The organism is Acinetobacter sp. YH1901134, from assembly GCF_013416965.1.
Classification (GTDB): domain Bacteria; phylum Pseudomonadota; class Gammaproteobacteria; order Pseudomonadales; family Moraxellaceae; genus Acinetobacter; species Acinetobacter amyesii.
The window spans coordinates 57672-115342 of record NZ_VPEW01000001.1 but is presented as its reverse complement, the minus strand read 5'-3'; the positions used below and the strand labels follow the sequence as shown (position 1 = coordinate 115342).

The following is a 57671-nucleotide window of genomic DNA, read 5'->3' as shown; positions in this document are numbered from 1 at the left end:
TTATTAACAAAGTCGATACCGGCAATTAATGCAAATAAAGCTGAAAGACCAACTGAACCTGCACCAATAATTGCAGCAACTGATTCAGGAAGGCTTTTACGACCTGCCGCCAACAGGATAAAACCAATTAGCGGGAAAAGTACTGTTAAATATAAATAACTCATCCGCGCATCTCACTAGCAGCATCCACATCCAGATGATGGAAGCGATGATAGAACTGAAGGACGATCGCAAGACCGATACAAGCCTCTGCTGCAGCAAGCGTTAAGATCAAGATAAACATCACTTGACCGTCTGGCTGTGCCCATGCGCTTCCTGCCAAAACGAACGCTAATGCAGCAGCGTTCATCATGATTTCAAGGCTCATTAAAATAAATAGTAGGTTGCGTCGAACCATCACACCGTAAAAACCCAGTGCAAAAAGAATGGTTGCAACGATCAAACCATGTTCTAAAGGGATGTTGCCCATTATTCTTTGTCCTCTTCTGCACCTGGCTCACGTTTGCCAAGATGGAATGCAGCGACAAGTGCGCCAAGCAATAACATCGCAGCAACTTCAACCAGCAATAAGTACTGAGTAAAGAGTGAAGTACCCACTTCTTTCGGACCGACAACTTGAGCACCCATGACAGTGCCAGCAGTTGTGTAGTCTGACTTCAACATCCAAACAAGGATTAGACCCATCAGGAAGCTCATCAACGCAGGATATGCCCACGCTGAAGAAGTCAGCCATTTGCTTTCTTGTTCAACTGTATTTTGACCAAGATTCAGCATCATCACGACGAATACGAATAGCACCATGATTGCGCCAGCGTAAACGATAATTTCGAGGGCACCGGCAAACGGCGCACCCACGATCATGAAGATACCTGCAACTGCAAGTAAAGAGATAATCAAGCTTAATAAAGCGTGTACTGGGTTCGTGTTAGTTACAACACGAACGGTAGAGACGATGGCCACAAGCGCCATCAAATAAAATGGCCACATCATGGTAATAGACTCCGTACATCAACTGGTGTGCTTTCGCGTTGAGCCTGACCTTTATCTTTACCGGCAACAGCCATACCTGTTACGCGGTAGAAGTTATAGTCTGGGTATTTACCAGGACCTGAGATAAGAAGGTTTTCTTTCTCATATACTAAGTCCTGACGAACATACTCACCTAACTCAAAGTCAGGTGTCATTTGAATCGCAGTCGTAGGACATGCTTCTTCACACATACCGCAGAAAATACAACGTGAGAAGTTGATACGGAAAAATTCCGGATACCAACGACCATCTTCTTTTTCAGCTTTTTGTAGTGAAATACAACCGACTGGACATGCAACCGCACAAAGGTTACATGCAACGCAGCGCTCTTCACCATCAGGGTCACGCGTTAACACGATACGACCACGGAAACGTGGTGGTACGATGTCTTCCGCTTTAACCTCTGGATATAAAATGGTGTCACGTTTACGTGTCGCGTGTGAGAATACCATCCACAACGAACGTACAATTGACCCAAATCCAGCTAGAAATTTAAACATTTTATTCTCCCTGCTGTCTTAGGCCTGATTCATCAGAATCACAGCACCAGTTACCAGAAGGTTAACCAACGCCAATGGCAAGCAAATTTTCCAACCAAAGTTCATGACTTGGTCATAACGTGGACGCATTAAAGAACCACGAGCCAAGACAAACATCATGACAAAGAATGCTGTTTTAATAATGAACCAGAACGCAGCTGGAATGAATGGAATATCTAGGTTGAAAGGCGCTAACCAACCACCGAAGAATAAAGTCACGATTAATGCAGAGATCAGTACGACGTTGACGTATTCCGCAACGAAGAACATACCCCATTTCATACCGCCGTATTCGACATGGTAACCTTCCGCCAATTCTTGTTCTGCTTCTGGTTGGTCAAATGGATGACGGTGAGTTACCGCAACACCCGCAACCACGAAGATCAAGAAGCCTAAGAACTGAGGAATAACAAACCAAACATCACGTTGAGCTTCAACAATTTCACGCATATTGAATGAGCCTGCAATCGCAACCACACCCATCAGTGAAATACCCAAGAACACTTCATAAGAAATGGTTTGAGCAGCAGAACGTAAACCACCAAGTAATGCGTATTTGTTATTTGATGACCAACCACCGAACAATACTGCGTATACCGCAATACCAGCCATTGCCATAAAGAACAATAGACCGATGCTCATGTCTGAAACACCTAGATAAGGTGAAACAGGAATAACCATGAACGATAGCACCGCAGTTGCCATCGCAACTGCTGGAGCCATACGGAAAGTCAATTTGTCAGCAAATTTTGGTGTCCAGTCTTCTTTGAACATGATTTTCAGCATGTCGGCAACAATCTGGAACATACCGCCCGGACCTACACGGTTCGGACCGTAACGGTCTTGCCACAAGCCGAGTAAACGACGTTCAATAAAAGACATCAACGCAGCGATCAATACCACAACCAGTAAGATCACAATCGCTTGAAGAACTGAATAGGCGATTGGCCAGTTTTCAGCCCACAGCGGCGTTTGACGGATTAATTCTTGTTCCATGAATTACACTCCTACCGCGACTGAAACAGGTTCTGCAAGCGATACTGTAGGTGCTAGACCCACTGGGTAACCGATATAACCTGTCGGTAAATATTCAATTACTTGAACTGGAAGGACGATTTCAGCATCCCCTGCTTTCACAGCGATACGTTGACCATCTTGAACATTTAAGCGTGCTGCATCTTGCTCACCCACAGCAAACATTGCTTCAGGAATACGCGACTCCATCGCAGGTGTTTTCACTGTAAATTCACCAGAAGCGAAGATGTGATGCATCGGTACAAGACGGAAGCTTTCACCATTAACCGCAACTGGTGCAGGTGCAACGAATGTACGTGCTGGACGTTTCGCTAAACGATCGAATAAACGAACGCCTGCATCACCACCTTTTAAGTGACCACCCACGTTGTCTTGGAATTTGTTCCAAGCTTGTGGAGAGTTCCAACCTGCAGACCAAGCAAATGGTACAAGTGAAGCTGGAGTTTGGTTACCTACATAACCTTCCATAGAGAACGTCAACGCAGAGTCTTTATCGACTGGTTGTTTTGGTTCATGAATAGAAAGTGGTGCGCGCATCGCAGTACGACCTGAGTAACGACGTGGTTCACGTGCCACTTTCAGACCATGTACACGGAAGCCAGCATCTGGTGCTACGTCTTGAATTGCTTCAAGTGCAGGAACGTTTTTCGCTACTGACTCGATAACATCATCAAGAACTGTCCAAGAAATCGCTTTGCCTTTCACGCCAGTTTCAATGGCATGTAACCAGCGCCAAGATTCTTTGATCGCAAGTTCTGGTTTGTAGTAGCTTGGGTCATACACTTGGTAGAAACGTTGTGCACGGCCTTCCTGAGAGACAACAGTACCATCACCTTCAGCAAATGAAGCAGCAGAAAGTACGATGTTGGCTTTTTTCACAGTTTCAGTTTCAGAATGATCAAGTACGATCACTTCTTTACCAGAAAGTGCAGCATTCACCTGCGCGGCTGGTAAGCGACGATAAAGGTCATTTTCCACCACGATCACGGTATCGTAATCTTGTGCAAATGCTTGTTCTAGGCTTTGACCACCAAAGATCGCTAAGCCCATTGAGTTCACTTCAGGAACAGTCAATGTTAAGCCCGCATTACCAAGGTTCTGTGCAACTTGTGCAGCAGCCTCCATGATTGATGCGTCTTGTAAGCTTGTACCAGAGATGATTAATGGTTTTTTCGCAGCTTTTAAAGTGTCAGCAATCGTTTGTGCAAATGCTTTTGCATCGTCATCCAAACCTAAGATCACTTCACCTTTGACAGCAGCAGCGACCGCAAAACCTAAACGTGCAATGTCGTTAGGTGATGCAACAACTTCACCTGTTGCAACATCAGCTAAACGTGTTTGTGTTGCCGCTAAGATGTAAATCGGAGATTTCGCATCTTGAGCAATACGTTGTACAGGTTCAGCCAACCACTCTTGCGTACGGCGCTCTGCAGCCATTTCTTTCGCTTTATTTTTCGCAGCTTGGCGAACAGATAGAGCCATACGTGGTGCAGTTTGAGTTAAGTCTTCACCCAAAATCAACACAGCATCGTAGCTTTCGATTTCACGCATACCAGGGTTATAAACACCTTCGGTTTGCATAATAGAAGCTACAAGTTCAACAAGTTTTTGCTCTTTTTGAGCCATACCGGTTGAGAAGTTGTCTTGACCTACAAGTTCGCGAAGCGCGAAGTTAGATTCAAGTGACGCACGTGGTGAACCGATACCCAATACTTTTTTGCCTTGGATATTTTCAATTACGGTATCCAATGCTTGGTCTACAGAAACTGTAGTCACATTTGCACCAGAGCGGAATTGTGGTTGACGTGGACGATCTTCACGGTTCACATAACCTGTACCGAAACGACCTTTATCGCAAAGGAAGTATTGGTTCACGTCACCGTTAAAGCGGTTTTCTACACGACGTAGTTCGCCATAACGTTCACCCGGAGAGATGTTACAACCTGAAGAACAGCCTTGACATACGCTTGGCGCATACTGCATGTCCCATTTACGGTTATAACGTTCAGAGTGAGTTTTATCTGTGAATACACCTGTTGGGCAAACTTCAGTCAAGTTACCAGAGAATTCAGATTCTAAAGCACCTGATTCTGGACGACCAAAGTAAACACGCGAAGCGTTTGCATACACACCAAAGTCCGTACCACCTGCATAATCTTTGTAGTAACGCACACAACGGTAGCACGCGATACAACGGTTCATTTCATGAGAAATGAAAGAGCCTAGCTCTTGGTTGTAATGCGTACGTTTTGTGAAGCGGTAACGACGACGATCATGCTGAGTCATTACAGTCATATCTTGTAAATGACAGTGACCACCCTCTTCACAGACTGGACAGTCGTGTGGGTGGTTGGTCATCAAGAATTCAACAACAGAAGCACGGAAATTTTTTGCTTCGTCATCTTCAATCGAGATGTAGGTATTGTCAGATGCAGGCGTCATACATGACATAACTAAACGACCGCGAGTATCTTCAGGATTCGCGTATTGAGTCACAGCACATTGACGGCAAGAACCGACAGAACCTAAGGATGGATGCCAACAAAAGTATGGGATGTCGATGCCAAGGCTAAGACATGCTTGTAGCAAGTTCTCTGAGCCGTTGACTTCATACGATTTTCCATCGACATGAATTGTAGCCATAGTCGAATTCCTTAAGCTTGTTCTACGTTGCTAGTTTGAGCTGCCGCATTTACGACTTTAGCTTCAAACTCGCCACGGAAATGTTTGAGTGCGCCCATTAACGGTTCCATCGCACCTGGAGCATGCGCACAGAAAGTTTTACCAATCCAAAGCTTACGAGTCAGTTCTTGTAAGTGATCGATATCTTCTTTCTTACCTGTGCCATCTTCCAAGGCTTTAAGCGCTTTAACCGCCCAAGGTAAGCCATCACGGCATGGTGTACACCAACCGCAAGATTCACGCGCAAAGAATTCTTCTAAGTTACGGGTTGCTGAAACCATACACTGAGTTTCATCGACTACCATGAGCAAACACGTACCTAAACGTGAACCTGCTTTCATGATGCTTTCAGCATCCATAGGAAGGTCAATATGTTCAGCAGCAAGGAAGTCTGTAGAAGCACCACCCGGTAACCATGCTTTGAGTTTTAAACCATCACGCATACCACCAGCATGATCTTCAATCACTTCACGCGCAGTTGTACCAAATGGAAGCTCCCAAAGACCTGGGAATTTTACTTTGCCTGAAGCGCCATAAATTTTAGTACCTGGATCTTTCGACTTACCTTCAGATAAACCGATATACCATTCAGGACCACGAAGCATAATTGCGGGTAAGTTGTTGTAAGTCTCTACGTTGTTAACAATCGTAGGACGACCCCAAGCACCTGCAACTTGTGGGAATGGCGGTTTAGTACGAGGGTTCGCACGGCGACCTTCAAGCGAGTTAATCAATGCAGTTTCTTCACCACAGATATAACGACCCGCACCGGTATGCACGTGTAACTCGAAGTTCCAACCTGTACCTAAGATGTTTTCACCCAAGTAACCTTTGGCACGAATTTGGTCCAATGCTTCATTTAAGTATTGAGCCGCTTCGACGTATTCACCACGGATGAAGATATAACCCTGTGTTGCTTCTAATGTATAAGCAGCAATCAACATACCTTCGATCAACTGATGAGGAAGTTTTTCCATCAACAGACGGTCTTTGAAGGTACCAGGTTCCATTTCATCGGCATTACAGATGAGGTAACGAGGGCCTGAGTTATCATTTGGCGCCATAAGCGACCATTTGATCCCTGCAGGGAAGCCCGCACCACCACGACCTTTTACAGTCGCAGCTTTGATCACTTCAAGCACTTCTTTCGGTTGCATGCCAACAGCTTTCTTAAAGCCTGCATAACCTTCAAGTGCTTCGTAATCATCTGCACTGCGAACGTGTTCCTGTTTACTCAAACGCCAAGTTAATGGGTGAGTTTCTGGGTTACCGTCGCCATAAATTGGTTTTGGTTCAGTATTCATACATACTTCTCCAATAACTGTTTAATTGAAGTCACTTCAACTAGACCGTGAGTGTCTTCGTCAATCATTAACGTCGGACCTTTGTCACAGTTACCTAGGCAGCAAATTGGCAATAAAGTAAAGCGACCATCTGCAGTCGTTTGACCAAATGAAATGCCTAATTCACGCTGGAATGCTTCAGCAAGTGTTTCCGCACCCATCAAGAAACAAGCAATCGAGTCACATAATAAAATTACGTGGCGACCAACTGGTTGACGGTAAATACGGTTATAGAAAGTTGCAACACCTTCTAGGTCTGCAAGGCTCATGCTAAGCAATTGCGCAATAGCATTCATCTGTGCATCATCTACCCAGCCATTACGGCGTTGTACACACTTCAAAGCATCAAGACATGCTGCGCGTGGGTACGGATAGTGACCAATGTGATGTTCGATATCGTGGATTTCTTCCGCAGTTAAAATCCCTTCAACATTCACACGTGGTTTTTTGTCAGTCAAAATCATCATAATGCGATTACCCCTTAGCGATCCACGTCAGCCATTACGACGTCAATTGTCGCTAAATAAATGATTAAGTCAGACATTAAGCTGCCGTTAATCACAGAAGGCATTTGCTGTAAGTGCGTGAAGGTTGGTGTACGGATACGTGTACGGTAACTCATCGTTGACTTGTCTGAAGTCAAGTAGTAGTTCGACGCACCTTTTACCACTTCCGCCATTACAGAGCTTTCGCCTGCTGGCATTACAGGACCCCATGACACGCTCAAGAAGTGCGTAATCAATGTTTCGATGTCTTGTAAAGTTTTATCTTTTGGTGGTGGAACAGCCAGTGGATGGTCTGCTTTGTATGCACCAGAAGGCATGTTGTCTAAACATTGCTTGATGATTTTCAGCGATTCTTCAATTTCACGGAAGTGAACAAGAACACGTGCATAAGCATCGCCTTCGTACTCTAAAGGCACATCAAAGTCGTAGTTTTCGTAGCCGCTATAAGGACGGTATTTACGAACGTCGAAATCAATACCTGTAGCACGTAGACCAGTACCCGTTACACCCCAAGCCAATGCAGATTTAGCATCATACTGAGCAACATTACGGGTACGACCGATAAACACTGAGTTTTTCAGTGCTGCAGTGTAGTACTCGTTCATACGCTTCGGCATCCAATCTAGGATTTCGCGAATGAGGTGCTGCCAGTTGTTTGGCAAGTCATGCGCTGTACCACCGATACGGAACCATGCTGGGTGCATACGGTAACCCGTGATCGCTTCGATCGCGTCATAGATTTTTTGACGGTCAGCGAACATATAGAATACTGGGGTCATACCGCCGGCATCCTGAATCGCAGTACCAATGAACAATAAGTGGTTATTGATACGGAACAATTCAGACATCATGACACGGATACATTGTGCACGATCAGGAACGGTAATCCCTGCCATTTGCTCTACGCCAAGAACGTAAGGCATGTTTTGCGCACAACCACCTAAGTAGTCAACACGGTCTGTATACGGGATGAATGAGTGCCATGTTTGACGCTCAGCCATTTTTTCCACGCCACGGTGGTGATAGCCGATGTCAGGAACACAGTCTTTCACTTCTTCGCCGTCCAACTGCAAGATCACACGGAAGGCACCGTGCGCAGATGGATGGTTAGGACCCAAGTTTAGGAACATGAAGTCTTCATCATCGTTCCCACGCTTCATACCCCAATCTTCAGGTACGAAACGAAGATGTTCTTGTTCGTAATCCTGTTTCGCTTGGTTTTGGCGATAAGGCGTGTATTCGGTCGCACGTGCAGAATATTCTTTACGTAACGGGTGACCTTCCCAATATGTTGGCAACAAGATACGACGGAGCATTGGATGCCCTTCGAAGTTGATACCAAACATGTCGTAAGCTTCACGTTCGTACCAGTTGGCATTTGGCCAAATGTTGGTTGCCGTTGGAATGTTCAAATCTGACTCATTCAATGCAACTTTAATACGAATATCACTGTTACGCTCAAGCGATAACAGATGATAGAACACAGTGAAGTCAGATGCAGGCAGACCATCGCGGTGTGTACGTAAACGCTCATCAACCGCAGACAAGTCAAACAGCATCACGTATGGACGTGACACCGTACGCAAGAACATTAAAACGTCTTGTACACGTGCGCGCTCAACCCAGACTGTTGGAAAGTCTTCAAAAGTCGTTTGCACGTAGAAGTTCTCACCAAATTTGGTTTTGAGCTCTTCTACAATTGCAAATGCAGGGCGGGAATCAACTGGAGTTGATTCTGGCATAGCAATGTCAGTTTCAGCCATTGGCTTGGCTTCCTATTTAATACAAATTCAGTCAATCAAAACGACAATTACACCCAGTCCGGGTGTATCAATATTTCGTCGCAGTGATTATTTAATTTCATCCATTGAGCGTAAGTTTTTCACTGCAATACGCTGTGCGTTCTTACGGTCACGTTCTGGCATCATCTTTGGCTTATACACTGGCTTAAGATCATCACCAATCACGGCCGATAAAGGACGGCGCTCAAGTTGAATCTGGTCTTGCAATAACATCAATGCCTGAATTAAAGCTTCAGGACGTGGTGGGCAACCCGGGATATACACATCGACAGGGATGATTTTATCCACACCTTGTACAACTGAATAAATGTCGTACATACCACCAGAGTTTGCACATGCGCCCATTGAGATTACCCATTTAGGCTCAAGCATTTGCTCGTACAAACGTTGAATTACAGGCGCCATTTTCATGAAGCATGTACCTGCAACAATCATCAAGTCAGCCTGACGTGGTGAAGCACGAATAACCTCGGCACCGAAACGTGACAAGTCATGCACGCCTGTTAAAGTCGTTGCATACTCTACGTAGCAGCAAGATGTACCAAAGTTGAACGGCCAAACTGAGTTTTTACGACCCCAGTTTACTGCTGTATGTGCAACATCCTCTAAACGAGTCATGAACACATTTTTATTCACTTCTTCTTCAAGCGGATCGGTAACGATTTGACGCTCTTGAAGTGGATATTGATCAGCATCCGGATTCGCACGGGTTAATGTATATTTCATCCCGTCTTACTCCTTGTCAGATGATGCAGTCGGTGACTTAGATTTCACACGACCAGATGATTGCGCTGGAATTTGACCTGTAGGGTCCATAACCAACTCTTCAATAGAGTTAAAGCGTGTGATTTCTGCGATATCCATATTTGGCGAACCAATTTTAGGTTTAATTCCCGCCGCTTTACGCTTGTCAGAAGGTGACCAATTCAAACCACCAGAAGACAATTCATAAACCAAACCAGCAAGTAAAACTAAAATAAAGACTGCTGCAGCTGCAAAACCAACCCACCCAGTTTCACGAACAGAAGATGCCCATGCATAAAGGTAAAGTGCTTCGATATCGAACACCACGAAGAAGATCGCAACTAAATAGAATTTCGCAGACAAGCGAATACGTGCACCACCAGCACCTACTACACCTGACTCAAACTGCTCTTGCTTAGCACGACCCCATGATTTACCCCCAAGGAGTAAAGGGACGGTCAGCATAAAGACGCAAAGGAATGTAACGCCGATCACGAAGGCAATAATTGCCCAATCGTATGGAGTAATGGCACTCATGCGGGGATAACTCCTGGCAGGCCTATTTATTAACAAAGAATGTATGTATTGGCCTTCAAATACACCAAACACAAAATTAATCCCGCCAATTGTACCTGATTGAGGAGGCTTCTTGCTAGCTTATCGATATTCGTCTTTAGGATGATTTTTTAATCATTTCAGCATTTAAATTGGGTTTACTCCCTTAAATTTAGGATTAATCGTTTAATTAGATTAGATCTTATTTTTTTATTAATTATTACATTTATGCGATTTTAACAGAAAACTATGACTGTTCAGTTTCATGAACAAATCCTTCAACTTTTAGCTCATGTATTAAATTTTCATGGCCGTATCATTTATTAAATAAATTCCATCTTGTTTCAAATTGGTTGCCTGTTTGATTCCATCTATTAGCTTTGATCTTACCCCTAAAATGAAAAACAAGTTGAATTAGCACAAAGAAAAAAGGCTTTTTTTAGCTTCTTGTGACTTTTTTGCAATTCTTTGACACGACCCACAAAGAGTGTGATATTTGTAGTTAAAACACAAAAAGCAATCACAACGGAGAGACAATAATGACTTTAGAATTTACGCATAAACCCGATTATTTTCTATCTGCACAATTGGTGATTCACCATATTAAAAGCTACTTAGATAAGCATCCTGATGCTCAAAATGCCATTTTTGATTTACGTGATATTTATGAGTTGTTACGACAAGATTTAGCTTCTGCAACAACCAACCTTAACGGGATTATGAATATTGCAGATGAATATAAACTTGAGACTTTAAACGGTGATCAAAAACTCATTAGCAATTATTCTATCGATGCTAAAAACAACTCCTTACTCATCGATTTTAATGCAGATGCTCTTGCCGCATTAAAAAATGGCAAACCTATTATTGAACCCGATGCAACAATTACGGAATAAGTAGAAAACTGATATCAAAAAGCCATTCAAATTAAATGGCTTTTTATACTTATCATTCACTAAAATCAGCTTAGCTACATATCTAAGCTTACTTAATTTTCATTGGTACTCGGCTCTTTAATATCTAACTTCGGTTTATTTTTCTTAAAACGAGTTGCAGGCCATGTCATGGTGAAACGCGCTCCACCTAATATTGGACTTTCATCAATATCAATAGTCCCGCCAAACCAATATGCAATACGACTAACAATCGATAAGCCTAAACCATAGCCCCCTGAAGCACGGGTACGACTATCATCTAAACGCGCAAAGGCATCAAAAATACGCTTACGATCTTCTTCTGGAATACCGGGGCCATCATCTTCAACACAGATATAAGCCATACCTTCATCATTCACACCACCACTAATCAGCACTTTATCATCACAATATCGCACTGCATTCCCCACCAAGTTTTGTACAACACGGTGTAAATAGCGACGCTCGGTTTCCACAACTACTCCAATTGGTGGTGCTTGCAATTCCAAGGTTTTCCCAGTCTTTAAGGCTTCAGTTTCAATCAGGACCTGATCTAAAACTTCAAACAAGCTAACATCTTCAAACTCCAAAGATGGCATGCCCTGCTCAAGTTTGGCATAAGTCATGATTTCATCAATTAAAGTATTTAGAGCCTCAATATCTTTATCAATCTGTTCGACTTGCTGCTGACGGTAGTCATAATCATCTTCATCCGCCATCATTTCTACACCAAAGCGAATACGTGCCACGGGTGTCCGCAGTTCATGCGATACCGCGCGCATTAACTCACGCTGAGCTTCAATTAAACGCTCAATATGATCTGACATGGAGTTATAGCTCGATGCTAAAGTACCAAACTCATCCGTGCTTTCGACAGGCAGACGTACAGATAAGTCCCCGCCCTTCATTTTATTTAACGCATAATTTACAGCACGCAGCTTACGTTGCATCGGCACCAATAGACCATAAACACCCAAGCTCAAGACAAACAAGCTCAGTAGCGTAATACCCGCTGCCAACTGGAAAGGCATCCAATTAAATAATGGTACCGGCCCCATGACCAAGACTTCTGAAGTTGAACTTGGAATTGGCGATACAATCGAAATGGTCGTGCCGCGCTCCGTCGCACTGTCACGATACAAAATAATGCTGTGATCTAAGCGTAATCGGCCGATTTGCTCAGAATCTAAAGGTAAACTCTGAACATTTTGAATTGAAATTGGATATGAAAAATGATGCTGAATTTTTTCAAGATATTGTTTTTCTTGACCTGGGTAATAAACCAAATAATCCAGTATAAAGACAGGCAACGCCTTCATTTGGCGTTCTGAAATATTATCGGCTTTGATATACAGTAGATGTGCAGGGTCATCTTTTAAGCCAATAATAATATAAGCTGCTGTGGTTTGTGCGTCCCAACGCACTACAGCTTTACGCTCTTCTATACGTTTTGTTTCCGCTCGGGTTAAATCAACCTGATTAGCTTTTACATAATAAATAGGCAACTCAAGTAGATCGGATGCATCTGACACCCAATCTGACTTTTGTTGTTCATTTGGCTGACGTGCAATACCTTCACTTATAATGAAAGCCAAACCGTCAGTAAGCGATTCACGATATTCTTGCGCACGCTGGTAGTTAATGATTTGCACCAGCAAATAGCCAAATGTAGCGACTAAAAAGACTAAAATCAGTAGTCCCGCATAAACGCGCAAAAATATACTGTGTTTAAACACGTAAAAGTGTCCTACTTTGCCAAACTAAGGGACGGTATTTTACATTAAATGCCGTTGGTTTCTTTTACGAATAAATAACCTTTACTACGTACGGTCTTAATACGTTTCGGGTTTTCTGGATCATCACCAATTTTTGGACGAATACGTGAAATACGCACGTCGATTGAACGGTCTTGACCATCGTATTCAATACCACGAAGACGCTCAAAGATATCTTCACGAGAAAGAATGCGACCCGCATTAGATGCCAATAACCATAAAAGGTCATATTCCGCACTGGTAAAGTCAACCAACTCATTATTGAGCGTGACAGAACGACCACCGTTATCAATCACAAGGTCATCAAATTCGATGCGCTGTGCAACTTCATCTTCTGGTGCTTTGTCTGTACGACGTAATAATGCACGAATACGCGCAAGTAGAACGCGAGGTTGAACAGGTTTTGCAACGTAGTCATCTGCACCCATCTCTAGACCCAAAACTTGGTCCATGTCTTCGGTACGTGCAGTCAACATTAAAATTGGTTGATGGTAGTGTGGACGAACTTCACGACAAATGGTTAAACCATCGGCACCCGGAAGCATCACGTCGAGTAATACCATATCTGGTTGTTCAGCGATAATACGGCGAATCGCACGATTACCGTCTGGTTCTACCCCAACTTCAAGTCCGTTACGGATTAAGTATTCTTGAGTTAAACGAGCAAGACGCTCATCGTCTTCAACAATTAAAATTTTAGGTAACTTTTCTTCTTGGCTCATTGATTGCCCCTTATTTGATTGGGCGTATCCTATTTGAAATCCGATAGATACGCTTAAACATAGTTTGCAATATACACACGTTTACATTGTAAACAAGATGGCATTCACCAAACTGATACATCAATATCGTATTTTGTAATAAATTTTAACCTGCTACATTTTTGCAGCCGTATTTACCAATCATTTCCATGCCCTATTGCTCACAATACCAACAATTATAAATTTGGATACATTTTCATCGAATAAAAACTGACTGATTAATTCACAACTTTTTAGGCTTTCTGAAGTTATCCACAATGTTATCTATAAGCACTCTTTTTCGACTTTGCTATGCTATGCCCTTGTCGGATAAGGCATATATAACAAAGATAAAAAATAGGGATTTTTACGCAATGGAAGGCAGTTCGGACTGACCGAAATTTTTAAATAAATGTCAATATTGATATACCCTGAATTTTCCCGTATCTTGTGTTCAATAAATTTTTAAACCACTAGGTCTTGTGTTTAAACCTCAAACACTGTGGCATAAAAATTGCCCAGTTCAAACGGTCCTAACATAAAAATAGATGACAAATGGAGCTATGCTAGCATGAGCGTAACGAATTCAACCCCTGGTCAAATTCAGGTGATTAAACGCACCGGTGACGTTGCACCTTTTGATGCAGAAAAAATCTCTGTGGCGATTGGTAAAGCGTTCTTGGCCGTTGAAGGCCAGCAAAGCGCTGACTCCAGCCGTATTCATGACCGTATCTCTCAATTAACTGAGATGGTATTGAATACCTTTAACCGTCGTTTACCTTCTGGCGGTACCATTCATATTGAAGAAATTCAGGATCAGGTTGAACTTGCGCTTATGCGTACAGGTGAGCAAAAAGTTGCTCGCTCTTACGTGATTTACCGCGAACAACGTGCCGAAGCTCGTAAACAAACTGGTGCTCACCACCACCCTACTTTACAAGTGACAGGTTCAAACGGTCAGCTTAAACCGCTTGATCTTGGCGCACTTGAGGCAAATATTGTTAAAGCAGCTGAAGGTTTAGAAGGCATCGATGTTCGAGCGATTATCGATGAGACTGTAAAAAACCTTTATAACGGCGTAAAAGAGTCAGACATATCAACGACCATGATGATGGCTACTCGTACACGTATCGAACAAGAACCAAACTATACATATGTGACTGCGCGTTTATTGCGTAACGACCTTGTTGCTACAGGGTTAGAGTTCTTAGGTTTAGATAGTGACACGAATGAAGGCGACGCTTTAGAAACTTTCTTGAAGAAAGGTATCGAGCTTGATCTTCTTTCTCCAGAACTACTTAACTTTGACCTTGCAAAATTGGCTGCTGCGATTCAACCAGAACGCTCAAACCAATTTACTTATTTAGGTCTACAAACTTTATTTGACCGTTACTTCATCCACTCAGATGGCGTACGTTTCGAATTACCACAATTATTCTTCATGCGTGTTTCAATGGGTCTTTCATTGAACGAAGAAAACCGTGAAGAACGTGCAATCGAATTCTATAATTTATTGTCTAGCTTCGATTACATGGCATCTACGCCTACTCTATTTAACTCTGGTACTTTACGTCCACAGTTATCTAGCTGTTACTTAACAACGATTTCAGATGACCTTTACAACATTTATGGCGCAATGCGTGATAACGCAATGTTGTCTAAATGGGCTGGCGGTTTAGGTAATGACTGGACTCCAGTTCGTGCGCTTAACTCGTACATCAAAGGTACGAATGGTAAGTCACAAGGTGTTGTACCGTTCCTTAAAGTTGCCAACGATACTGCTGTTGCAGTCAACCAAGGTGGTAAACGTAAAGGTGCAGTATGTGCATATCTTGAAACTTGGCACTTGGACATCGAAGAATTCCTAGAACTTCGTAAGAACACAGGTGATGACCGTCGTCGTACACACGACATGAACACAGCGAACTGGGTTCCTGACTTGTTTATGCAACGTGTATTCGAAGATGCTGAATGGACTCTGTTCACACCATCTGAAACACCTGATTTGCATGACCTAACAGGTGCAGAATTTGCTGAACGCTATGCTTACTACGAAGGCATTGCGAAAGAAACCAACATGCTACATAAAAAAGTCCGTGCGAAAGACTTATGGCGCAAAATGTTGTCTATGTTGTTTGAAACTGGTCACCCTTGGATCACATTCAAAGACGTATGTAACTTACGTTCACCACAACAACACGTTGGTGTAGTTCACTCTTCTAACTTGTGTACAGAAATTACGCTGAACACTAACGAAGATGAAATCGCAGTATGTAACTTAGGTTCAATCAACCTTGTACAACACGTTCAAGGTGGTGTGTTAGATCGTGAAAAGCTTGCTCGTACAGTTAAAACTGCTGTTCGAATGCTCGACAACGTAATTGACATCAACTACTACGCTGTTCCACAAGCTCGTAACTCGAACTTGAAACACCGTCCAGTGGGTATGGGTATCATGGGCTTCCAAGATGCTTTATACGAAATGAAATTGGCTTATGGTTCTGATGCTGCGGTTGAGTTCGCTGACGAATCTATGGAAGTGATTTCTTACTACGCAATTCAAACATCTAGCGACTTGGCACTTGAACGTGGTACTTACGAGACATTTAAAGGTTCACTTTGGGATCAAGGTATCTTGCCAATTGACTCTTTAGATATCGTACAAAAAGCACGTCCTGACCGTATGTTCGAAGTTGACCGTACAACACGTTTGGACTGGGATGCTTTACGCACTAAAGTTCAAAAAGACGGTATGCGTAACTCAAACGTGATGGCGATTGCACCGACTGCAACAATTTCGAACATTTGTGGCGTGTCTCAATCAATCGAACCAACTTTCCAAAACTTGTATGTGAAATCTAACCTTTCTGGTGAATTCACTGTGATCAACCCGTACCTAGTACGTGCGTTAAAAGATCGCGGTCTTTGGGATTCTGTAATGGTCAACGACCTGAAACACTTCGAAGGTTCGGTTCAAAAAATTGCACGTATTCCTGAAGAGCTTAAAGCAATCTTCGCGACTGCGTTCGAAGTTGAGCCACGTTGGATTGTGGATGCTGCATCACGTCGTCAAAAATGGATCGACCAAGCTCAGTCTCTTAACCTTTACATCTCTGGTGCAAATGGTAAGAAACTCGACATGACCTACAAAATGGCATGGTTACGTGGTCTAAAAACGACTTACTACCTACGTGCATTAGGTGCGACTTCTGCTGAGAAATCAACCATTAACACTGGCGCATTGAACGCAGTTAAGCCTGCTACTGTTGCAGCACCTGTAACTGCTGTTGCGAAAGAAGAACCTAAAGCTGAAGTTGCTGCTGAAGAAGAAGGTTTTGGTCAAGCAGCTCCAGTGCCTATGGCATGTTCAATTGACAACCCTGATTGTGAAGCTTGTCAGTAATTAACTAAAGGTATCGAAATCAGAAATTAGGCTACTCACGTGGCCTCTCTGAAAATCTCTATAACGTTGGCCGCGTATAGCGTAATTATTCTGAAAGGAACGATTATGAAAAAAAGAAAAGATATCTTTGGAAGAAAAATTGATTTAACCACTGAAGAACGTAAGTCTCTTCAAGCGGTTGTAAGTTTTACAATAACAATACTGTGGGCATTGAGATTCAGAGAGTCTTATGTAGCACATGTTTTGTTGAAGTGTATTAGTTTAATTTGCTCTAAAATATTCAAATTAATCAAAACACTATGGGATATATGTATTTTGACAGCTATACCATACTTGGTATTTAAGCTATCAATTTACTTACAAAATATAGCTAATCCGTTCATTTGAATGGATTAGCAATAATTAGGAAATCACCATGCCACATATGACGCATAACTATCAGTTAGGGCTTATCGCCTTGGTGGTTTCCTTTATTTTGACTTTTTATGTCCCGATCGCCTATTTCTGGTTCAAGGCATATAAATCGCGTAATCAAAATAAGTAGTGGGGATATTTGCTCTACCGAACACTTTTAGAGCAGTGATCGACAAAACTTAATTTTGCTTACACAAATTGAGCGTATAGTAGGACATCTCAGCGACGCTGGATGTCTATAAAAGATATAAAGCAACGAAGAGAGAACTGTTATGTCTATCCTAAGTTGGGACGATTTCGAAGATGATGAACCGAAACAAGCTGCACAAGCTCACCAGCCTGCGCCCGTCGAACCGCAAAAAACGACTGATTCGCAAGTGGTATCTAATGCACAGCACTCATCGCCGAATTTGGCAGCTGCACAACCCGCTCGAACCAGTACAAATCGACCAACAGATCCAACCGATCCGTTGGCAAGAGCATCTAACGCTCTAGAAAATCTAGACGTTGCACCTGGCTTAGAAGAGCTAGAAATGGGTGCTCAGCGTGTTCAAGTTGACGATAAAGCGATGATCAACTGCCGCGCTGACTTAAACCAACTTGTACCGTTCAAATACGAATGGGCTTGGCAAAAATATCTAGACGGTTGTGCAAACCACTGGATGCCGCAAGAAGTGAACATGAACCATGACATCGCACTTTGGAAGTCTGAAAATGGCTTAACCGAAGATGAGCGTACCATTGTTATGCGTTCTTTAGGTTTCTTCTCGACTGCGGATTCATTGGTTGCAAACAATTTGGTTCTTGCAATCTACCGTCACATTACCAACCCTGAATGCCGTCAGTACATCTTACGTCAATCATTTGAAGAAGCGATTCACACGCACGCTTACCAATACTGTATCGAATCTTTAGGCATGGACGAAGGCGAAGTCTTCAATATGTACCGTGAAATTCCTTCAGTGGCTCGTAAAGCAGCTTGGGGTCTAAAATATACACAATCTTTAAGTGATCCTACGTTCAAAACAGGTACACCTGAAAACGACCAAATCTTGCTTCGCAACTTGATCGCGTTCTACTGCGTACTTGAAGGTATCTTCTTCTACTGTGGTTTCAGCCAAATCTTGTCTATGGGTCGTCGTAACAAGATGAATGGTGTTGCTGAGCAATTCCAATACATCTTACGTGATGAATCTATGCACTTGAACTTTGGTATCGACATGATCAACCAAATCAAGATCGAGAACCCTCACCTATGGACTGCTGAGTTCCAAGAAGAAATCATTCAAATGATTCTTGAAGGTACAATGCTTGAAATCGAATATGCACGTGACACTATGCCACGCGGTGTATTGGGTATGAATGCAGGCATGATGGAAGAATACTTGAAGTTCATCTGTAACCGTCGTTTGAGCCAATTAGGTTTACCGGAACAATTTGCTGGTGTGAATAACCCATTCCAGTGGATGTCAGAAATGATGGACTTACGTAAAGAGAAGAACTTCTTTGAAACTCGCGTAACGGATTACCAAACTGGTGGTGCGTTAAGCTGGTAAGATAATATTGTTGTTCACCTTTTTCTAAAGGGAGGGATCATTCCCTCCTTTTTTTTTACTTTATAAAAATATTAATATAGAGGTAACAATGAATACATCCGTAGATATTGAAGAACTAAATAATCAAGCTAATGAACTAAATACCAAAGAAATTAGTGATGAACTATTTATACAGATTTACACAGCAAAAGATCTCGCTTGCACTGAAACAGCAAGCAATAATCAATTAGTTAAATTATTAAAAAATCAGGTCGATGAATACAAACTATCTAATCAAACAGGTAAAATAATTTTTGATGAATTTATATTTATTAATACAATAGGCTTCAAACCTGCGCATGAAGGTAAATTTGAACTTAGCTATACAAATCTAGCCAACAACTCTGTAAAAACAATTAAATCTCAAATCAATGATAAAGGACGAATAGTTTTTATTATTAAAGATACTGTTTCAAGTATTAGTATAAAATATGACCGAGATAATTTATTTTCTTCCAAAAGTGTAAAAATTACAGATTTTTGGATATTTGGTTTAAATCTTGAAGCATTTAATCAAGAGGTTAGCTATCTAAAAAAACTATTTGATGATAGAGCCGAATTCACAAAAGAATTTGAATATATCAAAGCACAAATTCAAAAAGGTAAAAATGAAATCAATCAGAAGAAAGAGGAGATTGATCAATATATAATAGAAAAAGAATCATTAATTGCGGAGCTAAACAAAAAAACTGAAGAGTTGGAATCAACTAAGGATGATATCAAATCAGTAATACAAAATTTAGATACAAAAAAGGAGACTTTAGAATCACAAATTTCAGCTAAAAATACAGAGTTAGACAGATTAAAAACAAATAATGAAGACTTGAAAAAAACAAATATTAAAATTGAAGCCAATATTACAGAGTTAGAATTCAAAAAAGATAACTTAGCAAAAGAAGTCAATTTAGTCCCTGATAATTTAATTGGGTTTAATAAAAGGACAAATGACTCCAAACACACTTATTATTGGTTAAGTGTAATTCCATTATTAATTTTAAGTATTCTCTTTTTTTGCGCGTGGTCAAATATTACATCACTAGCAAATTCAGATACAGTCGACACACTAGAACAAGCTTATATTTTACTTATTAAGCGCCTACCATTAACCTTTTTAATATTAACCCTTGTATCTATTCTGATCGCCCTACTTTATAAAATGCTTAGGCATCTAATGGAAATTCAGCAACAAGAATTGAGCCTTTCTAAAATTAGTGTTCTAGCGCGTGATATTGCAGATAGCGAATATCTACATCTATCAGAAGACGAAAAACAAGAGTATCGCATACAATACAAAATGCAATTAATTAGAGAATTCTTCAATTCTGAATTTAAAAGATATCAAGAATTTATAAAAGTTGAAAAAACTGATGAAGATGAGAGCAGTAAAAACTTCTCAACTACTACACACCAACTTAAAAAACTGATTCAAGATAGAAAAAAGTGACTTTATATAGAAAACCGCCATAAATGGCGGTTTTTTCTTGCTGGAGAATCAGCCCTTCAAATAACACGTCGATAGAATCAGCCTTAGTGCATATACCACTGCCATCGCAAATATTGCATAACCTGCGGGTGTGATAAACAACGGAATACACAAAACAATCACTACGGTTAAAGGATATAAAAGTTTTCTAAAACCACTTTGATGATGCAATTCATGGAGTAAATATAAACTTGTCGTATAAATCACAAGGCTGATCGCCACAAAGTAGCTTTCTTTTTCAGAACTAATCAGTGCCTCATGCGAAACTACATCAACTGCGGCAGCTAAACCTGCACCAATCGCCGCGATACTAATAAAGACAAAGAAATGTCCATACCCCCAAGTAAATGCCATTTTTCGGCTATTTAAACGCTCTGCAATACTGGTATCAAAATAAGACCACCACATGGTGAACATCATCATCAGGCCGCCTACCATCAAAAAGATCAGTTCAGTACTAAAACGCTGATTCGTTAAAGCATCGGTTATGGCAATCGAGCATCCAACAATAGATTCGCCTAAAACGATAATGGTGAGCAGTGAATATCGCTCTGCAATATGATGCGCATGCCAAGGTGTACGGCTTGCAGCCTCTGCAAAAACTGGCACAGACAGTTCAGCAATTGCGAGCAAAATGAAAAGATAAACGGTGAAATGCAGCGGCGAAAAATGAAAGAACAGCCACCCCACTTGTACCAGTATGATTCCAAACGCATAGCGTAATGCAGTGTTCCGACGGGACAGATCATGCTTAGCAACGCGAAACCACTGCGTAACTAAGCCGAGACGCATAATGGCATAGCCAATCACAATTACGTCAAAATCCTGCTTTTGAAAAGCGCTTGGAATACCAGCAGCAATGACCAAAGAGCCAATGATCTGTACGAAAGTTAAGATTCGATAGAGCGCATCATCATTATCATATGCCGAGGCAAACCAACTAAAGTTCATCCACGCCCACCACAAAGCAAAAAACACCATGCCATACAGCGTTAAACCCTGAGCCAAATGATTTTCAACAATGGCATGATGCAGTTGCTGCCCTGCTGTTGCGATCGCGACCACAAAGATCAAGTCAAAAAGCAATTCTAAAGAGGTCGCGACACGATGATGCTCATGTGGATCACGTGGGTGCAAAGGTTTGAGCCACTGAGTAGGGAATAAAAATGATTTGGACATAGCATTCAGCTTTATTGTTTTCTGTCTGAATTTTTTCAAAAGCCTGAAATAGTTACAAGGTCGATTACATAAATCAGATGAGAAACAGTTTTCTAGAAAAAGGATAATGGTTTTAAAAACCTACTTAAGCGTTAGATATTTCAATCGTGGAAGTTAAAAATTCAAAGTGACAAAACTGCGAAAGACATTTTAAAACAAAAACTCGATAGATCGATGTGTTTTTTTATATCTCAGCTATATTTTTCTCTAAATTTTAATGACATACTGCTAGTAATTAAAAAAATAATGAAATCTAAAAGTGATGTTAAAAGAAAAATTAGCGTCTTTTCCTGACGCAGTTTGGGTACAGATCCATAATGATCAAATGCAAGTTTTAACGCGTGATCATCAAATGGTAGCCGAACAAAACTGCCCTCTGGCGTTTATAGAACGCGGAAGTTTTGTCCGAAACTATCATGTTGCAGAACAGTGCTTCAACCAACTCATACAACAGATCCACTTCAAGTGGTATGAGTTTGGACAACCGGTTATTTTTATTCAGTTAAAAGAACGCTTATGTGAAGAAGTCAGCGCGCTCGAGCTACGAGCCATTCAAGAAATGGCACTAAGCGCAAATGCACATTTTGTATTTGTTTACGACAAACATGGTATCGCACTCGAAGCAGAAACCATCAAAAATGATGAGTCACCTTTGCTCAAATGGTTTTTCTGTGGGCTGATTTTTCTGATTTTGCTGATTATCTTTAAATAATCAGCATCATTCATTAGGTTCGGTGCAACTACGACACTTTCTGCTGCTGCAATTGCTCAATACTCGAAATCAAATCGCTAAAACGATCAATCACCAAAGCCGGTGCAGCCGTTTGAATTTCTTCTGCACTACCATAACCATAGTTCACAGCAATACTCGGCACTGCATTACGGCGTGCGCCTAAAATATCGTACTCACGGTCTCCCACCATCACACATTCCTTCGCATCCAACTGTTCTTGCTGCAAAATGTATTCAATTAAATCTCCTTTGTTGGTGCGCTCACCGTTCAGTTCACTGCCATAGATCACAGTAAAATATTGTGCCAAATCAAAATGTTCTAAAATTTGGCGAGCATAGACCGTCGGCTTTGCTGTAGCAACATACAAGCGAAAACCTTGCTGTTGTAAAGTTGCTAAAGTTTCGGCAACGGCAGGATAGACTTTATTTTCAAATAAACCGGTAACGCCAAAGCGCTCGCGATAACCTAGTAAAGCCTGATCTGCAAGTACATTATGTACATCGACATTGAGGATTTTTGCCAAAGAGGCTTTTAAAGGCGGCCCAATGATCCAATCGATATTGGTCTCATCCGAAATGGGATGTCCAATTTTCGCCAGTCCATAGCGTGCTGAAGTGGTAATGCCTACTTTTGGATCTGTTAATGTTCCATCGAGATCGATCAATATATTCTTAATCACAGCTTTTACCTTATCCATTCACTTCTGCAAAAATACTATCGAGTGTTCGCTCAAAGTTGCCTATACTATCGTAAATTTTGTGTAATAAGGACATCATTGTGCGCCCTACTGTACTGTGCTTTTCAGGTCTTGACCCTTCAGGTGGTGCAGGACTGCAAGCGGACATTGAAGCCATTGGTCAAAGTGGTGCACATGCTGCCATTGCGTGTACAGCATTAACCGTTCAAAACTCACAACAAGTGTATTCGTTTGAAGCAACCTCTCGCGAGTTATTGTTGGCTCAAGCACATGCTGTCGTCGGCGACCTCCCTATTCGCTGTGTAAAATCAGGAATGTTAGGAACGACTGAAAATATCGCGGCTCTCGCTGAGTTTTTACGTGAACATCCCGAATATCATTATGTTCTCGACCCCGTTTTAGTTGCCAATAGTGGTGGTTCTTTGGGCGATCAAGCAACGTTGGTCAAAGCCTTTGCGGAATTGACTCCGCTTGCCACTGTGCTTACACCTAATACCGTAGAATTACGCGCACTCACAGGTGAAGACGACATATCTAAAGCTACAGCAAAACTTTTTGCGATGGGCGCTCAAGCGGTATTAGTAAAAGGTGGCCATGAAAATACGCCAGACTATATCCAAAACTCGTTGTACATTCAGGGTGAATTAGTTTCTGAAACCCGTTGTCCACGACTAGATGGGGAATATCACGGCTCAGGCTGCTCATTGGCGAGTTTTATAGCTGGGCGATTAGCCTTAGGTGATGAGCTCAAAGCAGCTGTTCATCATGCCGAAACATGGCTATTTGGTGTGTTGAAAAGCGCTGAATCACCTGTTGTGGGCGGACAAAAAATTCCAAAACGTTTTTAGTATTGTTGGTTATTCATGTTAAGCCGATAAAAACTACTTTATATGATTTAAAAGCCCTGTATATCAGGGCTTTTTGTAATTAAGAGTCGAGTTGAACGCGATAGACCAAGGTTGGAATTTCCCATGCACCGCCAGCAAATCCTTTGCACTGTGTGGTTTTTGCCATATAAGTTTGGATAAAGCGCTGACCGTTCCACGACCATTCCCCTTTACTTTGACAATCGCCAATGCCTCGTCCACGTTGGTTGGAGAAAATTTGTCCTTCACTAAACCCACTTCCAGAAAAGGTCACGGATTGTTTGATTTGCTTTAAGTTACGATCCATCAGCCAATAGCCATTACCACTGTTATATGCCCCACGCCAACATGGCACTTCGACCAAGGCATTTTTTCCATTGATTGGAAACACCACGACTCGATCATCCTCTAAGAAATTTGCATCAAAGAGTTGAGGACAATCTTCCACTATGGTTTTTTTCTTAATCAAGCCAAATAATTGTTTGGCTGTGGGCGCATTGACGGCATACCGTGTTTGTAAGCCCTTACTATAATTTTGAATATACACTTTCGGAATACTTTTCGGTTTGAGTACATTGGCCGAACTGCTATTGGCTTTACGCAATAATGCCGAATTTGTCCCTATGCGCTTTTGAAAATCATCCATACGGAGCAAAACCGCACTAGCGCCCTGCACAGACAATAACCATGTTTTGTTGTTGCCTTTCCACACAATCGGTTGATTGGCTTGTAAGGCTTGAATCAGTTTTTGAGTTTGAGCTGCACTTAACTGACCTTCCGCAGTTTTGGCATCAAGCTGCACAGTTCCCTGATTTTTACCTAAAGTGTAAAGTTGAAGCGGTTTATTTGCCGCACTTAACGTTTCAGGATCGAGTTTCACTCGTGCGCTGACTTGCGCTTGAGCGCCCGCAGCACGTTGTAATAATACAGAAATAGCGGGCTGATTACCCTCCGCTTGATAACCTGCAACGCGACAAGTCCCCGTATTATCACAAGCGATTTCCCAATCCTTATGTGAAAAATAATTTCCTTGAATTTGAGCAAAACTCACACTACAACCCAATGCAGCAACGTAGCCCAATAAAAGTTGCCAGATGACATTATTTTTGTTCATGTCTTTGGCTCGAATAATTATATTAGAGCCATCTTAGAATGCTTTTCACTGAAACTCCAGTTTAAATGGATCTGCTACATGATTTAAATTTATAGAGATGAATCATTCAGTTGCTGTATCTCTTCACATTTTTTTCGTTTCGCATTTTCATCACTGAGCGTATTCATCAAATCTGCCGCTAGGTCTTTTAAAAGACTCATATCATCATCGGTCATTTGATTCGGCTGCCGATCTAAAACACAGAAACTTCCCAATGCCACCCCATTACGGTCTCTAAGTGCAACGCCTGCATAAAAGCGAATGCGGTTATGCATCAATTCAGGTAAATGCGCAAAGCGTGGGTCACGTTGTAAGTCTTCAATAATCAAGCGTTCATTTTGATACACCAAATGGCTGCAGATTGAGTCTTGTTTCGACTGGCGCACCTGCATCGGTTGCTCGGTAGCCTGAGCCAAAGGGCTACCTGGAGTATAGACCCAGTCTTGCTTGACCCAAGAAATTTGTGCATATTTCACATCGAAGGCTTGTCGAGCTTCTTCAATATATTGTTCAAAGATCGGTAAATTCCGCTCATCCAAAACATTCAGTTCTTCTAATGCTTTTAAGCGCTGCGCTTCAACACTAGGATCAGGCTCATCCAACCAAGATTCACCCTGCTTCAATTGAAAAGCTTCAATGGTTAATAACAAGTCATTCATATTATTGACCACTGCATCGACGGTGAAATTTTCTTTGATCGCATCTAATTGGGATATCTCATCACAGCTCCACAGTGCAAAAATCAGTTTTTTATCTGGAAACTGTGCCTTAAAAACATGGCTTAAAAGGCGAATTTGAGTTTCTGGTGCTGTATGGAAAATCGAAATACATACGATCTGAATATCCTCTTGGATATCATCTATACTTTGATGCTGATTTTGTATCAATACGTCGCTAAAAGCCTGAGCCGGAATACCGCTTAAGCTTAGGCTATGCGCCAACATAGCCGATACTTGAACATCAATTTCCCAACGTGCCCCGATACATAACACCGCTGCTTTCTGATCCTGCTGTGCCACTGGATATGCCCGTTGAAAACTATGATTAAACAGTTTTAATCCCTGATGTAAACGTAGTCGATGTTCAGCACTGGCCTCGGTGTTGTGGCCTCTCGAAAAAATCCGTATGGCTGGAATCGCGACTTTGGCATAAAACGCATTAACCCGACGTGCCTTGATTTCATCCGTCGCATCCTTCGGTAACTTTTCAGCAATAAAAGTCTGTGCAACATCCATGGCATCTTGCACATCATCAGCGACTAATCTTTGATAGAAGCGCTCATGCGGTGCCAATGCAGGTGTACTACCGATCAGGGTTTTAATAAAACCTAAGGATGGTACATAGCTCGAAAGCACCAATAAACATGCGGTTAAAGGCGTCGATAAAATTAAACCAATCGGCCCCCACACAGCCGTCCAAAACATGGCGGCAATAATAATGGCTAAGGTTGAAAGTCCGGTACTTTCCCCATATAACCAAGGCTCAATAATATTATTACTGACCAATTCCAAGAGCAAAATTAAACCCACTGTCCATAGCACCATATTCCATGTGGGATCTACCGCAAAAGCCAATGCAATGGGGAAAATCGCAGAAATCATTGGGCCGACATAGGGAACAAAGCGCATCACAATCGCCACCATTCCCCACATAATTGCTGCCGGCACCCCAATAAACCAAAGTCCCAAGGCCATCGGAATACCGTAGGTCACATTGACCATCAGCTGCATACGTAAATATTTACCGATACGATTGGCGGCTTCATCTAGTGCGTCTGTTCCGATATTTAAATTGCCGCCCAGCAGCTTAAGGAAACGGTCATGCAAATCTTTCCGATTGACCAAAATCAGAATCACAAATAAAAATACAATACCTGCGGTTGCCAAGGGATTGAGCACCCGCTCACTCCAAGCCATGACCGCTTCAGCCGTGGTTTGTTGTTGTCCAACCACTTCCACTTGCTGCACTTTAGGATTTTTCTCTTCAGGCACCACATCATCTATCGAGTTTTCAACAGTATCTATGGTGGTTTTTGCGCCATCCCAAACACTCGGGCCGCGTGCAAATTGACGAATAGAATCCATTTTCTTTTGAATCGTACCGTGATATTGCGGTAACTCTTGGCTTAATTGCCCCAGTTGATAACCCAAATAAGAGGCCGCGCCGGACAAAATCGCCAAAGCCAAACCGACCACAATAAATATCGATGGCATCTGTGGTAGTCCCCAACCTCGGAGTTTCATCACCAAAGGGTCAACTAAAAAAGCCAATAAGATTGCGAGTGCCAATGGAATAAAAATATCTTTACCAAGATATAAGGCCGCAATCAGCAAACTGCCGATGATGAATCCTGCCGTGATTCGAATCACTTTATGTAAATCTGCAGGGGGCATTTGCTTCGAGGCGTTCAGGTCTTGCAAGCCTTGCTTTTGACCTGATGGTGATGATTCAAAATCTTGCGCTAATTTATTATTTTTATGATCCATTTTCTTATCCTGAACGATGGTCATTATTTTTTAATTTAGGCTGAAGTTTTAGAACTGCATACGCATTTCATGTAATGATTTGCAAAGAAAAAAAATAGAGCGACATGGCTCTGTTTTCATACTGTGTTTTGAGATGAATTAAAAGATAATTACTTTACTTTGATGAGTCACAATATCCACTGGAACAGAAATATGTTGATGAACGATCTTCCATAGAGACTGCGTTTTTTTCATCCCAATGGTGTTACGACACCACGAGATCCCTGGCGTTGGTATCCCACTCTTATCATCAATTTTGGAATAACAGTGCAGAAAGGCAATATCAGGTTCTGCATGGATGACCAGTTCCCGCCTAAACACCTTTAAACCTTCACGAAAATACTCCCGATAAAATTCCCACATTTTTTGATATGCCATTAAGCCGCGCATTTCACAACTGGCATCAAAAAAGTTCACATCTGCTGCGCAGGATTCAGCAATATTCTCAATTTTCAATTGGCAGATAACCTCATCCCAATTGGCTAAAAATTGCAGAATTTCGTCAGCGGCCTGTTGGTCACCGACTATTTTGATTTTATCTTGCATCTCTGGCACCTATTTCTTTTATTTTTTATGAAGCATTATTCTGTGAGGCGTTTGGAAGTTGAATTTCAACGATCTTCCAGCTCCAACCTCGGCGTTGCATACTAAATACGGTATATGTTGCTTCGCTAAGGCCTTGGAGCGGCACATACAGATCAAATCGATTCCAAGCACTATAGCTTGCTTTGGGTTCAAGGGACTGGCTTTGTTTTAAAGCGACAGTAGTTGGAGTTGCATCCTTTTTGGATGATGTTGATGTATGAGGTTGTTCTGCGACCTTATTTTCAGCATGAGTGAATAGTTCAATCCCTGAGCTAATCATGCTCGGATTGGTTAGTTGGGTTATTTCTGGTAATTGGATCGACTCTTTTAATGCTTTGCCTTGTAAAAGCAGCATGATACTGTTTGGATTGACCAGACTGTCGACCAGCGTTGCACTGAGGACTGTGCTGAGCTGCCCACCCCACGACTGAGCGAATTCGGGTAAATGCTGTAGCCCAGTTTTCTGTTGAATGAGGTCTTTAACTTGTGGTTTTAGACTCGATTTGACTACGGCAAAATCGATATATTGAGCAATTTTTTCAGGTTGATTGTGCTCATAGGCTTGACGTATTTGGTACAGCACCCAATACGGAGACGCAATCATCCAACCCAAGACGATGATCAAGATCGCAATGAGCCCAGAATACAAAATATGATTCTGCTTATTCATCGTTCACCACTCTAGCCAGTGAAGTTGTGGTACTTCCTTGTACCGTCAAATAAGCCTGATCTAGATTGAATAGCATCCAACCTAACAGCGCTTATCTGAGAACCATATAGCTTTTGATCTTGTGATTTTGACGAGCCTTCAGGTTTGTTCATCTCGCTTTGGCTGTCTTAATCAGGTTGTTTCAAATTTAAGCTGTTAATTCTCTAATTTGGGTATTCGCACCATGGGTTTTAACTGACTAAATGCCTTTATCGCGCGATTGCTCACTGGCATAAAATTGGCTGATCCCAATAATATGATGGTTTGCCGCTTTCAGATTGAAATATGGTTTACCATTATTAACATTCAGTCGTTCAAAGCGACTATCATCTGCGCTGTTGTTTTGTACAGACTCAATCCCGTTTTGTGATGATGCTTACACTTTATATAATTCACTCGTTAAAATGATTTCACCGTTCCATGCTTTTGATACAAAACGAAACTGCTGATCATTAGAATGACTGATCTCGTACCATCCCGACATATGTTACCCCTTCATTTTCATTGTTTTATCTATTATTCGATCAGGATTTGTTGTTGGAAATTCAACCTGATCTACAGAATATAAATGAACTCGGTCACATTTTTCAATGTCTTTTTTGATCAGTGTCAAGGCTTAAAATTTAATCACTAAGAAAATGATTTTCAATAAATAATTCCAATAAAAAATAATCCGACCGAAGTCGGATTTCATCATTCTTTCATCATGATGTATTTGTGAATAGAGGCGCATTACTCAACGCATTGAATAAAGGCCTTAAGGACTGACGATCTGCTTTGAATATGTTGCTTTATTCATTTCTAATATTTCCACACAAAGTTGCACTTCTACTGCTGAAGCTGTGACATGTTGTTTCAACACGTCCAATAACAACAATGAAATTTGCTTTTGAACTTCAACCGTTCTACCCGTCAATAATGAAACTTTGGCATGCATATACGCATGTTGAGCGTGTTCATCCAAACCCACAACAAAATCTTCCTGAGCGACAGCTCGGCTCTTAATATCATTAATGGCACTGACATGACCCGATTCAAATAAGGCAGCGTTCAGCGCTTTAAGTAAAGGACGAGGCTCCAGCTCAAGGTTATTGGAATATTCCAAATGAATATGCGGCATAGTAAAGACATTTCAAACCCGTAATGCGTCTATTATGCAGGCTGAAAAATAAAATCTATAGCGGATTAGTTATCTATTTCATCTTTAAGTAGACATCCCAAGCCAAGTGTGGCCTTCGCTTAGGATGATTGAAGATTGCTTTAAAGCGAACAATAACGAAACTTAAACTTTTTTCACGTATTCAGATTTGAGTTTCATAGCCCCAATACCATCAATTTTACAATCAATGTCATGACCATCTGTTGCATCGGCTAAAAGACGGATATTTTTAACTTTGGTGCCAACTTTCACCACTGAGGATGAGCCTTTAATTTTAAGGTCTTTCACCACAGTAACCGTGTCACCATCGGTCAATACATTGCCATTGGCGTCTTTAATCACTAACTGTTCATCTGCAGCGCTTTCGCCTTCACGCCATTCATGTGAACATTCGGGACAAATCAGTAAATCACCATCATTATAGGTATATTCAGAATTACATTGGGGACAATTGGGTAAAGACATAAAAGACCTCAAAAAAAGATGGACGCAAAAATCCATAAAAACTTAATATAACATTTTTATGTATTTCATAAACTTAAAAACCATAAATTTCGTATGGTTTAATCACCTTGTGAAGGTCGTAAATTTCACAACGCTACAGCACTTGAAGGTTTAAATTTTAGATCTCTAATGAGGTATTTAATATTAACGCTTTTAAGATATGCGCATGATTTTTATCCGTATGTTTAGCCGCTGTGAGTAAGGTTATTGGCTCCTCTTTTTCCCATGCCCGCAGTTGTTCCAACTCGGCTTGATGTGGCTGTATTTCTTGTAAATAGCGCTGCTTAAACTCGACCCAACGAGAAGCCATTGCCTCATCTTGATGATACCAACGACGTAAATCTGTAGATGGCGTCAATGCCTTCGGCCACAAATCTAGCTCTGCGCTCACTTTACTGATACCACGCGGCCACAAGCGATCGACCAATATGCGTTTACCGTCATCTGGGCTTATCTCATCATAAATACGTTTAATGTGTACAGTCATTAAGCCCTCCTTCGCCTATTTGCAGTTTTTCAATCATTCGTCAGATTATTCATCGGGGATCGCTGGATTCACTAAAAAAGCCAGCAACTGTAAAGACTCCTGCCAACCCAAATAACAGGCATCAGGTGGAATAACGCTCGGCAACCCTGCCTGTACAATCGTCACTTCGGTTCCTACTGATACCGCTTTAAACTCAACAGTGACCTCGATTTCACCGGCCAACTCTGGCATATCAAATTGGTCTGTATAGCGCAGTAAATGATTCGGCACGACTTCATGATAATCACCATGGAAAGCGTGTGTGGTTCCCGTTGAAAAATTTTGAAACGACATGCGGTACGAGCCACCTACACGCACATCAGAATGTTCCACATGGGCAGTAAATCCATGCGGTGCCATCCATTTAACTAAAGCATCTGGCTCCACAAAGGCACGATAAACGCGCTCTACAGGCGCACTAAAAACACGATGTAATCGAACAGTATTGCTCATGATGATGTCCTTTTGTCATTGTTTTCACTGAATCATCCACATGCATTCACCCTCGCTTTATCGTCAATTTTTATCATACTGAAACGTTCTAAATGAAACAGCTTTGAGACGTGCGAGAAAGGTCATTGCTGTTCAATACTATAGCGAATCCTACAGATTGATCCCATCACTTTAACGCAATGCCGTGTTATGTTTTGTGAGCTGCATTCATATTAACTTAAATTTAAACTGTTTAAAAATAAATACTTAACCCAACATCCCTACAATTTAAAAAATAAAAACCCAGTTGAATCACTGGGTTCTTGTTGCTAAAGATGCAATAGTGAGACTTAGCTCAATTGTGCTTCATCTTCATCCAGATCATCATCTTCATAGATATAAGCCATACAACCCCAGCCGTCATATTCGCCCGAATGTTGTTCCGCAATTTTAATAAACCATTGCTCTAAATCAACGATATCTTCATAATCAGGTTCCATATAAACATAGACCGTGATAATCCATTCCACGCGATCTGATTCTTCATCTTGGAACAATGAAATTTTTTGCTCTTCTTTCAATAAGTACAATGCACACTGTTCAGCCTGCTCTTGAGTCGAAAAGGCAATTGAATATTCGATTTCGTGCGGCACAGATAGATCGTCACCATCTTGCTGCATCTGCCACAGCACATTGCCATTATCATCATCTGGAAATTGTTTAAAATCACGAGTCATTGTACTTTCCCTTATCGTTTATGAATTTTATTCTGTTGACTTAGATTAACGGATAATTGTTGCAATTTGCATTAGCGAAATCTCTTTCATCATAAAAAAAGACCGCCGAAGCGATCTTTCTTATAACAATTCAAATTAAACCACAACGTCCATATTGGCCTGAGTTTCTTTGAAATGTAAAACCAAAGCTGCCATTTTCAATTCTTCTAAGCGTAATTGTAGATAACTGTCGAGTACCCGTGCCTGACTAAAATGTACACCATGCGCATTGAGCAAGGTGAAATCATCCGCCAAAGCCTGCAATAACTCACCTAAGTTTTTGGTATTTAATTGGGCTAAATACAAATCAGCACGACTATTAAACACCAATGTAAATAATTGCATCGCAGCCAAACGACGTTCTTCATCAACATAATTACATTTTGCAGTCGATTGCTGCTCCATTGCATCAATCATTTTGCAACGTACCGCAGTCAAATTTTGCTTTGCCGCAGATTCATTCATGCCATCCATCAGCTGATCTAAAATACTCTGTAAAGGTAAAAAGAATGCTGACTGATAGCCCCGTATTTTGTTGTCCAAAGCACGGTTAATGTTTTCCAAATGCTGCTGATCCAGCGCTTGGCTATACAAACCCTTTAACTCGGCACGGGCTTGTTCCTGTATTTGTGATTTAGCTTTTTCTTGATATTTGCTCAAATACTGACGCACTTGTTCGATCTGTGCGCGAATATCATTCAACATGATATCGGCATTGGCTTTGGTGACTTCCACCAAACCATCAGCCTGTAAAGTTCGATACTCAACATATTGTTCAATATCCACAATATGTTGATATTTCGCTACTTTATCGACTTGGATTTTTAAGCCACTGTTTTGAATGCGTAATTGACTGATTTCATAATTCAGTTCATCTTGCTGAGACTCAGTTTCAGCCAGTTTTAACCGCGCACGATCGAAGTTTTCCTGCAGTGAACGTAGGGTTTTATCATTTTTCAATTTGCGGTTATATACAAAAAGGAGAGCCACAATTAATAGGATGATAAGGACGATTAAAGCAATATTGATCATTTACCAATCCTCAAAATAAGCTTCAATAATTTAAGTTTATTCCCCCCAGAAAAAACCTAAGTTACAAAAGTTAAAATCTATAATTCATTTCATATTAGCAGAACAAATGCAAAAAACCGTATTTATCTGACCAAATACACACTTGCACACAATTCAACTAAAATACTGTTTTAAATCAATTTAATAAAAAATTTTCATATTAAAAAACAATCAATCAATATTCTTTAGAAAATATAATAAAACTTTAGAAATGTTATTTATTTACTAAAAGATACAAAGAAACTTAATATTAATCTTTGTAAATATTTCACACACTTTATAGAGATATTTAAATCATTTATATATCCCCAGAATTGGGGATACAGTGTATATCATGATTTATTTTTAAGCAGAAAAACCTATTTAAAGCTGTAATTTTTCTTAGCTTGCTAAGCTGCATAAAATTTTCAATGCAACACAGCAGATTTTATGAACAGTGAGCATTCACATGAATATGCTTTAAAATTCTGCCGCGCAATGAATATGAACAGCTTGTTGGGTTAATGGCTGGGTAAATGCCAGATCGCAAGCATGTAACGCCATCCGTCCGAGTGAGCTCTGTTTGGCATTCGGGTGATACAGTTGATCCCCTGTAATTGGGTGCCCAATATGCATCATGTGTACACGTAGCTGATGAGAACGCCCTGTCACTGGTGTTAATAATACTCGGCTAATATCCTTGCTTGCGTCATAGCTAATGGCTTGATACAAGGTTTTTGAAGGTTTGCCTAATTCAAAATGCACCATCTGACGTGGGCGATTTTCCCAGTCCGTAATGAGGGGCACTTCAACACTGCCCTCACCTTCTAGCTTGCCCTGAACCAAAGCTACATATTGCTTTTGAACCGTTCGCGCTTGGAACATTTTACTCACCGCCACTTCTGCATCGCGGTGTTTCGCAAACATCAAAATGCCTGATGTTGCCATGTCTAAACGATGGGTAATTTTTGCAGCAGGATACTGCTCCAAAACACGAAGATAGGCACTGTCATGATGCTCAGGCAAACGTCCCGGAACCGACAGCAATTCCGCCGGTTTTTCGATGACAACCAAGTCTGCATCTTCATACAAAATACGTAGAGGACCTTGAGGCGGCGCATAGACAAAGTTGGGATCTAAAGGCATGGATAGACTGTGTACTGAGAGAATGTCGGCAAAATAACAACTGACTAATTCGCTGTCAATCGACTTTAACCGATCAGATCTAACCCTAACGATTATTGCTCCCCAATTTACCAAAGGCTGGTGCTAATGAATGAGACAAATCATCCTCCAGTAACTGTAAGATGCTTGCACTTGTGGTTAAAGGATACTGATGTAGTGTGATGCGATATTTGCCCTGAAACCACTGTGACAAATGCAAGGCATAAGTTTGTTTAGGCCCAAGACCTAGATGTTGTTTTAAACGGTTCTTTATACCTGTCCGTGATGATCCGACATACAGAATGTGATTGGGTTGATTTAACTTGGCGCAAGCATGGGTTTTCAATGCCTTAAATGCGGCATAATCCTGATATGTCTGCTGTATATCGCCACCAACCTGCTGTATCACATAAATATAATGTGCGTGTTGAGTAAGATCATCAAAACTTGAAAACTCAAATATACGCTCAGCTTTAGTCTGCTGTGCCTGCAGACAATCCTGTATCAATTGATCAAGATAACCCATAATAAAATTATTTAAAATTTAGATAGTTAAGCATAACAACTTTGTGAAAAAGGACAATCCGAAGCTTAGATTAAGTTTGAGTTGTTCTGCGTGATATTTATTACATCAGCAGTGATCAAAGTTTGTCTGGAATGAATGCGAAGTTTGGAATTTTGAAAAAGATGGAAGGATTTATTATTGATTGAATTCTTAAAAATTTTTTAGGGTGTAAGAGAAAACAGTGTTGTTTACTTCAACTATCATCACTTTGTAAGTCATGATCTTATAGCCTATAAACTTCTGGTTTATAGCGTCCTAAGCTGAATCGAGACCTTTTGGGTGAGTACTGTACTCGTGTTTTGCACCACTGACAGCATGCTACTCTTTTCAATCTCTATCACACCCTTGAGATATATAGTAGTGGTATCGATGAGGGATTGTTTCCCTGAAAATTACTGTTTTTGACTTATTTTAAAAATATTTTTCACATTTAAAGATATATTGAAAATATTTTCTTCTTGTATCATGTTTTAGCATTTTTTCCATCTGATAAATGACTTTTCCCGAGAATTTTCGCCATAGTTTATCACTCAAACCATCGGGATCATTTGAATTCTAGACAGGACTTTTAACCAATGAGAACTTGTATTGAAATGAGTTCTCCAACTGGATTAAGAGTCAATAATGCATACCACAGCGAGATTTGAAAATTGAGGTGTGCTTGAAAAAAGTAGCAAAAAGCACAGAAGCTATTCAATGCGATGAAAATGAAATTCGTTCAGATTTAACACTTGGCTTAGGACTATTTTTACGGGAGATGCCTGATGATCTTTAAGCTTATGGTGATTAAACGGGTGTGGTTTGTTTTATGCGGATTAAAGGAGTAATGATTCATTATTCTTTTTTATTTTGGCTTAAATTTTTGGGGTGGTATAAGAGAAAACAATATTGTTTACTTCAACTATCATCACTTTGTAAGTCATGATCTTATAGCCTATAAACTTCTGGTTTATAGCGTCCTAAGCTGAATCGAGACCTTTTGGGTGAGTACTGTACACGTGTTTTGCACCACTGACAGCATGCTACTCTTTTCAATCTCTATCACACCCTTGAGATATACTTTAACCAAAGAGGATCGGGATTAATTTCCTAAGTTTTTCTAATTTTCTACAAATTCAGCAAATTTTTTCAGCCATTTTAGGTTTAGCAGGATATTTTATCTTTTCAGCTCATTTCAGCGTTTTTTATCTGCAGATTTACCCAATTATAAGAAAATTTTCTTTTACAACAGACAAAACGTCCAAGCACAGCGTCAAATTTAAAAATATATCGCCGCTGAACATTCATCCCTTAACTTCATACAAAACTCCGCCCTTTGAGTAGAGCTCTAAGCCTATCCATGTTCTGCAGATATTAGGGTTGATCTTTTCAACGCATGATTGGTCATTGAGCTAAATAGCTTTGTACCCACTGTGCGCTAAACCACCAACCACTATATGCCGCCATACCACAAAGTAAATTGGCCAAAATTTTATTCATTCGACTGAGGTCTGATGCATATATTTTGAGATTGATCAAATAAGCAATCACAGCATATACCAGTCCAATCGCACCACCAATGATGATCAGGATCAAAGGCCATGCTGCATAGGCATGTGCCTGTGCTGGATATTTTGTAGAACGGATGGTTTCTGTGGTCATGCTGCATATCCTATTCATAACGCGATTACCTGCTTTAGTGAGCAATTTCTGCGCCATTTTTCTTGGATATACAGCGTTATTTCAAGGTTAATGCATGTTGAATTTCTAGCTTTGACTACAGCATTTATCGCAACCAACAACTTTTTCTGTTGGCCAGCTCATTCGTGCACGCTTATAAGCGAGTTCGAAATTGGCAAAATAACCAATCAATATTTGCTGGTCAAATTGCGGCATGTCTATGCACCCCTGCGTACCATTGTGAATTAAATGCGAGCCATTCGTTAAGGCATTTTCATCCACTATAAATTTAATCATCTACCATTCCCCTCATTATTTTTTATAAAATTCAAAAGATTAATAAATCCATATAAAAATTATGTGATTTATAATCACATAATAAAATTATGCCTTTATTGTTCAAAAATCAATCGGTATTTAAAGATTTTTTTAGCCGTCTCTTGGATGACTTAAACGCATAATGATGTGCTCTTTTAGGACGGATAGGTGCGATTGCTCGATAGTATTTTTTTCGCTTAAGCCGAGTGCTTTGAATGTTGAGTAAAGGTATTTTTCACTCGAACTGACATCAACAAATACGGCGTCCAAATCAGACAACCCATAGTACTCGTCGCTAACTGCATGATGGTCTCTGTATCAAATGCATTTTTATCAGTGAATAGCACACTCAAAATGGCACTATCACATAACTGTACCAATAAAAAACTTGCCATAAACGCAATATAGAATGTTGGAAAGTAAAGATGCTTACTAAAAAATAAGTAGACAGCACAAACTGAAAGTAAGAAAAATACAATATTTAAGATGCTTTCTATATAGAGTAAATACATCAGAGTTGGATAATAAAGTTCCGATTTTTGATCACTTATTTGACTTAACGCCTCATTTTGAAAAAGTTGATATAGGCTATAAATATTAAATGAAAGCAATAGTACTGATAGGAAAATTTTTATCCCCAACACAATAAGCCACCCGCCCAAACCTTTTAAATTCCTCTGATTGTTCATTTTTTTGTATCACTTCTTATAATTTTAATAATCTTTATCAAACGCTGAAAAACTCGGTTTCGGATTTTTATTTTTATATTTATTAAACAAAATGCAGATCATTCACTCTAAAAGATGGATTCATTTTAGAGTGAAATGTTGATTGGTTTATAAAGGGGTATCGACCTGTACAGTTCGTTTTTGGCGAATGCGGCGAACCAACCAGATCACGATTGCAATCACTAAGATCACCACGAAAAATGGGACTAAAAAGGCCAATACTGACAAGACTGCAGCGCCAATCCATTCCCCTGTAGATAAGATCGGATTTGCAACGCCACCTGTGGTTGCGGTAGATACGCCACGCGCAGCGACGGTACTCATTTGCACTGCTGTTGCTGTACCACCACCGACAATAATTGCTGCCGCCCAACTGGCAAACTGTGACATTTCACCTGAGCTTACTGCCATTGTGGCGATGGTCCCTGCAATCATGGCTGCAGGTGTTGAAATGGTGTCGAGGGCATTATCTACCCAAGGAATATAGTATGCGGCGATTTCACAAACCGTCGCAATTGCTAAGCCGATACATACTGCAGGCATAGACAACCATTCGAATCCTTTCATCGGTTCGAATAGTCCTAAAATTGAAGCAACACTCATCACTAATAAAGGTACAAAGACACGGAAGCCACAGGCAGCACTTAAGCCAATACCAATACACAGTCCTAATATTGTTTCCATGGGCTTCTCCGAATGGTCAAACGTACAATTTGTTTTTATGTATGCTGTGTTATACGTTAGCAAAAAGCCCTATCGAGTGATAGGGCTTTTCTTTCTAAACAGCGGATAACTGTTAGTGTTTTGCAGCTTAGGCATTCTTATTGTTAAATTGATTGCCTTGGCATTTGGTACACGGTGGTAAACGATCAGTACCAATTTCTAAGTAGACGCGGTGTCCGCATTGAACACAAAAATAGAAGCCTGTTCCGGGTTTTTGACCAGCAGTAACCATTTTTGTTCTCCATGTGTTTTTAGAAATGGTAGATTCAGTATAACTCTCTTGTGATGAATGTCTATTGGTCATTTCGACAATTGATAATGGCATTTAGGCAAAGCATAATTTCGATTGGAAATTTTGGCTGTATCTTAATTTCAAACACTCCTTATATTAAATTAGAATGAAAATATTAATCTATATGAAATTCTTAATTATTTTTGGATACACCAACTTGTAAATTCATTAATGTGAGTTGGATCTAGTACGACTTCTTCTAGGCTTTTCTCATCCAAATCCTGTTTAAACTTATACCATTCATTAGTTTTTTTTGTTTCAAGACAAAGATGCGGTTCTATTGCACCCGACCTCCACAACCAAATCGAATGTGTTATGAAATGCTTTCTTAACTTCTCAATCGGTTCATGTGCATTTGGTTGTTGGGCTAAAAGCTCATAAATTTCAGCCGCTTTAAATCCATCACCTCCTGATGGATAACGACCATTCAATTTAAAACCATGAATTGGCTGTATTTCACTAACAATATCAAGGCATTTACTTATATTGTGATTATCTTTATCAATTAGATGAAACTTTTGAGCTGAAAAAGCAAAATCCAAATCAGCTAATGCTTTCACTGGAATATTCATTTCTTTTAAAATATTAATCATACCTGAAATACTTTGTGAACCATTTGCTATAACTAAAGCTAGTTTCAGCTCACCCAAAGACTTACCTGTAACTTTTTTTATTAATGCTGGAAGAACTTGTTTTTCGGTCTCTCCTTCTGCGATTAGCACAGTGTCAGAAAATAAAATTTGACCTAAATTATAAGTTTCAAATAATAATCTTGCTTGTGCATCATGAGTATTTAAAACCTTAGTTATAGCCTCTTTTAACCGAACTTCAACTCTAGTTCCATTTGCATCTTTTCTTACAATATTTGTATAAGGAATATCATCATGTTCAATCATAAATGGCGAATGAGTTGTAAATACCACTTGATAGCCTTTTTTTGAAAGACTTTTCAAAGATGCTCTTAATAATTCAATTGCTTGAGGGTGTAAAAATAATTCAGGTTCATCAATCAGTAATAGATTTGTTTTTCCCTCTTTAGAAACATCTTTTGTGATTTCAGCTAAATGCCTAATTAATGTCATTTGGATAGCTCTTTGAGCTCCATGCCCCATATCACTAAAATCAGTTTTCCTATGATTTCCTTCTTCAGTTACTTTTATCTTTCCTTGTTTAAATAAATCATTAACATCAGGCGTTGGAATATCTATATTCAATTTTAACCCCGGGAAAAAATCTTCTATTTTATTGTTTATAGAATTATCAAACTCCTCAAAGTCTTTTAATCTTTCCTCACCATCAACATTAAGTTTTGAACCAATTACCTTTAATGCATCATTAATTACATCTACTTTTGTTGCTATAATTTCTTTTTGTAAAATGGCTATTAATTTTCCAATTGTATTACCTGCTTTAAATTTTGAAACATCTTCAGCTGAATCTTCCATAGAATTTATAAAAGTTGGCTCAGGGAATAAAGTTGTTATTGCTTGCGGTAATCCATTCGGATTGTTCCACTCATCATCATTTTGATTCGGAAGTTGTACCCCCATTACTACTGCATTTTTACCTGCACCAGGTCTTTCTTGTAAAAATCTAATTCTTATTTTTTCATCGTCTAAATATGGTTCTAAGCTTTTAAATTGTGTTTCAGATAAATGAGCCAAACTTTGCTCATTCAATCCATCTAATAAAGCAATTATTTGTATAGGTTTACTGCAATCATAAAAGCTACTCTCATCTTGCGCTTTCCCTCTCACAAGAATATCTATGCATTTTAATAAATTGGACTTACCAGCATTGTTATATCCTACTAATGCTGTAAACGATTCTAATTTTAAAATAGTCTCTTTACATGATCTAAAATTATTAATTTTAATTTCTGTAATACGATGCATTAAAATCCCCCGAAATTAAGCAAGAAAAACCCCACATAAATGTAGGGTCTTTTTTAAACAATATCAATAACTTTAATCTCCCCTAACCCCTCTTTATAAAAGAGGGGCTGGGGTGGATTTAAAGAATTACATTAAGCCACATTCCCTTCCAAAAAGTCCTGTGCAAAGCGCTGCAACACACCACCCGCTTCATACACATGAACTTCTTCTTCAGTATCCAAACGGCAAGTCACAGGCACTTTAATGATTTCATTTTTGCCATCAGTCGTAGAACGTTCAATCACTAAAGTTAAATCAGAACGCGGTGCAATATTACCAATCACGCTATAAAGCTCAGTACCATCCAGCTTCAAAGTTTTACGGTCAGTCCCTGCTTTAAACTCAAGCGGTAACACGCCCATACCGACCAAGTTAGTACGGTGAATACGCTCAAAACCTTCTGCCACAATTACTTCTACACCCGCAAGGCGCACACCTTTGGCAGCCCAGTCACGGCTCGAACCTTGACCGTAGTCCTTACCTGCAATGATGATCAGCGGCTGCTTACGGTTCATATAAGTTTCAATCGCTTCCCACATACGCATCACTTCGCCTTCAGGCTCTACACGCGCTTTTGAACCTTGCTTGATCGTACCGTCAGAGCGAACCACCATTTCATTGAACAATTTCGGGTTGGCAAATGTTGCACGCTGTGCCGTCAAATGGTCACCACGGTGGGTTGCGTATGAGTTAAAGTCTTCTTCTGGCACGCCCATTTTATGCAGGTACTCACCCGCAGCCGAATCCATCATGATCGCATTCGATGGCGATAAATGGTCTGTGGTGATGTTGTCAGGCAGAATCGCAAGCGGACGCATATTCGCAAGTGTACGCGGTGCAGCCAAAGCCCCTTCCCAATACGGCGGACGGCGGATATAAGTACTTTGCGGACGCCAGTCGTATAGTGGGCTTGCCGCTTTTTCACGCTCACCCAGGTCAAACATTGGGATATACACTTTCTTAAACTGTTCAGGCTTCACCGCTTCTTTTACCAACGCATCAATTTCAGCATCAGACGGCCAAATGTCTTTTAAGTAAATTGGATTACCGTCTTTGTCATTGCCGAGTGAATCAGTTTCGATATCAAAACGAATCGTCCCTGCAATGGCATACGCCACAACGAGTGGAGGCGAAGCCAAGAACGCTTGTTTTGCATAAGGATGGATACGGCCGTCAAAGTTACGGTTACCTGAAAGTACCGCAGTTGCGTACAAATCACGATCAATAATTTCTTGTTGAATTTTTGGATCTAAAGCACCTGACATACCATTACACGTGGTACATGCATATGCCACGATACCAAAACCCAGCTTTTCTAAATCACCGAGTACACCTGCTTCTTCTAGGTATAAAGCTGCTGCTTTAGAACCTGGTGCAAATGATGATTTCACCCAAGGTTTACGCACAAGTCCTAACTCATTAGCTTTACGTGCAAGTAAGCCTGCTGCCACGGTATTACGTGGGTTAGAAGTGTTTGTACATGAGGTGATTGCTGCAATGATGATTGCGCCATCAGGCATTAAACCTTCAGCTTCCTGAGCTTTAGCCGCTTCTAAGTTACCTGCAATGCCTTTCGCTTTTAAGTCAGCCGTTGATACACGTGCATGTGGATTCGATGGACCTGCAATATTACGAGTGACTTGTGATAAATCAAAACGTAGTACACGCGGGTATTCTGCCGCTGTCATATCCGACGCCCAAAGACCAATTTCTTTGGCATAGGTTTCAACCAATTTCACTTGATCCGCTTCACGGCCTGTCAATGTCAGGTAATCAATGGTGTTTTGGTCAATGTAGAACATCGCAGCCGTTGCACCATATTCAGGGGTCATATTCGAGATCGTTGCACGGTCACCTACAGACATGCTGTCTGCACCTTCACCGAAGAACTCTAAATAAGCACCAACCACACGTTCTTTACGCAAGAATTCAGTTAAAGCCAATACGATGTCAGTTGCGGTGATGCCTGCTTTACGCTGACCGACAAGCTCTACACCAATGATGTCTGGCAGACGCATCCAAGATGCTCGGCCAAGCATCACATTTTCAGCTTCGAGTCCTCCGACACCAACAGAAATTACACCCAATGCATCAGTATGCGGCGTATGTGAGTCTGTACCCACGCAGGTATCAGGAAATGCCAGACCATCACGGTTTTGAATCACTGGAGACATTTTCTCCAAGTTGATTTGATGCATGATACCGTTACCCGCAGGGATCACATCGACATTTTCAAATGCTGTTTTGGTCCATTCAATGAAATGGAAACGGTCTTCGTTACGACGGTCTTCAATCGCGCGGTTTTTCTCAAATGCATCAGGATCAAAACCGCCAAACTCTACAGCTAGAGAATGGTCAACAATCAGCTGCGTTGGAACAACAGGATTGACTTTTGACGGGTCGCCACCTTGGTCAGCAATCGCATCACGCAAGCCTGCAAGGTCAACCAATGCGGTTTGGCCGAGGATGTCATGGCACACCACACGTGCAGGGTACCAAGGGAAATCGTGGTCTTGTTTGCGGTTAATCAGTTCTTTTAAAGACTGTTCTAAGATTGCAGGGTCGCATTTACGAACCAACTGCTCTGCAAGGACTTTAGATGTATATGGGAGTTTTGCGTATGCGCCTGGCTGAATATCTTCTACGGCTTGGCGTACATCGAAGTATTCTAGCTGGGTGCCTTGCAGCGGTTTACGGTAGTTGTTGTTCATAGCGTTCCTGCCCTCGGTCTTTCATTTTTTTGCGTTGTCTTTTTCATAGACAATTCATCTTTGTTCGATAGGCATACTACACTGCCGAAAACCCATTTCCCAAATCTCATATATTTCATAGAGTTAAATATAAAAACAGGGGTTTTTGAAATATTTAGTTACACTAACTTTGGAATATTCGCTCTAAATGTGAATTTTTTTGAAAAATAGCTGCAAATCTGCCTCATTCTTTAGTCTAAGGAAAATTGCACTGCATAATATTTAATCTAAATATCAACCAAATTGATTAAAAATCAGTCTTATCAATTTTAGTATTTAATAATCAAGGCATTAAATTATTTTATTAGCTCATTGTGCCTCAAAGTCATAATGTGAATCAAAACACGGTTTTATTATTTATTTTATCTTAATTCTCAATTTATCCCTATTTGCAGGGATAGCGTCGAATCACCCCTCTCTCAGATAATAAAAGCACGACATACAAGCACAGTAATTCACTGTATTCGCCAAAATAATCACAATATTTACAAAACCTTAGCTAAATAAATCTGCGATTACTGTTCTACCGTCATTATGCTTTGGGGAAAGATCATGACAAAATTTAAAACCATCATTGGGGCTGGCTGCCTCTTAAGCTGTCTCAGCTTCATTGCCTGTGGCGACAACGACCAATCGACAACAGATTCGACGATTCAAGAAGAGGAAGTAGACTCACCGACTGTCGTCTCGAATCCACCACGTTTGAAAGCCAATGCACAAGGTGAACATGAACTGCTGATAGCGTATAAACGCCAAGCCTTATACGACCCTGAAACCGGTGAAAATGACCTATTACAGGTCAGAGGCTATCTGACTAAACCTGAACTATGGAACTCGAAAAATAGCGATGGCAGTGTCTCTGATGTACTGGTCGGCCCACAAATTCGTGCGAAACAAGGTGACAATTTAAAAATTCATCTGGTCAATCACCTCCCTGTTGAATCGACGGAGACCTGTCCAAGTCCAGTGACCAATATTAACCAAGGGAACTGTTTTAACACCACAAATTTACATACACATGGTCTTTGGGTTAGCCCGCAAGGAAATAGTGACAACGTATTTTTGAGCTTAAAACCTCAGCAAGATTTTCATTACGAATTTAAGATCGAACCGAATCATCCTGCGGGAACATTTTGGTATCACTCGCATGTGCATGGTTCAACCGCGATTCAGGTCTCAAGTGGCATGGCTGGCCCTTTGATTATTGAGGGAGAGCGGAAACCTGTCATTCGTCAGGGGCAAATTCAGCAGACTGGAGATTTGGACATCTTATGGAAAAATCAAAAAACCCAGCAGTATGACCATGAAAAAATCATGCTGTTCCAGCAGATTCAATACAATGAAGATTGCGACAGCAATTTAAGCCAAGTGAATGGTACACCCTGCATCTATAGCTTAGAAGATTATTCAAAACTCGATATACCAACCTCATGGGCGGATGAAAATCGTTTTACCAGTATCAATGGCAAAATGTTTGGTGAAATTAAGGTGGATCAGAACCAATACCACCGCTGGCGCATGATTCACGGCGGTATCCGTGACACCATTGCTTTGACCATCAAAGAACTACCTGATTCTGCGCTCTTTACCGCAGAGCAAACCCTGAGCGAATGTCAAAAGTATCAAAGCAAGTCGATGTCTTCACAGTTTAAAACGCTGAAAACATTACCGTTGTATACCCATGCACAAGACGGCTTGACCATGGGAAAAATCCAAAAGCAAGGGGTTGAAATTTTTCAACCGGGTTATCGCTTTGATGCCATGCTCTCCTTCCCGACCACCAATAAATACTGTGTATACGATGCCAAGCTGAATCTGGAAGATGAAATTAATGCGCCTGAATCAAGTCCATTACTTCGTCGCGCACCAGAAGAAAAACTCAATACACAGCTCCTCGGTTGGGTCAATGTGCAAGCAACTCAACTACCGCAGCAAACGCCGTTTAACTTCTTAAAAAGTCAGGCCACCCAACTAAAACTGGCACCAGAAGTGATTGCACAGCTCGAACAGGGTGATTTATCAGCCTTTATCTCGCATGCGAGTTTAATGACTGCTGAAGTCGATGAAATGCTCAAAACGATGGCGAAGCAAATCACCAACTTTGACATTCTGTTCAATACAGATGGCAGCTTTAAATTTGGTATTCGTCATGCCGAAGAAGGTACCTTGATCAGCTTTGGCGATGCCTACCATGATGAAGACCATACCCACCATAGCTATGTCCGCAAGCTTCCAATCGGGCAAACTCAAGAGTGGGAGTTAAGCAGTAATGTTGCCAGTCATCCCTTCCATATTCATGTCAATCCATTCCAAGTCGTGAAAATATTGAATGAAAATGGTGTCGATGTCAGTGCGATCGGCAGCTCAGATAAAGATGGTGCAGGAAATATTGACTCGCAATATCATGGAATGAAAGGCGTTTGGAAAGATACGCTCTTCGTCAAACAGGGCTATAAAATCTTTGTACGCAGTAAATACGAAAAATTTGAAGGCGACTTTGTGCTGCACTGCCATATTTTAGACCATGAAGATCAAGGCATGATGGAAACCGTGCGTATTTGTGGCGATCAATATGATTGTAATAGTGAACCGCCTTCACATCATTCCACTATGGATATGACTGCAAGCGATATGCCGACACACAATCACTAAGACAGATCTCTGCTGTACAAAAGCCCATATCAATATGGGCTTTTTGTTTGCCTAACACTGCGGCTTGCTGCAAAATAACATGATTAATGATATCTAAAATTTATACTGAGGCTGGTCATGACAACGTCTATGGCATTCACATCTTTTTCTCTCAACGGTGTCGATGCACAAAAATTTTTACAAGGGCAAGTGACTTTGCATGTTGAACGCCTTGAAGAAAATGCAACACGTTATACCGCAATCTGCGACCTCAAAGGCCGTATTCATTTTGGTTTATGGCTCACCAAACACAGTGCTGAAAGTTTTTCTATTGTCACTACAGCAGATCAAGCCGAAGAATTTGCCAAACATATTAAAAAATATGGTGCATTTTCTAAGATGAAACTTGAAGAAACTGGTACAGTTTTTCCAAGTTTAGTCGGTGATGACACGACTTTTGCTTCAGCGCCGACGGATATTGCAGCATGGGAAGTTCAAGCCATTCAAGCGGGTCAGGCCTATATTGACCAAGCGATTGAACATGTGTTCCAACCGCAAGAGTTACGTCTACATCAGCGTGAAGGCGTCCACTATGACAAAGGCTGTTATTTGGGTCAGGAAGTGATTGCACGTTTATGGTTTAAAGCCAAACCGAAAGCTTGGTTGCATGCGATTTCAGGTACAGGCGCTGCTCCTGCACAAGGCGAACAGCTGAATAAAGGCGTACAAGTCGTCAATAGCGCGGCTGTAGATAATGGTTATGTAGCATTGGTTGTTGCTCGTCCAGAAGCTTTAGAAGAGTTAGATGTAACTGTTTTAGCCTTGCCTGAAGCTTTGAATGGTGATGTGGCACGTCCGCAGTCAGCTTAAATAAATTCAGAAGATAGCTACATTTAGCTATCTTCTTTTATAATAAATCTAAGTTTTAAATTTTAAAATTCATCATGTTAATTTGACTATTTTTAAACTAAAATGCACTCCGAATTTTAACAATAAACTATATAACGATGCATCAGACACAATTTCAAGACCCAAAGCACAAGATCATTGCCCTTTATTACGGAATTTTTGCCCTTCTAGGCATGGTCATACTCGGCAATCAATTGCTTTCAATTCAGCTATCTCTACTTGTTTTGATTATTATTCTTGTACTGTATGCCCAACTCTTTTTCATGCTAATGGGCGCTATCAAATATTGGAAAAGAGATGTTCTAGGCTTGAAAATACTGTTTTGGATCAGCTTAAGCCTTGTCCCGATTATTATCACACCCTTAGTCATTTACTATCCAAAAGTAACAACTGGCTTTTTTCTCTTTATGCAAAGCTCTTTTGGCTTCAGTAGCACAGGCTTCGAGTTTCATGTTGCCTACGACACCCAACTCACCCTCTTAAATACATCTTTTTGGGGAATTGGAATCAATCTTATTGAATTTTTTCTATGGTTACGCTTTAAGAATATTGCAGCAAATAATCATATTTCGATTGCCCATTTCAAGAATGAAGACTTAGAACTGAAACGCTATGATTAGCCATTTTTGACCGTATATAAACTAGAATTCGGACATCAGGTCTGACCATCTAAATCTTCTGACCATCCCTAAGCACTCAAAGCCAAAGCCTAAAAACTTTGGCTTTTTATCACTCATTTTTTCCCTCACATAATAAATCACCCCTGCCCGATCATCCGAAAAATAAAAAGATTTTTTATCGATCTTATAAATATCTGCAGGCCGCCCAATTACCGTTTTACCGAATAAAAAACCATCCATAAAGGTTTCAAGTTTTTGTCCTTTACGCATCATTGCAATTTGATAGCCATGACCAATCGCCTCATCGGTAGAGCCATGCAAGGCTACTAAAAATGCATTTTTAATGGCGGTATCAGTATGGGGGTCATCAAAATAATCAAAACCCAATGCAGATGAATGCGAAGGGAAATAAGTATAGGGCGATGGAACATTTTTACAGCCAGATGCACGTTTAAATTTAGGATCCGCTAATACTTTGCCCTGCCATGAATAACATGCGGGCCAGCCATAATCGGCATCCCGCTTTAACGCATAAAAAGTTTCATCAGGCTTTTTACTTCCCAAATGATCAGAACCTTGATTGGTCGCAAATAGAAATCTACCGATCCATTTTAATCCAACTGCATTACGCAAACCTGTCGCATAAATCCGTTGCTCTGAACCATCAGGATTCATCTCGATGACGGATGCTCGCACTTTTTCTTTTTCTACACAGGCGTTACAACTCGAGCCAACCGACACATAGATTTTTCCATTTCCACCGATAGCAATCGTCCGCGTCAGATGCCAACCACCGTATTTATAACTCAAACCATAATCTGGAAATGTCGCTAAAACTTCAGCCTTACTCGAAGGCTGAGTTTCTCCTCTACTAAATTTTTGCCGTGTCAGTTGGTCCGTTTCCGCCAAATAGAGCCAATCCTGTCCTTGAGCATCGGGATAAAACTGAACTGAATTTGGATTTCTCAAACCGGTCAGATAAGGAATGATTTTGCCAAATTTACCGGTGTCAGCATTCCAATCATCCAATATATATACAGTACCTTTTTTATTATCTGTTAGGTCATACATATCCGTGACAAGCATTCTGCGATCAGGCGCTTGCGAAAAAAAGCGTACCCGTTTGAGACCTTCAGCAGCAGGAATGATCTCGAAATTTGCAGGCAAATTTAATGAAAACTGCTTGCCATTTTTTAAATGGATTGGATGAGGTACAAGCTTGGGTTGTTGAGCCCAACTGGTCATTGAACAAACGAAACTAAGGATCAAGATGGCATTTATTTTTATCATATTTAAATACATCTCAATGAATCATGTATATCTGTATTCATCATAGATGTCTTGTATCTATTTTATTCAATTTATATTTTTAGAAAATATTATACTTTTGAAAATAAAGGATTTTTAAATCACATACGCTGTTACAGTACACAACAAACAAAAATAAGGAGGAAATTTATTCCCCCTCACTTCTTCGTTTTTAAATCATGATTTTAATCAAAATCCATGAAACAACTTATTCATGTCTTTGCATACATATTCTTTAAAATGATAGGCGCGCGCATGTTTGGCATCAAATTTAGCTTCTAAATCGCCTTTTTTGAAAATATAAACACGATCCTCTTTACTAACTAAAAACTCTGCGCCCAGTTTCATCAAAAGCGCATCGATTTTATCTTCATCTGCAATCGATTCATCTGCATTAATTTTATCGTAATTGCGTTTAATGCCTTTAATAAACATCGCGCTGCCTCTGAGAAAATAACAATGCGCGATTAAATCAGAGTCCTGCTTTTTTGCAAAGGCTTTTGATGCAATAAAGTCATGGCATTTAAAGCGCTAAGGGCAATCAACATTATTTTATAAAAACGCTTTAAATCACAATTCCTCACTTTACATTTACGTAAATCTACCTATGATGTAAAAACCGACAAAAATAACCACCAAAACACATAAACGGAATTATGTGTATGATTTACAAAAGGTTTTAAGATGAAAAAAATCCTACTCGCAAGCATTTTGGCAATGAGCGCTCAATTCGCTTTTGCTGAAACCAAAACAGATGCCGTCGATCCTGAATTTGCTAAAGTGGAAGCTATGGTCAAGGCCAAAGATATGAATGGCGCCTACCAAACACTGAGCAAGCTTGCAGCAAAAGGTAATGCTCAGGCTATTTATAATTTGGGCTATCTTACTCAAACAGGTCAAGGCGTAGCGAAGGATGAGAAAAAAGCCATCCAACTCTATGAACAGGCTGCAGCCAAAGGGTACCCAGTTGCAAACTATGTTTTAGGTAAAAATTATGCAACGGGCACACTGGGCTTAAAACAAGATACCAACAAGGCCAAACAATATTTAGAACGCGCATCTTCGGCAGGGTTTGACGATGCCTCCATCGACTATGCCATTTTACTTTTTGCAGAAAATAAACCTGAGTCAGATAAATTGGCACTCAGCAAACTTGATCCGCTGATTAAAAAAGGCAATTACCCTGCGATTCATGCCAAAGCGCTTTATGACATCAGTGCTGGCTTTAAAGCTAAAAATGAAAAGCCTATTCAGCAAGGTCTGAATAGCATTCAAGAATTAGCAAAAAAAGGCTATGTCCCTGCATTGATGGCGGTGGGCAATATGTTTGTAAATGGCAATATCATCCCGCAAAATTTGCCTGAAGCTAAAAAAATATTTAGCGCTTTAGCCAAAGAAAATATTCCACAAGCCAAAGAATCTTTAGCAACCGTGGATAAAATGATTGCTGAACAAGCCAAAGCGCCAAAAGCCAATGCGAAAAAGAGTTAATTGAGCATTAAAAAAAGCCCTGCACATGCAGGGCTTTTTTCATGGGTTTAAGCAAATCTTGAGCTGATCAAAATCACGCCCACCACAAACTGATTAATACACCTGTTACGACAAAGCCCAAGATGGTACTCATCAATAAAGGCGTTAAGGTCTTTTCATTTAAGTCATAAACTTGTCCTAGCATGGCAAAAATCGTCGGCATCGGTAATGCGGCAATAATCGTCCCTGCATATAACATCTCTTGGCTGACATCGGTCAAATAGCGTAAGCCTAAATAAGTCAGTAAAGGCATCACCAAGTTGCTTGAAATCACCAAATAGAAGCTCTGAGCATTCATATACTTTAAGCTCATACCGACAATCCCACCACCAATTGCAAACAGCGCCAGTGGTGAAGCCGTTTGACCTAACATCGCCAGTACATCATTGATTTGATGAGGCAAACGGATTTGGAAAATTGCAAACCCAATCCCTAGCATTACCCCTGCAAAGAGTGGATTTTTTAACAGGGTCATTAAGGTATTTTTGATGATGTCGCCAATATTGGCTTTTTGCTGTGAACTTCCTAAATGTGCAAGGACCAGCACCGTTGGAATCAGTAGCATACTTTCAATAATGACGATCAGTGAGGTATAGGTCATCGCATTTTGACCGACCAACAAGCTTAGGACTGCTGTACCAATTAAACCTGTATTTGACATGCCAGCGCCTAGTGACAGTACCGCTGTTTGCGACATTTTATTTTTAAAATGTGTCGACAATAACCAATAGGCCATGCCATACAACAAAAATGTGACTCCGGTATAAACAAAGAAATAGCCGGGATACCAAATTTGATGCAAATCTTTAGAAGCTAATGACTGAAAAAACAAAGCCGGCAGTGCAATTTTAATCACAAATGCACCAATGGTTCCAACTTGTTCTTTGCTCAATAAACTGCATTTTACCGACAGATATCCCAAGGCCAAAAGAAAAAAGATTGGACCAATCACCTCAAAGACCATACGAAATATCCTGTGTAATAGACTCTTCTATCCACACCCTCAACCTGAGAGTGTAGATCGGACCGCTATAAATTTTGATAATTAGAAAGCCGTAAATTGACTTCTTTGTGCATGCGGCTGACAGCGTAAGTACTGCGGAGAAATTTTTAGATTTTCACCGAGTTCAGCAGCAGCATGCCATGGCCAACGCGGGTCATATTGAATTGCACGAGCAAGACCAATCGCATCTGCCATGCCATATTGTAAGATGCCTTCGGCTTGCATTGCTTCGGTAATTAAACCCACAGCAATTACGGGAACCTGAACGGCTTGCTTAATGGCTTCAGCAAAAGGCACTTGATAACTGGCTTGTAATTGAATTTTTTGCGCAACATCTAAGCCGCCACTAGAAACATGAATATAGGCTGTTCCTAGTTGTGCAAGCGCTTTTGACAAGCCAACAGCCGAGTCTAGATCCCAACTCGGTGCTTCAGTATATTCCATCCAGTCGGTTGCGGAAATACGTATCCCAATTGGATAATCTTCAGGAACGGCATTTTTCATGGCTTGGAACACTTCAAGCGTCAACCGAATGCGATTTTCCAGACTGCCACCATATTCATCGCTACGATGATTCGACAATGGTGACATAAATTGATGCAGCAAATAACCATGTGCAGCATGTAGCTCAATTAAGTCAAAGCCTGCATCTACCGCGCGTTTTGCTGAATCGGCAAAGTCTTGAATGATCTGCTGGATTTCATCTCGGCTTAAAGCATGGGGGGCATGATCTGTGGCATTAAAGGGCAAATCACTTGCTGAAACAGTTTGCCATCCTTGAGGGTGATTTGGAGGTAATTGTCCACGTCCTGCCCACGGTTTATCTGTCGATGCCTTACGACCCGCATGTGCCAGCTGTATTGCAAAAGGCATAGGTGAAAGTGATTTCACCTTGGCCAATAGTGCCTTCATCTGTGCGCGTTGCATATCATTCCAAAGGCCGAGGTCTGCATAGCTAATGCGCCCCTCTGCCTGTACAGCTGTTGCCTCGACGATACAAAGTCCGGCACCTGACAAGGCATAATTCGCCCATTGTTGCTCATGCCAATAGCTTAACTCCCCTTGCTCATTGGCTGAATATTGACACATGGGTGCAATCACGATTCGATTACTCAGCCCCAATGTTCCAAACTGAATTGGTTGAAATAACAACGCCACATCACTCTCCTTTTAGAAGGCTTTGGTCACACTTAATCCTGCACTCCAATTCACCCCATCCGCGGGTTCAAAGAAGCGTCCGTTTCCATCATTGACGATCACTGAACCGACATAGTTTTCATCAAACAAATTATCTGCACGTACATAGGTTTTAACTTTCCAATCTGCTTGTTTCCATACATAACCTGCGTTGGCAGAAACCACGGTATAGCTCGACGCAGCATCACTGTTGGCATCATCGACATAGACTTTATCCATATAGCGCACATCTAGGCCGGCATTAAAGCCAATATCTGGCTGCCAATTCAGTGCGGCAAACGCTTGGTTTTTGGCAATACCCGGAATTTTCGCACCCGATCTAATAGATGACGCTTTAGGTTTCGCTGGATCTGTAGGATTCGGTATTTCTGGAACAAAAGCATCAAATGTGGCATCGATATAACTGTAACTTGCTTGCGCACTTAAATCTCGCCATAGCTGTTTATTCCACGAAAGCTCAACACCTTCACGTAAGGTTTTATCGGCATTTCTATAGGTTGCACGCCCTTCCTCTGTCCCAGCAGAAACGATGTCATCTTGAGTTTTGCTTTGGAACACCGCTGCCGTGAAATTACCCCATGCATTTTGTGATTTAAGCCCAAGCTCGTAGTTATCGCTACTGGCCGGTTTTAAATCAAAATTCATGCCGTCATCTTTAGAATAGGCCATTTCTGTAAAGGTGGGTGTTTCAAAACCCTTGGCATAACTGACATAGGCATTCAGTTGAGGCGCAATATTCCAAGTTAATGCTGCTGAAGGTAAAACTTTGTCATAGTCAGTTTTACCGCTGTCATCCTTATTTAAACCCACGACATATTTATCGTCAGATTCATAATGAACATTGCTATATCGTAGCCCTGTATCTAAAGTCCAATTGGGTAAAAAATTCCACGAAGCTTGGACATAGGGGTCTAAATTCCACAAGGTGTTATTTTCATTTCGACGAATATTGCCTTTCTTGCCAAAATTTCCATTGGCATCAAAATTTTCATAGCCCTTACGGTCTTCATCCATATAATCAAAGGCAAGGCCTGCAGTAAAACGCGTATTCTGCAAGAGGTCTTTGCCTGTCCAGCGAATATCTGTTCCATAATAATCACGGCTAAAATCAATCACACCACCTGCATGGCGCGCATTATTTTGTGGATTTTTGGGGATGGACTGATACTGCACCACATCACGTTGCCCCATATATACCATTGCATTAAGTTCATGCTGATCATTCAATGGTTTTTTCCACGTCAACCCAGTTTGAGTTTGGCTAATTTCCTTACGTACATCATAAGTATTATTGGCATCATTAACTTGTTTCGGATTTTGACGCAATTGCTCCCGATTCAGACCTTGTGGATCATCGGCATTGATATCCACATGATTCACAATCCAATTGACCTTGGAACCATCATCCAGATCCCAAGTCAGTTTTGCATTGCTGAGTACCTTATTTGCAGCACTATGATCACGGTAACCATCAGTTTCAAAATAAGAAGAACTGACAACATAGCTAGGCTCATTGGCCCGTTCTGAGCCACCTTGCAGCACAATATCAGCACGACTTTTATGATGACTGCCGCCCGAATAGCCGAGTTCGATAGAGTCTTTTCCAGTACCTTGCTTGGTTGTTGTTAAGATTGCCCCACCCGAAGAATTACCGTATAAAGAGGAAAATGGCCCACCCAATACCTCGATATGATTTAAGCTACTCATATCGATATTTGATGTCTGTCCCTGACCATCCGGCATGGTCGCAGGGATTCCATCAACATATAAACGGATACCACGCACACCAAATGTTGAACGTGCGCCAAAGCCTCGCATAGACAGTTGCAAGTCTTGTGCATAGTTTTCACGGTTATTCAGTTGTAGTCCGGGCACACCTTTTAAGGTTTCAGACAGATTCACACCCGTATTGTTATTATTTTCAGCCTGCTGTACCCGGTATACCGATGCCGGTGTTTTTAACCATGTGGTATTGGTTCGTGGTGCTTCAATGGTAATCTCAGGAAGTAAAACAGGTTCCGTAGAACCTGTTTCTGCATACAACTGTTGGCTAATACATGCCGTCAGGCAAAGTAAATGTGTCTTAAATGATGTGACGTTAAATTTACTTTGCATAGAGCACCTATTTTGACATTAGAATATTACCTTAGAGCTTAAACCAATTAGGAAAGCATCATCAACCCGATTTGTTGAGCCTGGGTTAATCACATATTGTAAACTTGGGCGAATCATCAACCATTTCGTAGGGTTATGGCTATAGTTCAACTCGACATTATATTCTGCGCTTGCATCAAATTTTTCAGCAGAAAGTCGATCATTGACATGCACACGGTTCACGCCCAAGCCAACCATATCGTTAGGCAAACGATCGGCCAATCCAATGTATTTCAAACCTAGCTGCTGTGAGTTATCAACTTTTGTGGTGACACGATCATGCCAAGTAAAATTGGCAAAGCTATGCAAACCACGTTTGCCTTCACCTGTAGACGTTAACTGTTGCTCAATCGCGACCCAACCACCAAAGGTACGATCTTCTGCTTCGCCCGAAATAATGTCTTTTTGATTTTTGACATTATCTGCGGTGTTGTACATCGCACCAAAGCGGTAGCTCCCCGGTAAGCCATTGACCAATGATTTTGGTGTCCAAACCAATTCTACGGGAATAGTTACGCCATCAGCATGATCTGTATCTAGACTCCAACCTTGACCTTCTGCTTTGGCATTACCATTGTCAGGGTTAAATTCGTAAACACCGACTTGTGCCGCAAGTTCTGGCGTTGCTTGGTATTTCACACGTCCACCCCATTGTGAAACTGGAGTATTCATCCACATAGAACCTTGCCATTTACCCATTTGCGCTGCACAAAATGCGGTGCTGGCAAAGTCACATGCCATCACGTTAAAGTCCATACCTAGACCTAAACGACCTGCTTTTACACTAATGCCTTGTTCTTTGAAATTCTTTTCAATCGAAAGCTCGGTTAAGCGGCTGTCTTGGTTACCACGGCCAAAATTGGCTTGTGCATTTGCCAATTGAGGAACATCCCCTTGCAAATCACGAACTGAGGTACTTTGACCTTGACGAGCAGTCATTACAGCACGCACAGTCACGCCATCCCAACCTGCGAGTTTTTCCATATCAAGCTGTGTACCTAACCACAATTGGCTGGCTACCGTTGCTGAATGTCCCGGATTACGACCGCCATCGGCAAGATAGGCAGCATCAGCAGCAATATTGGCCTCAAACTTCACACCTTGTTGTGCAAGTTCGGTACGTTTACCATCCCAATCCCCGAGCATGTACTGACCTTTAGTGTCGAATGCTTCTGCGGCGTGAACATGTGTCATGGCTGCTGCAATAAACGCAGGTAGAAGAGCTAGACTGTATTTTTTCATGGTAAAACCTAAATCTGGAGAGAGTCTCTAGACAAGCCACAAGGCTTGAAATCTAATGTCACAAAAATTACATAATTTTTCACGTTCTATCTCAGCATTATTTTTATCATTCACAAAACTTTAATTTATCAATAAGTGACTTTAAATAAATCTATTGTTATGCAATATTTTTAGTGATTATTTTTCAATATCTTATATATCTATTAATTTAATTGTTTAACTTCTGATCGCTTATTCAGACTCATTATTGTGACTTGTTGGTTTATTATTCTCACAATTAATAATCAATAACCTATTCATGCACTCCCTTAGGCCGCGATGAAACTTGCATTCTGTAGGGCTAGGCCCAATAGTATGCATAACTTGAATGATCCATTGCTTCGACCTTTATGCCTGAATTACCAGAAGTAGAAACCACTAAAACCAGTTTATTGCCATTATTGAATGAAAAGGTTCTCAAAGTTGAGGTTTTTCAGTCGAGCCTGCGTTGGCCTATTCCTGACGACATTCAAAAACTCGTCGGTCAAAAGCTGCTTCAGCTCAGCCGTCGATCAAAATATATTTTGGCTGAATTTGAACATGACTGCATGCTGTGGCATTTGGGCATGTCTGGCAGTTTTCGGATTTGTGAAGGTGATGAAGCATTGCGAAAGCATGATCATCTGGTGATTCATTTTGAAGATATGCAATTACGCTATCACGATCCACGACGTTTTGGCTGTATTTTATGGTTAGATGCATCGTCTCAAAGCAAACTGATTGACACGCTTGGCCCTGAACCGCTGAGTGATGACTTTAATGCTGAATACTTATTCCAAAAATTTAAAAATAAGCAGACCAGTATCAAAGTATCGATCATGGACAATCATATTGTGGTTGGTGTCGGCAATATCTATGCAACGGAAAGCTTATTTAACTTAGGCATACACCCTGCGCAGCCTGCATCAAGTTTGAGTTTTGAACAAGTTGAAAAAATGGTCATCGAAATCAAACGTATTTTAAAACAGGCAATTGATTTAGGCGGTTCGACGTTACGTGATTACACCAATGCGATGGGCGAAAATGGTTATTTCCAACAAACTCTGCTCGCCTACGGACGTGCCGGTGAAATGTGCATCAACTGTGAAACCATCTTGCACAATATCAAACTAGGGCAACGTGCATCGGTGTTTTGCCCAGAGTGTCAGCCTTTAAAAAAGGTTAAAATGCTGACTAAGAAAACCGTGAAAGGAAATAAAGCATGAAGTCTGCGATTGTTCGCCACATATTAGTCAAAGATAAAGAACTATGTGAGCAACTGAAAAAGAAAATCAAAGGCGGTGCGGACTTTGCCAAAATTGCAAAGCAGCATTCGACATGCCCTTCGGGTAAAAAAGGCGGTGAGCTTGGCGACATTAAAAAAGGCCAACTGGTTGGTCCAATTGATAAGGCGGTATTTACCCTACCCGAACG

Annotated in this window: 52 protein-coding genes and 1 pseudogene (2 of these 53 cut by a window edge); 12 read left to right on the top strand and 41 right to left on the bottom strand. The window is 40.8% G+C overall.

What is annotated here, in order from left to right; genetic code table 11:
• From nuoL to ndhC, 11 genes are all read right to left on the bottom strand, one after another.
• Window positions 1–164, bottom strand: the beginning of a protein-coding gene (gene nuoL / locus FTV50_RS00530; protein WP_180023142.1) for an NADH-quinone oxidoreductase subunit L. The gene continues 1726 nt to the left of window position 1, outside the view; 164 of the gene's 1890 nt are visible here — the first part of the coding sequence; the start codon lies at window positions 162–164; its stop codon lies off the left edge, out of view.
• A complete protein-coding gene (nuoK, locus tag FTV50_RS00525) occupies window positions 161–469 on the bottom strand; it encodes an NADH-quinone oxidoreductase subunit NuoK (protein ID WP_067665227.1) in 309 nt (102 codons plus the stop codon). Before nuoK ends, nuoL begins: the two co-directional genes overlap by 4 nt.
• Window positions 469–987: an NADH-quinone oxidoreductase subunit J gene (gene nuoJ, locus FTV50_RS00520; protein ID WP_171262661.1), complete on the bottom strand. Its 519-nt coding sequence runs from the start codon at window positions 985–987 to the stop codon at window positions 469–471. Before nuoJ ends, nuoK begins: the two co-directional genes overlap by 1 nt.
• Complete coding sequence (gene nuoI, locus FTV50_RS00515; RefSeq protein ID WP_078191099.1) at window positions 987–1529, bottom strand: NADH-quinone oxidoreductase subunit NuoI; 543 nt, start codon at window positions 1527–1529, stop codon at window positions 987–989. Before nuoI ends, nuoJ begins: the two co-directional genes overlap by 1 nt.
• Before the next feature lie 18 nt (window positions 1530–1547).
• The gene (nuoH, locus tag FTV50_RS00510; RefSeq protein ID WP_078191100.1) at window positions 1548–2564 is read right to left on the bottom strand and encodes an NADH-quinone oxidoreductase subunit NuoH; all 1017 of its coding nucleotides are present in this window, start codon (window positions 2562–2564) and stop codon (window positions 1548–1550) included.
• Between the two features lie 3 nt (window positions 2565–2567).
• Window positions 2568–5246: an NADH-quinone oxidoreductase subunit NuoG gene (gene nuoG / locus FTV50_RS00505; RefSeq protein ID WP_180023141.1), complete on the bottom strand. Its 2679-nt coding sequence runs from the start codon at window positions 5244–5246 to the stop codon at window positions 2568–2570.
• A gap of 11 nt (window positions 5247–5257) precedes the next feature.
• Window positions 5258–6589 (bottom strand): NADH-quinone oxidoreductase subunit NuoF, encoded by a 1332-nt coding sequence (gene nuoF / locus FTV50_RS00500; protein ID WP_078192293.1) that lies wholly within the window; start codon window positions 6587–6589, stop codon window positions 5258–5260.
• Window positions 6586–7095: an NADH-quinone oxidoreductase subunit NuoE gene (gene nuoE / locus FTV50_RS00495; RefSeq protein WP_078191103.1), complete on the bottom strand. Its 510-nt coding sequence runs from the start codon at window positions 7093–7095 to the stop codon at window positions 6586–6588. Before nuoE ends, nuoF begins: the two co-directional genes overlap by 4 nt.
• A 14-nt stretch (window positions 7096–7109) precedes the next feature.
• Window positions 7110–8897, bottom strand: coding sequence for an NADH-quinone oxidoreductase subunit C/D (gene nuoC, locus FTV50_RS00490; RefSeq protein ID WP_180023140.1), 1788 nt, complete (start codon window positions 8895–8897; stop codon window positions 7110–7112).
• 87 nt (window positions 8898–8984) lie between these two features.
• Window positions 8985–9662: an NADH-quinone oxidoreductase subunit B family protein gene (locus FTV50_RS00485; RefSeq protein WP_078191105.1), complete on the bottom strand. Its 678-nt coding sequence runs from the start codon at window positions 9660–9662 to the stop codon at window positions 8985–8987.
• A gap of 6 nt (window positions 9663–9668) precedes the next feature.
• Complete coding sequence (gene ndhC / locus FTV50_RS00480; protein ID WP_078192295.1) at window positions 9669–10217, bottom strand: NADH-quinone oxidoreductase subunit A; 549 nt, start codon at window positions 10215–10217, stop codon at window positions 9669–9671.
• Between the two features lie 557 nt (window positions 10218–10774).
• On the opposite strand from ndhC, the gene FTV50_RS00475 reads away from it, so the two are divergent.
• The gene (locus FTV50_RS00475) at window positions 10775–11131 is read left to right on the top strand and encodes a hypothetical protein (RefSeq protein ID WP_078192296.1); all 357 of its coding nucleotides are present in this window, start codon (window positions 10775–10777) and stop codon (window positions 11129–11131) included.
• 92 nt (window positions 11132–11223) lie between these two features.
• Here the strand turns inward: FTV50_RS00475 and bfmS are convergent, their stop codons facing one another.
• A complete protein-coding gene (gene bfmS, locus FTV50_RS00470) occupies window positions 11224–12885 on the bottom strand; it encodes a sensor histidine kinase BfmS (protein ID WP_078192297.1) in 1662 nt (553 codons plus the stop codon).
• A 44-nt stretch (window positions 12886–12929) separates the two neighbouring features.
• Window positions 12930–13646, bottom strand: coding sequence for a response regulator transcription factor BfmR (bfmR, locus tag FTV50_RS00465; protein ID WP_067764711.1), 717 nt, complete (start codon window positions 13644–13646; stop codon window positions 12930–12932).
• 589 nt (window positions 13647–14235) lie between these two features.
• On the opposite strand from bfmR, the gene FTV50_RS00460 reads away from it, so the two are divergent.
• From FTV50_RS00460 to FTV50_RS00450, 3 genes are all read left to right on the top strand, one after another.
• The gene (locus FTV50_RS00460; RefSeq protein WP_180023139.1) at window positions 14236–17067 is read left to right on the top strand and encodes a ribonucleoside-diphosphate reductase subunit alpha; all 2832 of its coding nucleotides are present in this window, start codon (window positions 14236–14238) and stop codon (window positions 17065–17067) included.
• Between the two features lie 686 nt (window positions 17068–17753).
• Window positions 17754–19037 (top strand): ribonucleotide-diphosphate reductase subunit beta, encoded by a 1284-nt coding sequence (locus FTV50_RS00455; RefSeq protein WP_078191110.1) that lies wholly within the window; start codon window positions 17754–17756, stop codon window positions 19035–19037.
• An 88-nt stretch (window positions 19038–19125) separates the two neighbouring features.
• A complete protein-coding gene (locus FTV50_RS00450) occupies window positions 19126–20520 on the top strand; it encodes a hypothetical protein (RefSeq protein WP_180023138.1) in 1395 nt (464 codons plus the stop codon).
• Between the two features lie 48 nt (window positions 20521–20568).
• Here the strand turns inward: FTV50_RS00450 and FTV50_RS00445 are convergent, their stop codons facing one another.
• Window positions 20569–21738, bottom strand: a complete 1170-nt coding sequence (locus FTV50_RS00445) for a low temperature requirement protein A (RefSeq protein WP_180023137.1) — start codon at window positions 21736–21738, stop codon at window positions 20569–20571.
• 298 nt (window positions 21739–22036) lie between these two features.
• On the opposite strand from FTV50_RS00445, the gene FTV50_RS00440 reads away from it, so the two are divergent.
• Window positions 22037–22489 carry a hypothetical protein gene (locus tag FTV50_RS00440; RefSeq protein WP_180023136.1) on the top strand — a complete coding sequence of 151 codons (453 nt, stop codon included), beginning with the start codon at window positions 22037–22039 and terminating at the stop codon, window positions 22487–22489.
• A gap of 28 nt (window positions 22490–22517) precedes the next feature.
• Here the strand turns inward: FTV50_RS00440 and FTV50_RS00435 are convergent, their stop codons facing one another.
• Window positions 22518–23189 (bottom strand): HAD-IA family hydrolase, encoded by a 672-nt coding sequence (locus FTV50_RS00435; protein ID WP_180023256.1) that lies wholly within the window; start codon window positions 23187–23189, stop codon window positions 22518–22520.
• A gap of 98 nt (window positions 23190–23287) precedes the next feature.
• Here FTV50_RS00435 and FTV50_RS00430 point away from each other — a divergent pair, with 98 nt between their 5' ends.
• Window positions 23288–24055, top strand: a complete 768-nt coding sequence (locus FTV50_RS00430) for a hydroxymethylpyrimidine/phosphomethylpyrimidine kinase (RefSeq protein WP_180023135.1) — start codon at window positions 23288–23290, stop codon at window positions 24053–24055.
• Window positions 24056–24134: 79 nt separating this feature from the next.
• Here the strand turns inward: FTV50_RS00430 and FTV50_RS00425 are convergent, their stop codons facing one another.
• From FTV50_RS00425 to acnD, 20 genes and pseudogenes are all read right to left on the bottom strand, one after another.
• Window positions 24135–25187 carry a DUF1176 domain-containing protein gene (locus FTV50_RS00425; RefSeq protein ID WP_180023134.1) on the bottom strand — a complete coding sequence of 351 codons (1053 nt, stop codon included), beginning with the start codon at window positions 25185–25187 and terminating at the stop codon, window positions 24135–24137.
• A gap of 89 nt (window positions 25188–25276) precedes the next feature.
• Entirely contained in the window at window positions 25277–27712 is a 2436-nt protein-coding gene (locus FTV50_RS00420) for an AI-2E family transporter (protein WP_257223836.1), read from the bottom strand.
• Between the two features lie 138 nt (window positions 27713–27850).
• Complete coding sequence (locus FTV50_RS00415; protein ID WP_218948040.1) at window positions 27851–28297, bottom strand: nuclear transport factor 2 family protein; 447 nt, start codon at window positions 28295–28297, stop codon at window positions 27851–27853.
• 25 nt (window positions 28298–28322) lie between these two features.
• Window positions 28323–29006 (bottom strand): DUF2939 domain-containing protein, encoded by a 684-nt coding sequence (locus FTV50_RS00410; RefSeq protein WP_180023133.1) that lies wholly within the window; start codon window positions 29004–29006, stop codon window positions 28323–28325.
• Window positions 29007–29244: 238 nt separating this feature from the next.
• Window positions 29245–29529, bottom strand: a pseudogene (locus FTV50_RS00405) (YegP family protein).
• A 273-nt stretch (window positions 29530–29802) separates the two neighbouring features.
• Window positions 29803–30165 carry a 5-carboxymethyl-2-hydroxymuconate Delta-isomerase gene (locus tag FTV50_RS00400; RefSeq protein WP_078191119.1) on the bottom strand — a complete coding sequence of 121 codons (363 nt, stop codon included), beginning with the start codon at window positions 30163–30165 and terminating at the stop codon, window positions 29803–29805.
• A 162-nt stretch (window positions 30166–30327) separates the two neighbouring features.
• Window positions 30328–30669 carry a zinc ribbon domain-containing protein YjdM gene (locus FTV50_RS00395; protein WP_180023132.1) on the bottom strand — a complete coding sequence of 114 codons (342 nt, stop codon included), beginning with the start codon at window positions 30667–30669 and terminating at the stop codon, window positions 30328–30330.
• A gap of 157 nt (window positions 30670–30826) precedes the next feature.
• A complete protein-coding gene (locus tag FTV50_RS00390; protein WP_180023131.1) occupies window positions 30827–31195 on the bottom strand; it encodes a DUF488 domain-containing protein in 369 nt (122 codons plus the stop codon).
• Between the two features lie 45 nt (window positions 31196–31240).
• Complete coding sequence (locus tag FTV50_RS00385; RefSeq protein WP_078191122.1) at window positions 31241–31687, bottom strand: SRPBCC family protein; 447 nt, start codon at window positions 31685–31687, stop codon at window positions 31241–31243.
• Between the two features lie 329 nt (window positions 31688–32016).
• Window positions 32017–32403 carry a ribonuclease E inhibitor RraB gene (locus FTV50_RS00380; RefSeq protein WP_078191123.1) on the bottom strand — a complete coding sequence of 129 codons (387 nt, stop codon included), beginning with the start codon at window positions 32401–32403 and terminating at the stop codon, window positions 32017–32019.
• Between the two features lie 135 nt (window positions 32404–32538).
• A complete protein-coding gene (locus FTV50_RS00375) occupies window positions 32539–33474 on the bottom strand; it encodes a hypothetical protein (RefSeq protein ID WP_180023130.1) in 936 nt (311 codons plus the stop codon).
• A 498-nt stretch (window positions 33475–33972) separates the two neighbouring features.
• Complete coding sequence (locus FTV50_RS00370) at window positions 33973–34638, bottom strand: pseudouridine synthase (RefSeq protein ID WP_078191125.1); 666 nt, start codon at window positions 34636–34638, stop codon at window positions 33973–33975.
• 85 nt (window positions 34639–34723) lie between these two features.
• Entirely contained in the window at window positions 34724–35182 is a 459-nt protein-coding gene (locus FTV50_RS00365) for a GIY-YIG nuclease family protein (RefSeq protein WP_180023129.1), read from the bottom strand.
• 1422 nt (window positions 35183–36604) lie between these two features.
• On the bottom strand, window positions 36605–36862 hold the full coding sequence (locus FTV50_RS00360; RefSeq protein ID WP_180023128.1) for a hypothetical protein: 258 nt from the start codon (window positions 36860–36862) through the stop codon (window positions 36605–36607).
• 105 nt (window positions 36863–36967) lie between these two features.
• On the bottom strand, window positions 36968–37177 hold the full coding sequence (locus FTV50_RS00355) for a hypothetical protein (RefSeq protein ID WP_180023127.1): 210 nt from the start codon (window positions 37175–37177) through the stop codon (window positions 36968–36970).
• A gap of 218 nt (window positions 37178–37395) precedes the next feature.
• The gene (locus FTV50_RS00350; protein WP_180023126.1) at window positions 37396–37887 is read right to left on the bottom strand and encodes a DUF2569 domain-containing protein; all 492 of its coding nucleotides are present in this window, start codon (window positions 37885–37887) and stop codon (window positions 37396–37398) included.
• A gap of 147 nt (window positions 37888–38034) precedes the next feature.
• Entirely contained in the window at window positions 38035–38610 is a 576-nt protein-coding gene (locus tag FTV50_RS00345) for a DUF4126 domain-containing protein (RefSeq protein WP_111884815.1), read from the bottom strand.
• 127 nt (window positions 38611–38737) lie between these two features.
• Entirely contained in the window at window positions 38738–38953 is a 216-nt protein-coding gene (locus tag FTV50_RS00340; RefSeq protein WP_180009912.1) for a hypothetical protein, read from the bottom strand.
• A gap of 125 nt (window positions 38954–39078) precedes the next feature.
• Window positions 39079–40836, bottom strand: coding sequence for an ATP-dependent endonuclease (locus FTV50_RS00335; RefSeq protein WP_180023125.1), 1758 nt, complete (start codon window positions 40834–40836; stop codon window positions 39079–39081).
• 131 nt (window positions 40837–40967) lie between these two features.
• Window positions 40968–43586, bottom strand: coding sequence for a Fe/S-dependent 2-methylisocitrate dehydratase AcnD (acnD, locus tag FTV50_RS00330; RefSeq protein WP_180023124.1), 2619 nt, complete (start codon window positions 43584–43586; stop codon window positions 40968–40970).
• A 591-nt stretch (window positions 43587–44177) separates the two neighbouring features.
• Here acnD and FTV50_RS00325 point away from each other — a divergent pair.
• From FTV50_RS00325 to FTV50_RS00315, 3 genes are all read left to right on the top strand, one after another.
• Window positions 44178–46277, top strand: coding sequence for a multicopper oxidase family protein (locus FTV50_RS00325; RefSeq protein ID WP_180023123.1), 2100 nt, complete (start codon window positions 44178–44180; stop codon window positions 46275–46277).
• A gap of 117 nt (window positions 46278–46394) precedes the next feature.
• Window positions 46395–47126 carry a folate-binding protein YgfZ gene (locus FTV50_RS00320; RefSeq protein WP_257223835.1) on the top strand — a complete coding sequence of 244 codons (732 nt, stop codon included), beginning with the start codon at window positions 46395–46397 and terminating at the stop codon, window positions 47124–47126.
• Window positions 47127–47263: 137 nt separating this feature from the next.
• The gene (locus FTV50_RS00315; RefSeq protein WP_078191139.1) at window positions 47264–47785 is read left to right on the top strand and encodes a hypothetical protein; all 522 of its coding nucleotides are present in this window, start codon (window positions 47264–47266) and stop codon (window positions 47783–47785) included.
• 21 nt (window positions 47786–47806) lie between these two features.
• On the opposite strand, the gene FTV50_RS00310 is transcribed toward FTV50_RS00315, so the two are convergent.
• Entirely contained in the window at window positions 47807–49075 is a 1269-nt protein-coding gene (locus FTV50_RS00310) for a sorbosone dehydrogenase family protein (protein ID WP_180023253.1), read from the bottom strand.
• A 207-nt stretch (window positions 49076–49282) separates the two neighbouring features.
• On the bottom strand, window positions 49283–49528 hold the full coding sequence (locus tag FTV50_RS00305; protein WP_078191141.1) for a hypothetical protein: 246 nt from the start codon (window positions 49526–49528) through the stop codon (window positions 49283–49285).
• A gap of 249 nt (window positions 49529–49777) precedes the next feature.
• Here FTV50_RS00305 and FTV50_RS00300 point away from each other — a divergent pair, with 249 nt between their 5' ends.
• Entirely contained in the window at window positions 49778–50584 is an 807-nt protein-coding gene (locus FTV50_RS00300) for a tetratricopeptide repeat protein (RefSeq protein WP_180023122.1), read from the top strand.
• Window positions 50585–50657: 73 nt separating this feature from the next.
• On the opposite strand, the gene FTV50_RS00295 is transcribed toward FTV50_RS00300, so the two are convergent.
• The 4 genes from FTV50_RS00295 to FTV50_RS00280 form a co-directional block, all read right to left on the bottom strand.
• Window positions 50658–51587, bottom strand: coding sequence for an AEC family transporter (locus tag FTV50_RS00295; protein ID WP_180023121.1), 930 nt, complete (start codon window positions 51585–51587; stop codon window positions 50658–50660).
• A gap of 81 nt (window positions 51588–51668) precedes the next feature.
• Window positions 51669–52784 (bottom strand): NADH:flavin oxidoreductase/NADH oxidase, encoded by a 1116-nt coding sequence (locus FTV50_RS00290; protein WP_180023120.1) that lies wholly within the window; start codon window positions 52782–52784, stop codon window positions 51669–51671.
• Between the two features lie 12 nt (window positions 52785–52796).
• Window positions 52797–54938: a TonB-dependent receptor gene (locus FTV50_RS00285; RefSeq protein WP_180023119.1), complete on the bottom strand. Its 2142-nt coding sequence runs from the start codon at window positions 54936–54938 to the stop codon at window positions 52797–52799.
• An 18-nt stretch (window positions 54939–54956) separates the two neighbouring features.
• Window positions 54957–56219, bottom strand: coding sequence for a carbohydrate porin (locus FTV50_RS00280; RefSeq protein ID WP_180023118.1), 1263 nt, complete (start codon window positions 56217–56219; stop codon window positions 54957–54959).
• A gap of 389 nt (window positions 56220–56608) precedes the next feature.
• On the opposite strand from FTV50_RS00280, the gene mutM reads away from it, so the two are divergent.
• Both mutM and FTV50_RS00270 read left to right on the top strand, forming a co-directional pair.
• Entirely contained in the window at window positions 56609–57463 is an 855-nt protein-coding gene (gene mutM / locus FTV50_RS00275; protein ID WP_180023117.1) for a bifunctional DNA-formamidopyrimidine glycosylase/DNA-(apurinic or apyrimidinic site) lyase, read from the top strand.
• Window positions 57460–57671 carry the 5' portion of a peptidylprolyl isomerase gene (locus FTV50_RS00270; protein WP_078192338.1) on the top strand. Its footprint extends 67 nt past the window's final position, so only the first 212 of its 279 coding nucleotides appear in the window; the start codon lies at window positions 57460–57462; the stop codon falls past the right edge of the window. The genes mutM and FTV50_RS00270 overlap by 4 nt, the downstream gene beginning before the upstream one ends.

Excerpts from the sequence above, each read along its gene's own strand:
- nuoK (WP_067665227.1), bottom strand. The coding sequence starts at position 469 with ATGGGCAACATCCCTTTAGAACATGGTTTGATCGTTGCAACCATTCTT.
- nuoJ (WP_171262661.1), bottom strand. The coding sequence starts at position 987 with ATGTGGCCATTTTATTTGATGGCGCTTGTGGCCATCGTCTCTACCGTT.
- nuoI (WP_078191099.1), bottom strand. The coding sequence starts at position 1,529 with ATGTTTAAATTTCTAGCTGGATTTGGGTCAATTGTACGTTCGTTGTGG.
- nuoH (WP_078191100.1), bottom strand. The coding sequence starts at position 2,564 with ATGGAACAAGAATTAATCCGTCAAACGCCGCTGTGGGCTGAAAACTGG.
- nuoG (WP_180023141.1), bottom strand. The coding sequence starts at position 5,246 with ATGGCTACAATTCATGTCGATGGAAAATCGTATGAAGTCAACGGCTCA.
- nuoF (WP_078192293.1), bottom strand. The coding sequence starts at position 6,589 with ATGAATACTGAACCAAAACCAATTTATGGCGACGGTAACCCAGAAACT.
- nuoE (WP_078191103.1), bottom strand. The coding sequence starts at position 7,095 with ATGATGATTTTGACTGACAAAAAACCACGTGTGAATGTTGAAGGGATT.
- nuoC (WP_180023140.1), bottom strand. The coding sequence starts at position 8,897 with ATGGCTGAAACTGACATTGCTATGCCAGAATCAACTCCAGTTGATTCC.
- FTV50_RS00485 (WP_078191105.1), bottom strand. The coding sequence starts at position 9,662 with ATGAAATATACATTAACCCGTGCGAATCCGGATGCTGATCAATATCCA.
- ndhC (WP_078192295.1), bottom strand. The coding sequence starts at position 10,217 with ATGAGTGCCATTACTCCATACGATTGGGCAATTATTGCCTTCGTGATC.
- FTV50_RS00475 (WP_078192296.1), top strand. The coding sequence starts at position 10,775 with ATGACTTTAGAATTTACGCATAAACCCGATTATTTTCTATCTGCACAA.
- bfmR (WP_067764711.1), bottom strand. The coding sequence starts at position 13,646 with ATGAGCCAAGAAGAAAAGTTACCTAAAATTTTAATTGTTGAAGACGAT.
- FTV50_RS00460 (WP_180023139.1), top strand. The coding sequence starts at position 14,236 with ATGAGCGTAACGAATTCAACCCCTGGTCAAATTCAGGTGATTAAACGC.
- FTV50_RS00455 (WP_078191110.1), top strand. The coding sequence starts at position 17,754 with ATGTCTATCCTAAGTTGGGACGATTTCGAAGATGATGAACCGAAACAA.
- FTV50_RS00450 (WP_180023138.1), top strand. The coding sequence starts at position 19,126 with ATGAATACATCCGTAGATATTGAAGAACTAAATAATCAAGCTAATGAA.
- FTV50_RS00445 (WP_180023137.1), bottom strand. The coding sequence starts at position 21,738 with ATGTCCAAATCATTTTTATTCCCTACTCAGTGGCTCAAACCTTTGCAC.
- FTV50_RS00425 (WP_180023134.1), bottom strand. The coding sequence starts at position 25,187 with ATGAACAAAAATAATGTCATCTGGCAACTTTTATTGGGCTACGTTGCT.
- FTV50_RS00420 (WP_257223836.1), bottom strand. The coding sequence starts at position 27,712 with ATGGATCATAAAAATAATAAATTAGCGCAAGATTTTGAATCATCACCA.
- FTV50_RS00415 (WP_218948040.1), bottom strand. The coding sequence starts at position 28,297 with ATGCAAGATAAAATCAAAATAGTCGGTGACCAACAGGCCGCTGACGAA.
- FTV50_RS00410 (WP_180023133.1), bottom strand. The coding sequence starts at position 29,006 with ATGAATAAGCAGAATCATATTTTGTATTCTGGGCTCATTGCGATCTTG.
- FTV50_RS00400 (WP_078191119.1), bottom strand. The coding sequence starts at position 30,165 with ATGCCGCATATTCATTTGGAATATTCCAATAACCTTGAGCTGGAGCCT.
- FTV50_RS00395 (WP_180023132.1), bottom strand. The coding sequence starts at position 30,669 with ATGTCTTTACCCAATTGTCCCCAATGTAATTCTGAATATACCTATAAT.
- FTV50_RS00390 (WP_180023131.1), bottom strand. The coding sequence starts at position 31,195 with ATGACTGTACACATTAAACGTATTTATGATGAGATAAGCCCAGATGAC.
- FTV50_RS00385 (WP_078191122.1), bottom strand. The coding sequence starts at position 31,687 with ATGAGCAATACTGTTCGATTACATCGTGTTTTTAGTGCGCCTGTAGAG.
- FTV50_RS00380 (WP_078191123.1), bottom strand. The coding sequence starts at position 32,403 with ATGACTCGTGATTTTAAACAATTTCCAGATGATGATAATGGCAATGTG.
- FTV50_RS00375 (WP_180023130.1), bottom strand. The coding sequence starts at position 33,474 with ATGATCAATATTGCTTTAATCGTCCTTATCATCCTATTAATTGTGGCT.
- FTV50_RS00370 (WP_078191125.1), bottom strand. The coding sequence starts at position 34,638 with ATGCCTTTAGATCCCAACTTTGTCTATGCGCCGCCTCAAGGTCCTCTA.
- FTV50_RS00365 (WP_180023129.1), bottom strand. The coding sequence starts at position 35,182 with ATGGGTTATCTTGATCAATTGATACAGGATTGTCTGCAGGCACAGCAG.
- FTV50_RS00360 (WP_180023128.1), bottom strand. The coding sequence starts at position 36,862 with ATGACCACAGAAACCATCCGTTCTACAAAATATCCAGCACAGGCACAT.
- FTV50_RS00355 (WP_180023127.1), bottom strand. The coding sequence starts at position 37,177 with ATGATTAAATTTATAGTGGATGAAAATGCCTTAACGAATGGCTCGCAT.
- FTV50_RS00350 (WP_180023126.1), bottom strand. The coding sequence starts at position 37,887 with ATGAACAATCAGAGGAATTTAAAAGGTTTGGGCGGGTGGCTTATTGTG.
- FTV50_RS00345 (WP_111884815.1), bottom strand. The coding sequence starts at position 38,610 with ATGGAAACAATATTAGGACTGTGTATTGGTATTGGCTTAAGTGCTGCC.
- FTV50_RS00340 (WP_180009912.1), bottom strand. The coding sequence starts at position 38,953 with ATGACCAATAGACATTCATCACAAGAGAGTTATACTGAATCTACCATT.
- FTV50_RS00335 (WP_180023125.1), bottom strand. The coding sequence starts at position 40,836 with ATGCATCGTATTACAGAAATTAAAATTAATAATTTTAGATCATGTAAA.
- acnD (WP_180023124.1), bottom strand. The coding sequence starts at position 43,586 with ATGAACAACAACTACCGTAAACCGCTGCAAGGCACCCAGCTAGAATAC.
- FTV50_RS00325 (WP_180023123.1), top strand. The coding sequence starts at position 44,178 with ATGACAAAATTTAAAACCATCATTGGGGCTGGCTGCCTCTTAAGCTGT.
- FTV50_RS00320 (WP_257223835.1), top strand. The coding sequence starts at position 46,395 with ATGACAACGTCTATGGCATTCACATCTTTTTCTCTCAACGGTGTCGAT.
- FTV50_RS00315 (WP_078191139.1), top strand. The coding sequence starts at position 47,264 with ATGCATCAGACACAATTTCAAGACCCAAAGCACAAGATCATTGCCCTT.
- FTV50_RS00310 (WP_180023253.1), bottom strand. The coding sequence starts at position 49,075 with ATGATAAAAATAAATGCCATCTTGATCCTTAGTTTCGTTTGTTCAATG.
- FTV50_RS00305 (WP_078191141.1), bottom strand. The coding sequence starts at position 49,528 with ATGTTTATTAAAGGCATTAAACGCAATTACGATAAAATTAATGCAGAT.
- FTV50_RS00300 (WP_180023122.1), top strand. The coding sequence starts at position 49,778 with ATGAAAAAAATCCTACTCGCAAGCATTTTGGCAATGAGCGCTCAATTC.
- FTV50_RS00295 (WP_180023121.1), bottom strand. The coding sequence starts at position 51,587 with ATGGTCTTTGAGGTGATTGGTCCAATCTTTTTTCTTTTGGCCTTGGGA.
- FTV50_RS00285 (WP_180023119.1), bottom strand. The coding sequence starts at position 54,938 with ATGCAAAGTAAATTTAACGTCACATCATTTAAGACACATTTACTTTGC.
- FTV50_RS00280 (WP_180023118.1), bottom strand. The coding sequence starts at position 56,219 with ATGAAAAAATACAGTCTAGCTCTTCTACCTGCGTTTATTGCAGCAGCC.
- mutM (WP_180023117.1), top strand. The coding sequence starts at position 56,609 with ATGCCTGAATTACCAGAAGTAGAAACCACTAAAACCAGTTTATTGCCA.